The organism is Shimia marina, assembly GCF_001458175.1.
GTDB classification, from domain to species: domain Bacteria; phylum Pseudomonadota; class Alphaproteobacteria; order Rhodobacterales; family Rhodobacteraceae; genus Shimia; species Shimia marina.
Genome location: NZ_CYPW01000027.1, coordinates 128,390 through 183,307, shown reverse-complemented (window position 1 = coordinate 183,307; position 54,918 = coordinate 128,390). Strand labels below are relative to the sequence as shown.

Sequence of the window (54,918 nt, the reverse complement as noted above, 5' to 3'; positions counted from 1 at the left end):
GCCTGCGGATGATTGGCAACTTTCTGAAGTGGGCGCCGTAAGCGGAAAGAAAAGAGAGGGGCCAGCCCCTCTTGCGCGGACGCGCAATTCACCCCGGGATATTTCTAGTCAAATGAAGGCTAGGCTGCGCGCAGGGCTGTGGGGGCAACGCCATGGGCCTTGCGAAAGGCGCGGGTGAAGCTTTCCGGACTGTTGTAAGCATAGCGGCGTGCGACAGCATCCACGCGATCCCCACGCATGATGTCCTGATGGGCCAGAATGAGCCGCCAACGCCGCAGGTAACCCATCGGCGTTTCACCCACGGTTTGGGCAAAAAGTTCCGCAAAGCGCGACAAAGACAGCCCCGCCTCCTGCGCGAGATCCGCGTTGCTCCAGACCCGCCCAGGAAAATCATGCATTGCAACAATCGCGCGGCTGATCCGGGGATCTGCCAGCCCCGCCAGCAGGCCGACATCTGTGGTGCCTTGAGAAATCTGCTCTCGCAGCAAGCGCACCATCAGCGCTTCACCCAGACGATTGATTACAGATTGCGCGCCACAGCGGTTGGCGGTGGTTTCCTCCGCCATCAGCCGCACCAGCGCGCGACTGTCCTCGGCACCGCTCAAATCAGAACCAACCTCATCGGGCAAAGAGGCCATCAATGGGTTGGTCATGCCCATCCAATCCACATGGGCTGCAAAAAGGACTTCCTCCGCGCGCGCGGTCTGAGAGGTGCCCCGTGTCAGGAAAACCACGCGCGCAGGCGTGCCATCCTCCCCCGCCATGGCAATCAGGTTGGCCGTGCTCAGCGGGGCGGGCTGCACGGTCAGGTGAAATTTCTCAACCAGCGTGGTGAGGCGATCCATTAGCACAAATCCGGTGTTTTAGCACGATCAATCGGATTTATTTGACATTAAATCCGGCGATAAGTCCAGAAAGCACAAACAAAAGGATACTTCCATGCTGTTGCCACGTCAGAAGACCCCGAACCTCACCCTGCCGCTTGTGGGCGGTGGCACGTTTGATCTTGCCAGCGAAGGCTCTGAGCGCGGCACGGTGGTGTGTTTTTACCGCGGTCTGCACTGCCCGATCTGCGCCACTTACCTCAAAGAACTTGAGAAACTGGTGGAAGCCTTTGCCGAACGTGGCGTGACCTGCGTTGCGGTCAGCAGCGATGGCGAGGCGCGCGCCAAAGACATGGCCGAGAAGATCGAAGCCACAGGGCTGCGCATTGCGTATGATCTGCCGCTGACCGTGGCCAAGGAATGGGGGCTTTATATCTCCACCTCGCGCGGCAAGACCTCCATTGGCATCGAAGAGCCTGCGCTCTTCTCTGAGCCCGGTCTGTTCATGGTGAGCCCGGATCAGTCGCTCTATTATGGCTCTGTGCAGACCATGCCTTTTGTGCGTCCGCATTTCTCCGAGCTGCTCGGGGCGCTGGATTTTGCCATCAAGAACAACTACCCGGCACGCGGCGAATACACGGGCGCCGTGTAAACACAGCCCATCGTTAAAACACAAAAGGCGCAGGGGATCTCCTGCGCCTTTTGCATGTCTCGGTGCCTGAGAGATTAGTTCACGCGTGTCCAGTTCTGACTGCGGCAGACCACGGAGACGCAGCCTTTCACCTTCAGCGTGTTGCCACTCAGGCTCATTTTAGACTTGTAGGTCTTGTCCGCATCCGGGGCCCAGATCTTGCCGCCGGAGTAGGCACCACCGCCATCAACACCCATGTCCCAGATCATCTTTTTGCCCAGATTTTCATAAGATGGATTGGCAGAACCGCTGGCATCGAAGGCCTTGTGAATGGTGCCGCAGATATCACTGCCGCAGGCGGCGACTTTCACATGAAGATAGCTGCCTTCGTCGTTTGCGGCGGTTTTCCAGATGCCTTCTACCGGATCTGCCAGAGCGGTTGTGGCAGCTGCGAGCGTCATGGCTGCGGCCAAAAGTGTCTTTTTCATAAGGTCCTCCCTTGAACAATTGCCCAAAACTTTGGGCCAGAGCGTGATTCCCATCAACCGTGACTTAGGGTCATCTCGTTTCTCAAGCCTTGCGAGGCCGGTTGCGTTGCAATTTCTGCGACACCATGCAAAACCACTGCGGAGATTTCCTGTCTGTGCCTGCACATAGGGAACAGGCACCAAACTTATGATAAGGCCCCTGCCCCATGATCCTCTATCCCGCAATTGACCTGAAAGACGGCAATGCCGTGCGCCTGCTGCATGGTGAAATGGACAAAGAGACCGTGTTCAACGAAAACCCGGCTGCGCAAGCGATGGAGTTTGTCAACGCGGGCTGTGAGTGGCTGCATCTTGTGGATCTCAATGGCGCCTTTGCCGGGGAGCCGGTGAATGCCGCGCCGGTGGAAGAAATCCTGAAACAGACCAATGTGCCCGCGCAGCTGGGCGGCGGCATCCGCGACATGGCCACCATCGCGCGCTGGATCGACAAAGGTCTGAGTCGGGTGATCCTTGGCACCGTGGCGGTTGAAAACCCCGATCTAGTGCGGGAAGCGGCGAAAGAATTCCCCGGCAAAGTGGCTGTTGGTATTGATGCCCGCAATGGCAAGGTGGCGACCAAAGGCTGGGCGGAAGAGACCGATGTGATGGTCACCGATCTGGCGAAATCCTTTGAGGACGCCGGGGTCGCTGCGATCATCTACACCGACATTACGCGGGATGGGGCGATGAAAGGCCCCAATGTGGAAGCCACTGCGGCGCTTGCGCAGGCGGTGTCTATCCCGGTGATTGCCTCTGGTGGGGTGAGCTCTCTGGACGATCTTCAGGCGCTCAAAGACTGTGGTGCTACGTTAAACGGCGCCATTTCGGGCCGCGCACTTTATGACGGGGCGATTGATCTGGCCGAGGCGCTTGCGCTGCTCAAAGCGTAAGCCAACCGATCTGCAAACATGCAAAAGGCTCTGGAGCATCGCTTCAGAGCCTTTTGTTTATGGGCGTTTTTATTGCGCCGCTGCCGCTGTCAGCTTGGACAAAGCGCCGCGCATGGTGGCGACAAAATCGGCATCTTCGGCAATGTCCAGCTCCGCAAACATCTGTGCCGGGTCTTCATAAGTCAGGAAGACCGCCCCGCTCGCATCCTCGTAGGCCAGCACTTTAAGGGGCAGAAACAGACCCGCCTTGATATCCGCCTGCATGGCGGGGGTGCCAATCTTGGGATTGCCAAAGATCAGCAGCTCCGCATCGGCCAGCTCTGCGCCCACATTGGCTGCGCCACCGGCATGATCGACACGCGCAAAGACCTTGGCACCGGCGGTTTCCACGGCGGCCTGAAGCGCATCCATGGTCTGGGCCACGGGTTTGTTGGACGGCACGGACAGAAGCTCTGCCTGAGCGGGGAGTGTTGTCGACATGGCAATGGCTCCTGCGATGAGATAGTTTTTCATAATCATGACCTTCCAGATAACGTTTACGACATATGTGTCACGCCAGACGGGGGTCACATTCCAATCACGTTTTCTCGATAGGTGGGAAAACCCCGCTCTTGGCGTCCTCATGCCAAGCGGTTAAGAAGACGCAAAGAGGTGACCTATGCTTAAAACCCGCATCATTCCCTGTCTGGATGTTGCCGATGGCCGTGTGGTCAAAGGTGTGAATTTTGTTGGCCTGCGCGATGCCGGTGATCCGGTGGAGGCCGCCCGCGCTTATGACGCGGCGGGGGCGGACGAAATCTGCTTTCTGGACATTCATGCCACCCATGACAACCGGGGTGTGATGATCGACATGGTGCAGCGCTGTGCCGAGCAGTGCTTTGTGCCGCTGACCGTGGGCGGGGGCGTGCGCAGCGTGGCGGATGTACGCCGGCTGTTGCTGGCAGGAGCTGACAAGGTGAGCTTCAACTCCGCAGCGGTGGCCAATCCGGATGTGATTGCCGAAGCGGCAGCGCAATTTGGCAGCCAGTGTATTGTCTGCGCGATTGATGCCAAGACCATCGGCCATGATGAAAACGGCGTGCCCAACCAATGGGGGATTTTCACCCATGGGGGCCGCAAGGCGGCGCTGGATCAGGACGGAAATCCGATTGATGCGGTGGAATTTGCCAAGCTGGTGGTGGCCAAGGGCGCGGGTGAAATCCTGCTGACCTCCATGGACCGCGACGGCACAAAGGCGGGCTTCAACCTGCCTCTGACCAAAGCGATCAGCGATGCGGTGAATGTGCCGGTGATTGCGTCGGGCGGCGTGGGCAATCTGGACCACCTTGTGGAAGGTGTCACCAAAGGCGGCGCAAGCGCGGTTCTGGCGGCATCGATCTTCCACTTTGGCGAATACACCGTGCAGGAAGCCAAACAATATATGCATGACGCCGGTATCCCGATGAGGCTGACATGAGTGTTTTAAACAATCTGGCCGCCACGATTGCGGAGCGCGCCAAAGCAGACCCTGAGAGCAGCTGGACCGCCAAGCTTTTGGCCAAAGGTCCGGAGAAATGCGCCGAGAAATTTGGCGAAGAGGCCATTGAAGCGGTGATTGAAGCCGTAAAAGGGGATCGCGAAAAGCTGACCTATGAAGCGGCGGATGTGCTTTTTCATCTGCTGGTGATGCTGGAAGCGCGAAATGTGGCGCTGGACGATGTGCTGACGGAACTTGCACGGCGGCAGGGCATAAGCGGGATCGCGGAAAAAGCCGCAAGGTCAAAGGCCTGAAACCTGACTTTGCCGTAAGGCATGACACCCCTATAGTGGCACTACGTGCGATTTGATTGGGCTGAAATGATGCGTATTTTGAATAGGTTGCTCTGCGTTCTTGCGGCAGTTTTTCTGGCCGGATGCGTCGCGGTGCCTGATGAAGCGCTTTTGCCAGACCAAGTCGGGCTTGCGCAGGCAATTGTGGCGCTGGATCCTGCGGTTGACCCCGAAGAGGCCGCACGCGTCGCGCAGATTTCTTACAGCTATTCTCTGCAGTTGCGCGAGGAATACAACGTGACCGATGGGCCATTGCTGCACAACGCGAAGGTCAATCAAGGCCTGCGCCCGCGCGGGCTATGCTGGCAATGGGCGGATGATCTGGAGGCCCGGCTGTGGCAGGAAGATTTGAAAACGCTGACACTGCATCGTGCGATCGCCAACCATGACAATATTCGCATCGAACACAGCACCGTCGTGATCAGTGCAAAAGGTGACAGCATGGCAGAGGGCATTGTGCTTGATCCATGGCGCTATGGCGGACGACTCTACTGGAGTGAAGTGGTGGAGGACAGCCGCTACAACTGGGAGGAGCGCGCGCAGGTGTTTGCCCTGAAAAAGGCAAGGCAGTAAGGCGGTTTTAAGCCTAAGGCGGCGACCCTTTCAGGCTTTGTTAACCATATTCCAGCACTGAGAGGTACTGGGATTGAACGCATGTGGACTGATGCAAAACGGGTTTTGGCAGCGGGGCAAATCCGCCTTTTTGGGGTACTTTTGGCCACGTCCTCCTGAGGATGAATATTTTGAGGGCTCTCGCAAACAGCTGCTTTGCGGGTTTTCGGCGCTGATCACGATCTTTGCCGCGACGCACTTTCTCTATCTCGTTCTCATGCACCCCAAACCCGGCGCAGCTTTTGCGCTCAGCGCCGGTATCAGCGCGATGCTTTGCCTGTTTATTCCTGCGCTTTGCAGGGTGGGATTGAAGCCCCGATGGGCTGCGGTTTTGATGAGCCTGCTCCTGCTGTTTTACGCCAATGTGATTGTCATACATGAGGCAGACAACAACTGGCGGCAGGAGGTGTTCCTGCTTGGACCACCGATGGTCGCGGCGCTATTGACCGGATTGCGTATAGCCTGGCTGGTCACGGCTTTGGTGGTGATCAACCTGATTCTTCTGGCCCTGAGCTTACCATCAATCAATATGAGCGCAGCCTTTGTCCTGAGCGCCACGGTGCTGGCGGTCATGAGTGGCCTGACCATGTTCAAGCTTGAGCTGGAGCGCAAAGAGAAGAGGCTGATTGACTTGCGAGACAATGCACAGCGAGCGGATCAAGAAAAATCTGAGTTTCTTGCTAAAATGAGCCATGAGATTCGCACGCCTCTCAATGGGTTGAGCGGCGTTCTTCAGCTTTTGGATGAAACGGATCTTACGCCGGATCAGAAAGAGCTTGTCGCCACCGGCCGCGAGTCCGGGCGCGGCTTGATGCGGTTGATCAATGGCGTGCTCGACTATTCTAAAATTGCGGCGCATGGCGTGACCGTGGAGATCCTTCCTGTGGCCACCGCCTCAATTTTGGAAAGCGCTCTACATTCGCAAAGACCGGCAGCACAAGCCAAAGATGTAGATCTCATCACCCACATCGATCCCACTTTACCCCTCTGGCTGAGGGCCGATCCAGTGCGGCTCAATCAGATCATCACCAACTTTCTGAGCAATGCGATCAAGTTTTCCCGAAACACCCCCGTGCAGTGCCGCATGGAACTCTCCGGGGCGTTTGTGAAAGTCTCTGTGAGCGACAGAGGCATCGGCCTCACCGAAGAGGCGCAGACCCGAATTTTCAAGAAATTCGAACAAGCCAGCAGCAGCACCAGCCGTCACTATGGTGGCACGGGGCTTGGACTGGCGATCAGTAAGGAGTTGGCGGAGTTGATGGGTGGTGAAATCGGAGTGGACAGCCGCCCGCTTGCGGGCAGCACGTTTTGGTTTACCTTTCCGCTGGAGGCCTGTGCGGCTTCTGAATGCAGGCCTGCGCCTCCAACCGAGACACCAGCGGTGCAAAACAAATTTCCGGGAAAAAAGGTTCTGGTGGTCGAAGACAATCGCACAAATCAGATGATTGTGCGCCGCTTTCTCGAAAGTATGGAGGTGCGCGTCGATCTGGTGGAAGATGGACGCCCTGCCCTGCAACGCTGTACCACCCATCAATACGACCTGATCCTGATGGATATCCATCTGCCTGATCTGGACGGTGTCCGGGCGACAGAAATGCTGCGCCAGTCCCCGGGCCGCAATCAGAACACGCCGATTGTGGCCCTGTCGGCCAATATCCTGCCCCAGCAGACACAATCCTATCTTGAGGCTGGAATGAATGCCTGTCTTGGCAAACCATTCCGCAAAGATGAGCTGGCGAAGGTTGTGGCCTCTCTGATCGGGGAACGCGGATCGCACGGGCTGTGATCTGCGCCTCAGCAGAGCGGTGTCAGCTGCGCTTGGAAGAAATGACGCCCGTGGCGAAGCCCCCCATGCGCAACTCCCCAAAGAGTCGTTGATATTCAATCTTCGGACAGCGGTTCTGAATGACATCCACACCCCGTGCCTCTGCCAGCGATGCGGCCTCAGAATGCTCAACGCCGATCTGCATCCAGATGGTTTGCAGATCATCAAAGCGCTCCAGCGCCTCCTCCACGATCGGGGGTACCGCTTCAGAGCGGCGAAAGATGTCCACCATATCAACCGGGTCCGTGATATCTGACAAATGGGCCACAACAGTTTCCCCAAAGAGCGATTTGCCCGCATGGCCCGGATTGACGGGTATGACCCGATAGCCCTTCAGAGCCAGATAGCGCGCCACATAGTAGCTTGGGCGCACAGTGTTCATCGAGACACCCACAACAGCCACGGTTTTGGTCCGCTGCAGGATCTTGCGCAAATGGTCATCAGAGTAGTTCATGCGGTCAGGCTAGCGGCTGTGAGCGCTGTTGCAAGCGCTGTTTACGGCGGCGCTATGGCCATTGGGGATCCGCGTCTACAGGCAAAGTATACTTGCAAAAAAAGCGCCCAAGAAAACTTGGGCGCAGGTTCGGAACGAGGGACAGTGAAGGGAAACACGGAAGTTCCGTTTGCCGTGTCTCTTGCATCACTACTTAGGTTCGCAGAATTGGATATCCAGAGCCTGTAAGATTCCTGTGAACAGAAGGTTAACAAGCTGGGCAGATTTCCGCTCAATCGAAGATATCTTCGATCACATCAAACACATCCTCAACCCAATCGGAGAAGCGCGCCTTGCGTTTTTTCCGATTGTCTTTGGGACGCTTGCGGGAAGCATTCTCCCAATCAGTCTTGGCAGACTGGATCGTTTTACCCTTTGGCTTGCGCCCCTGTTTCTTAGGCAACATCTCCGCCTGATCAGGCGCGCGGGGGAAATGCTTCAAATTGTGCAGGGGCGCGCCGCAATTGGCACAGGACAGCTCATGGCGGGACTCTCCCCGCAGAATCAAAGCCGCCCGGGTGCCACAGTAGCAACAGGTGGCAATCTTGGTTGCCTGCATTTTCGAGCGTTTTGCGATGGCCCTGCCCTCCGCCTTGCGACACTGCCTTTACTTAGGCGCTGCGCCGCAGGTTTGGGAGCCTCCGGCGGGGATATTTTGATCAAGAGAAAGCGCGCAGCCTTGCTCTTATGCCCCGGTTTATGCCTCGGTGCTTTGTGGCAAGGAGGCGTAAAGCGCCACTGCCGCAGCGTTGGAGACATTGAGAGAGCCAAAAGCGCCAGCAAAGTTAATTTTGACCAGAGCGTCCACCGTTTCTTTGGTTTTTTGGCGCAACCCCGGCCCTTCGGCACCCAGAACAAGCGCAATGGGCATGTCCCGCTTGTCACAGAGCGCCTGTTCTATGCTATGCTCGGCTTCGCCATCCATGCCCAGCACGAGATAACCCATGTTTTGCAGTGCGGTGATCGTATCTGCGAGATTGCGTTCGCGCAGGTAAGGCTGACGCTCCAGCGCGCCGCTGGCGGTTTTGGCCAGCGCGCCAGTTTCAGGTGCAGAATGGTGGCGCGTGCCAATCACCGCCAGCGCACCAAACACCTCGGCGGAGCGCAGAATCGCGCCTACATTATGCGGGTCGGTGACCCGATCCAGCAGGATGAGACGCTGGGGACGGTCATCCGAGGCAATGGCTACATCCGCCAGACGCCCCCAGTTGAGCGGTTTGACCTCAAGCGCGGCCCCCTGATGCACCGATTGCGGATCAATCGGCGCTTTGAACTTTCGCGGATCGACAATTTCCGGCGTGATGCCGGAGGCGGCAATGGCCTCTGACAATTTGTCGGAGGCGTTTTTCGTCACGATCAGGCGCAATTTTTCCCGCGCGGGATTCGACAGGGCGTCTCGCACCGCATGCAAACCGAACAACCAAACGGTTTCAGCCGCGTCTTTGCGCTTGGCCTGTTCTTTTTCCACGACCCATTTGGGTTTTTTCATCGCTCTGCACCTTCAAAATAAAGAGGTTTCACCAATGGGCAAAAGAAGCGCCTCGCGCAACCACTTTTCTGGTTGACGCCCCTCACGTGGCACAGTAATCACCCCCTCACACCGAGAGCAGATGCTGCTCTGGAAAGTGGGCGACAGGCCGCAAGGTGTGGCAGGGGACTGTAACTCCCTCGCGGAGACGCACGCTAGGTTCGATTCCTAGGTCGCCCACCACTTTCCAACCCAACTCATTATTTCGCAAACTTATAAGTGACTTGCAAAGCGCCCCTTACATCGCAAAGTTCGGTTGGGGCGTTTGTGCATCCTGCAACTTGCCTACTCATCCCGCCTTCGATCGATGATAACGATGCAGATATTCGAATTTACCTTAAGGGCAAAGAGCGGAAAGCAATTGTCAACAATCCGCACATCCGTCAACGGCGACCCCATTGGAGGTCAAAGGCCCAAAATCATCTCAAGCATCTATGCGCCACCACTTTTGATTTCAAACGAAGACCTCACCCCAATTTCCCCTAAAGGTTGACACATGAAGTGTTCAGCGGATTGAATAATTGCATTTCTTCCAAATGGAATTTGTTATGCTCCGTACCGATTTTCCCGAAAACGTCATTCAAGGCGACCACGCCCGGCTCTTTCCAGTTCTCGCGACAACCTCAAAAGAAGGACGCACCACGGCAATCGTACTCTCCTGTCTGAGTTTAGTGAGGGAGTTTGCTTCGACATTGCTGAGTGGAGTTGGGCAAAGGCTGGGCACGCGAGCAAAGATAAACACCTACACGGAGGTGGTCTTTAAAAGCCAGGCAGGCAAGTCAGCGGACAGGCCGGATGGGCTAATAGTCGTGCGCGTAGGGTCCCGAGAATGGAAAGCTTTGGTGGAAGCCAAGGTGGGCAACTCCGATCTAAATGCGGATCAGATCGAACGCTATCGGACTTTGGCAAAAGAGAATGGCGTCGACTGTGTTATCACCATTTCCAATCAGTTCGCCACGGCACCGGACGCGCACCCTCTGGAAGACGTCCGCAAAAGCCGATCCAAGATACCGGTATATCACTGGTCGTGGATGCACATCCTTACGACAGCTGATCTACTGCTGAACACAGGCGGTATTGGCGATGACGATCAACACTACTTGCTGAACGAGCTTCATAGGTTCCTCAGCCACGAGAGTGCCGGCGTCAAAGGCTTCGACAAGATGCCCAAGGCGTGGACGGAGTTGAACAGGCTTGTTTCCAGCGGCGGCGTCATTCCGGCTAAGTCTCAAGAGGCCAAGGAGGTTATCTACGCCTGGCACCAGGAGACCAGAGACCTCACACTCATCTTAAGTCGGAAGACGGAGACAGTTGTTGTTGAGAAGCTTTCTCGCAAACACGCCGCCGATCCAGCATTGCGTCAAAAGGACGAATTTGCAGAACTCAAGGAACGCAACCGCCTCAGCTTATCTCTAGGTGTCCCAGATGCAGCGGCAAACGTCGACATTGTTGCCGACCTGATGCGCCGCACAATCGAAGTCGGGATGACGTTGCGCGCACCTGACGACAAAAGAACCACCAAGGCACGCCTCAACTGGCTGCTGCGGCAAATCAAAACGGAAGACCTAAACGATCTATACGTGCGGCTCTTGTGGCCGGGCGCAAGTGAACCAACACAGCATCTTCTCTCCGACCTCCTCGAAAACATAGAGATCTGCGAGGAAGGCAAGCAACATCTGGTTTCCCATGGCTTCCATGTCTTCTACAGCAAACGGCTCGGGGGGCGGTTTACGCAACAGAGTAACTTTATCGTGGATTTGGAGGCAATTGTCCCCCACTTCTACGGTGAAGTTGGTGCTGATCTGAAAGCTTGGCAGCGCCCCGCACCGCGCATCAAACACATTGAAGGCCAAGGGGAAGATCAAGTGGACAGCATCACTGACTAGAAACACAATTGCGGAAGAAGCTGTCAAACGCCTGCTTTTTCCGCATGGTTTGGAGCGACGCTCATTGGGAAAAACCAGCCCGCTTTCTCAGGTGACTATCGTAGAATGATCTAAATTTTCAGGAAACTCGGCCGCAATTGCGAGTGGGGAGGCAGCCCCCCCGTTTTATCGCAGGTTGCCGCTACGGCGTGGTTGATTGACCGGGCGCCGGCAGGGAAACTTGCATTTAGACAGGCTTGCGCAGGGATCTGGGAGGATGTGAGCAGCGATGATGCGGTCTTCGCCAAAGGTGCTGTCCAGCGGTATGCGGCTGTGCATGATATCGGCGCTGGCTGGATGTTTTATTCTTTATGGGTTGGTGACTTCGGGACCGGCACAGGCGCTGCAAGGGGTTTGGCAGATCCTCACGGTGCGCGATATGCTGATGACCGACTATATGGCCGTCGGTGGGGTTGGCGGCGCGATGCTCAACGCCGGTTTGCTGCTGTGCATTGCCGCGATGTTTTATTGGCGCACAGGGGCTGCGGTGGGCGGCGCGGCGGTGGCCTGTCTGTTTCTGGTGCTTGGCTTTGGCCTGTTTGGCAAAAACCTCCTCAACATCTGGCCCATTCTGGCGGGGGTGTTTCTCCACGCCCGCTTCAAAGGCCAGCCGTTTGCCGATCATCTGAACACCGCATTTTTTGGCTGCGCGCTGGCACCGGTGGTGTCTGAAATTCTGTTCAGCAGTCGGCTGGAACTGTTCATTCGCCTGCCTTTGGCCCTGACTGTGGGCACGCTTATGGGGTTTGTGATGCCGCCCATTGCGGCGCAGCTTTTTAAGGCGCATGAAGGGCACAATCTTTACAATATGGGGTTTACCGCAGGCATGCTCGGGGTGCTGGTGGTGTCTTTGTTTCTGTCTTTCGGGTTTGTGCCTGAGCCGGTGTTTCTCTGGGAGACAGAACAGACCGCCGTTTTGGCCCCCTTTGTCATCGGGATGTTTGCGAGCTTTCTGCTGATTGGTCTGGTGGTGGAGCCAGAGTGCATTCAAAGGCTCCCGGATCTGCATGCGCGGTCAGGGCTGGCGCCAAGTGATTTTGCCGCAGAACTGGGCGATGGCGTGGTGCTGGTGAATATGGGGCTTCTGGGGCTTTGTGCCACGGGGGTCATTCTGGGCATGGGCAGCGTGTTGAACGGGCCAACCCTGGCGGCGATTTTCTCGGTGGTGGGGTTCGGCGCCTTTGGCAAACATCTGTGGAACTGCGCTCCTATCGTGGCCGGAGTTGTGGCCCTGAGCCTATTGAAAGGCGCGGATCTCACGACACCGGGCCTTATACTGGCGGCGCTCTTTTCCACCTCCTTGGCCCCAATGGCGGGACGATTTGGATGGCACTGGGGAGTGATGACGGGGATGATTCATGCCTCTGTGGCGCAGTCGGTGGGGGTGCTACATGCTGGGCTGAACCTGTACAATAATGGGTTTGCCGCCGGGATCGTGGCCACAGTTCTATCGGCGGTGATCCTCTCGCTAAAGGCCGAGAAGGATGAGAAGGCCGGGTGAAAACCAGGCCGCGTCACTGACGGGGGCGGTCAATTTCGCGCGAACCACTGCTGTCTTGCTTCCAGCGCACAGATCCAATGAGTGCTCCTCGACAAACGGTCTTGTCAAAATAATGGGTCATGCGGATCAAATCCAAGTAATGCATCTCCCTCAAACTAAGAGTCCATGCACATGGTCAAATCCTCACGCCTGCCTTCGCGGACATCACCGCAGCCACCGGCATTTAACCGCCAACCCCTCAAATCAATTCAGAAAAATGCAATTGACTGCTTTTGCCGGGATGGTGGCGGGCGTATAGTTGCAAAAATTGATCGTGCAGAGCAGCAGAACACATGGCCAAACAAGCCCCGATAGCGCAGAATTTCAACGTGGTGGTGGTTGGCCAAAATGGCCGCCTGCAATATGAAGCCGCGCTTTTTGCCGCCTCTTTGAGGGCAAAATCTCCGAACTTCAAAGGCCGCCTTTTTGTGGCGGAACCGCAGCCCGGACCGCGCTGGGAAAGCGATGTGCGGATCGGCAATCCCGATGTACGTGCGTTGCTCACCGCGCTGGACGCGGAAATTTTGCCTTTTGAAAATCATGTGTTTGGCGAAGGCTACCCTTTTGGCAACAAGATCGAGCTGCTACAAGCATTGCCCGAGGGAGAGCCGTTTGTCTTTTTTGACAGCGATACGCTGATCCTGGATGATCTGAGTACGGTGCCGTTTGATTTTGACCGGCCAGCGGCCTCTCTTCGGGTTGAAGGCACATGGCCTGAGCCACCGCTCTATGGGCCTGGTTATGCCGCGATCTGGAAATCCCTCTACGATCGCTTTGATCTGGATTTTGAGAGCTCTCTCGATCTCAGCCAACCGGATGAATACTGGCGGCGGTATCTCTACTTCAATGCCGGGTTCTTCTATTACAAATGCCCCAAGCTCTTTGGGGATCGTTTTCTGGAGTATGCCACGAGCATTCGCAATGACCCACCTGATGAGTTGGCCAGCCAGACCTTGTCGCCCTGGCTGGATCAGGTGGCCTTGCCGTTGGTCATTCACGGACTAGGCGGGGGGCGTGATGCGCTGGCTCCGGGGTATCTGGATGGGGCTACAAGCTGCCATTATCGTTTGATGCCGCTGCTTTATGCACGTGAGAGTGATGCTGTGGTTACAACACTGGAAGAAGTGACTGCCCCCAACCGGATCAAGAAAGTGCTCAAGCAATATGACCCTTTCAAACGCATGATCTATCAGAAACGCGGACACAAAGCGCGGGCGCTGTTTGATCAGAACAACCTGCCGCGTCGCGAACAGGTGATCCGGAACACCCTTAGAAAGAACGGCTATTGGCTGCGATAGATCACTGAATCTAGAGAGTGAATGAGATTGGCATGCGGAAAACCTATGGCTTCAGAGCCGACGCCCTGCGCCAAAAACAATCTCAAATCGCAGGCTGAGTGCGGACACAATTATGGCGTTCCTCTTCGCAAGGGAATTTTCGCCTTAACAGAGCTCACAGCTGCGTGATTGGTTGCGCCGCCGATGGACTGTGCCTAACACTTACAGCCAAGAAATTATTGGAGGAAAAGAGATGTCCGAAGCTGCCAATTTTGGTTTTGACACGTTGCAAATTCACGCAGGTGCCCGCCCGGATCCGGCCACCGGAGCCCGGCAGACCCCGATTTATCAATCCACCGCCTTTGTGTTTCGCGACGCAGAGCATGCTGCCGCACTCTTTAATCTGCAGGAAGTGGGATATATCTACTCCCGCCTCACCAACCCGACCGTGGCAGTGCTGCAAGAACGCATCGCCACGCTTGAAGGGGGAGTTGGCGCCGTCTGCTGTTCCTCTGGCCATGCGGCACAGATCATGGCGCTCTTCCCGCTGATGCAGCCGGGTTGCAATGTGGTGGCCTCCAACCGCCTGTACGGTGGCACCATCACCCAGTTCAGCCAGACCATCAAACGTTTTGGCTGGTCTGCGAAATTTGTCGACACCGATGATCTGGACGCGGTTGCGGCGGCGATTGATGAGAACACCCGCGCGGTCTTCTGTGAGAGCATCGCGAACCCCGGCGGCTACATCAGCGATATCGAAGCGCTGGCCAAAGTGGCCGATGGCGCAGGCGTACCTCTGATCGTGGACAACACCTCTGCGACGCCATATCTGTGCAACCCCATCAAGCTGGGCGCCACATTGGTTGTGCATTCCACAACCAAATATCTGACCGGCAATGGCACCGTCACCGGCGGCTGCATCGTGGACAGCGGCAATTTTGACTGGTCCGCCAGCGATAAATTCCCATCCCTGAGCCAGCCAGAGCCCGCCTATCACGGCCTGAAGTTCCATGAAACTTTCGGCCCGTTGGCCTTCACTTTCCATGGCATTGCGATTGGTCTGCGGGATCTGGGCATGACCATGAACCCACAAGCGGCGCATTATACGCTGATGGGGATTGAAACCCTGTCGCTGCGTATGGAGCGCCATGTGGAAAACGCCAAAACGGTTGCGGGCTGGCTGGAAGGCCATGATCTGGTGGATTACGTGACCTATGCCGGGCTTGAGAGCTCTCCCTATCACGACCGTGTGGAGCGCATTTGCCCCAAAGGTGCAGGAGGTCTGTTCACCGTGGCCCTGAAAGGTGGCTATGACGCCTGCGTTAAGTTTGTGGACAGCCTTGAGATCTTCTCGCATGTGGCCAACCTTGGTGACGCACGCAGCCTTGTGATCCACTCTGCCTCCACCACCCACCGTCAGTTGACCCCCGAGCAGCAGGAAGCAGCTGGAGCCGGTCCAAATGTGGTGCGGATCTCCATCGGCATTGAAAACAGTGAGGATCTGATTGCGGATCTGGATCAGGCGCTGAAAGCGGCACACGCATAAGACGCCTTTGCATCTGAAAAGAAAGCGCCCCAACCTTGCGGTTTGGGGCGCTTTTGTTTGCACTTCTCACCTGTTGGTTTGGCGATTGTATGCCGACGCGGGCCTTGGCTCTGCTTTCGCTTCCCCTTCGGCGATAACTTGCTATAAATTCAGCCATTCTGTGAGGGCTCGCGCTCTCTGTTAAACATCTTGCTGGGGCTGCTCCATGACGCCGGATCTTGCGCTCACCCTGTCTTTTGAAGGCATTCGTCTGCTGACCCGCGTTCAAGGCGGCTGGCATCTGTTGAGCGAGGTTGCGCTTGAAAGTGACGATCTGAACGCAGCGCTTGCTGGCTTGCGCCAGATGGCCGTTGATATGAGCGGTGAAGATTTTCAGACCACTGTCCTTCTGCCCAACGATCAGATCAAATATCTGGACCTGCCCACGGCGCGGATGAACGAGAAAAAACGACGCCTCGCCGCTCAGGATGCATTGGAAGCAAGCACGCCTTACAAAATTGACGAACTGGTGTTTGATCTCAGCATTCAGGGCGGCACGCCACAGGTTGCTGCGGTGGCACGAGACACATTGCAGGAAGCCGAGGCTTTTGCAGTGGAACATGATTTCAACCCGGTGAATTTTTCAGCCATTCCCCGCCCGGTGGATTTTGGCGCGGCGCCGGACTTTGGGCCAACACAGGCCGCTGAGGCTCAGGGGCTTCAGATACGCCATGACCCGGCGGTGATAGAGATCATCGGTGAGGGCCCGCTGCCGATCGTTGCAGCACCTGAACCAGCCAATGAAGCCCCTGCAGAGGCGCCGCAGGCGCAAGATGGCGCATCGGAGCCCCCCCCCGCCAAGGAAGAAACGCCAGCATCAGATCAAGACGCGCTGCTCCTGACGGGGGACGAGGTTTCTGCACCGCCAGAAGAGCCGGAAGAAAAGGGCACGGCTGAAAAGGCAGAAGGTACAACGCCAGATGCGCCAACCGCAGGACCTGATAAACCGGATGCCGATGCCGCAAGCGCCAAACCTGAGGCTCCCGCGGCCTTTGCCTCCATTCGCGCCCAGAAAGAAGCGCCAGCCGCCGCCCGCACCGGGCTCTCCGGTGTCACGCGATCAGGCGCGGCGGATGTCAGTGGCACCAACGCCCCAAGCATCCCCAGCGATACTGCACGCCAAAATGCGACCGCGCTGCGCTTTGACCCAACCAAAGCGGTTGCCGGGCTAACGTCAGAGGAGCCCCCGGCCACAGAGACACTGGGCAAAGAGACGCAAGCCCGCTCAAAAGACGCAGAAGCCCCAAACAAGACTGCCCTGAGCACATTTTCAAGCGCACGGGGCAAACCCGCCAGCGCGGCCCCTGCCCCACGCACAACCGAGACAGCGGGTGACGCTGAGAAAAAAAACCTTGGCAAGAAAGCCGCCCGCAAAGCTGCCAAGGCCAATGAACGCCAAAAGCTGACCACCTTTGGCAACCGCCAGAGCGAAGTGCGCGGCAAACCCCGCTATCTGGGCCTGACACTCATGGCCTTGCTTCTGGTGTTTCTGGGTGGCGTTGCACTTTGGGCCTCGTTGTTTGTGGAAGAGGGTGTTTCGGGACTGTTTTCCAAACCGGAGGACACAGAGGTGGCAGAGGTTGTCCCAGAGACAGCCGCAGAGGATGAGACTGCCACACTTATGGCGACGGTGCCTGAAGGCGTCTCAGAATCAGAGCCAGCGCCTGCTGTCGCCGGGAATGCCGATGAGACTGCACTCTCTTTGGTGGTGACCCGCCCCGACGGAATGACACCCGACGAAAGCGGAGAGCTGGGCGGCGTGATGCTTGAGCCGCTTGCTGTTGAGTCGCGCGCAGTTGAGGCTGACACCGTTGTGTCTGGCACAGACGCGATCACCGACAGCACAGAGGTCGAGTTGCTTCTGGATGCACAAGCCGCGGATGACCGACTGGATCCGGCCGAGGCAGAGGCGCAATATGCGGTGACAGGGATCTGGCAGCGGGCACCAGAACAGCCAGCAGGTCTTGCAGATGAGACCAGCGATGACATCTATATCGCCTCTGTGGACCGTGACACCATCGCCTTTGATGCGGTGGCTCTGCCCACAACAGGATCACTAAACACAGATGCTCTGCCCCGTGCGCAGGTCAATCCCGTGGCTGCGGATACCGTCTTTGATCTGGATGAACGCGGGCTGGTGGTGGCGGTACCCGAAGGGGCCCTGTCGCCGGAAGGTGTGCGGGTCTTTGCCGGACGCCCGCCCGTGGTGCCTGCGTCCTACCCCAAGCGCATTGTTGTCGATGACAGCGTCCTGAGCCCGGCGGCCACATCGCGCCTAGCCTCTGTGCGCCCCAAACTGCGCCCCAGCGATCTGGTGGAAAACAACCAGCGCGCCACGCTTGGCGGGCGCACACTGGAAGAACTGGCGAGTATTCGGCCGCAACTGCGCCCACAAAGCGCACAACAGGACAGCGCCGCCGATCAAGCGCCCACACGACTGGCGGTGAAGACCTCATTGCGGCCCCGTATCAAGCCGTCCAATATCGCCCAGTTGGCGAGCCGGGCGACACCAAGCGAAAATGTGCCGTCCCTGTCCACCTCTCTTACGCCAGCCCCAGCCACGGTAACCCCAAGCATTCCAACCACCGCCTCTGTGGCGCGTCAGGCAACCATCCAAAACGCAATCAACCTGAAGAAAACAAGCTTGATTGGAGTTTACGGCACGGCATCCAACCGCCGCGCATTGGTGCGTCTGGCCAATGGTCGCTACAAGAAAGTGCAGGTGGGCGACCGGATTGATGGCGGCAAGGTCGCTGCCATTGGAGAAAGTGAACTGCGTTATGTCAAAGGTGGGCGCAATGTCACACTCAAGATGCCCAAAGACGGCTGATCCTCTGCTGCTCTTGGCATAGTACCTGTGCGGCGCAGCCTGTTTATTCCAAAAGAAAGCGCCGCCTCCCTTTCGGCAGACGACGCTCCCCTCGCTCCAACCGGGGTTGGAAGGATTCTGTGTCAGTTTTATTCAGCGGCCTGAATTTCGCCGCTGGCAATCTGTTCGCGCTCAATGGATTCAAACAGGGCTTTGAAATTACCCTCCCCAAAACCATCGTCGCCTTTGCGTTGGATGAACTCAAAAAAGATCGGCCCAATCACGGTCTTGGAGAAAATCTGTAGCAGGATTTTGGTTTCACCGCCGTTAAGGACCCCTTCGCCGTCGATCAGAATCCCATGTTTTTTCATCCGGTCGAGCGGTTCTTGGTGATCCGCCACCCGGGTTTTGGAGAGCTCATAATAGGCATCGTTGGGTCCGGGCATAAAGGTGATGCCTTTTTCGGCAATCGCATCAGTGGAGGCGTAGATGTCGTCACTGCCCACAGCGATATGCTGAATGCCCTCGCCATTGTATTTCTTCAGATAGCTCACTATCTGGCCGGTTTCGCCGCGATCTTCATTGATGGGAATGCGAATTTTGCCACAGGGGGAGGTCAGCGCGCGGGAAAACAACCCGGTGAATTTGCCCTCAATGTCAAAGAAGCGGATTTCACGGAAGTTAAAGAGATCGCCATAGAACTTGAACCACTTGTCCATATTGCCCTTGAAGACATTGTGGGTCAGGTGATCGAGGTAGAAAAACCCATCCCCTTCCGGCTTAGACGTTGCCAGCCAGTCGAACTCCTCATTGAAGGGAGAGCTGTCGTAATACTGATCGGTGAAATAGATCAGAGAGCCGCCAATGCCTTTGATCGCGGGCCAGTTCAAAGTTTTATCAGCGTCCTCATAGGGTTCGGCCCCTTTGGCCACCGCATGATCAAAAGCCTGCTGCGCATCTACCACGCGCCAGCCCATGGCGGGGGCACAGGGGCCATGCTCCTGCACAAAGCGCGCGGCAAAACTGTCCGGTTCGTTGTTGAGGATGTAGGTCACATCGCCCTGCTGCCAAAGCTCAATCGCCTTGGACTTGTGATTGGCCACATGGGCATAGCCCATCTTTGCAAAGAGCGCGCGCAGCTCCTCGGGCTCTGGATGCGCGAATTCTACAAATTCGAAACCATCGGTGCCTGCCGGGTTATAATCGGAAATTTCTGCGCGCGGCGCGTCGTGGGGAAATGGGCCCATGATGCGTCTCCTCCTTTGGGTAGCCACTTGGCATATGCCTGTTCAGCATCAGAATACTGCGTGCTACCCGCGTAATAACCGCAAAGTGACGTGCAAAATTTACATTTGACGCGTATCCTGATCACATGAACTTAAATCTACGCAGAAAAACCGCATATGCTTGACGACACCGATCTGCGCCTGCTCACCGCACTCCAGAAAGACGCCCATTTGACCGCACAGGAGTTGGGAGACATTCTCAATCTCTCGCCAAGTCAGGCAGGGCGTCGCCGTCAGCGACTCGAAGCAGAGGGCTATATCGAAGGCTATATTGCCCGGCTGAGCCCCGGCCATCTTGGCCTCTCGGTGCAGGCTTTCATACAGGTGCAGCTTGGCACCCATGGACCAGAGCAATCTCAGAGTTTTGCCAGCCTGATCAGCACCCGTGCGGAGATTGTCAGCGCCTGGACCCTGACGGGGGATGCGGATTATCTGTTGCGCGCTTTCTGTGAAGATTTAAATGCGCTCAACCGATTGATTCACGAAGTATTGCTACCACATGCAGCGGTGAGCCGTGTGCAAAGCCAGATTGTCATGGATCAACTCAAAAAAGACGCGCCTCTGCCAACCTAAGGCGCGCGCAGCAGCAGGCAGGACCGAAAATGCAAGAGGCCCTTTATACCGCAACGATCTTTCTGATGACCGCCGTGATTGCGGTGCCGATCAGTGCCCGTCTGGGGCTCGGGTCGGTGCTTGGCTATCTGGCCGCCGGGATACTGATCGGGCCAGTTCTAGGCCTTGTGGGCACCCATGAAGCGGATGAGCTTCTGCATTATGCAGAGTTTGGCGTGGTGATGATGCTGTTCATCATTGGGCTTGAGCTGGACCCACGCGCGCTTTGGGCGATGCGCCATAAGCTGGTGGGCCTTGGCGGATTGCAGGTTGGGATCACCGGCCTTGCCGTGTTTGCCCTGACACTGACCTTTGCCTTGCCACTCCATGTGGCGGTGGCCTGTGGCATGATTTTTGCGCTCTCCTCCACTGCGATTGTGCTGCAGACGCTGACCGAAAAAGGGCTGATGCAGACCAGCGGGGGACGGGCCACTTTCTCGGTTCTGCTCACACAAGACATCGCCGTCATTCCCATGTTGGTGATCCTGCCACTGTTTGCTGGCGCCGCCCTGCCCCAGATGATGGCAGAGGGCACGATGCCGCTGTCCCATGACAGCCATGCCAGCCATGGCTATTCCCTTGTGGAAGGGCTGCCGGGCTGGGGTGTGGCCTTGGTCACTCTGGGAGCTGTGGCTGCGATTGTCATCGGAGGGCGCTATCTGACACGCCCCGTGTTTCGCTTCATTCACGCCGCACGCCTGCCGGAGATGTATACGGCGCTGGCGCTTTTGATTGTGGTGGGCATTGCACTCCTGATGAGCCTTGTGGGTTTATCACCAGCCTTGGGCACATTTCTGGCCGGTGTGCTTTTGGCCAACTCCGAATTCCGCCATGAACTGGAAAGCGATATCGCGCCTTTCAAAGGGCTACTTCTGGGGTTGTTTTTCATCACCGTGGGCGCACAGATCGATTTGAACGTGCTGTTTTCCGCCCCCACACAGATCCTTGGTCTGACTGTTGCCGTAATCGCGGTCAAAGCGGTGATCCTCTATTTTCTTGGGCGCGCCTTTGGCCTGCGCAAACGGGGCCTCTGGCTGTTCACATTGGGTCTGGCGCAGGCGGGGGAATTTGGCTTCGTGCTGATCACCACGGCCACGGGACAATTCGTGATCCCACCAGCGGTGGGCGAGCGGCTTTTGCTGGTTGTGGCCATGACCATGCTGATCACGCCGCTGCTGTTCATTCTTTATGACCAGATATCCAAACGCTTTGGCGAGACAAAGGACACAGAGAAGCGAGAGCCAGACAAGATCGACAAACAGGGGCCGGTGATCATCGCAGGCATCGGACGATTTGGGCAGATCGTCAATCGTCTGGTGCGCGCTTCTGGCTTTGACACGGTGGTGTTGGATCACAACATCCAGACCATCGAGAATATGCGCCATTTTGGCGTGAAAGGCTTTTTTGGCGACCCTACGCGGCCTGAAATGCTGCATGCCGCCGGATTGGGTGAGGCCAGTGTTTTGGTGGTGGCGCTGGACAGTCCGGAAGCGGCGCTCAAGCTGGTGAGCTATGCACGACGTGAGCGGCCCGATCTGCACATCATTGCCCGCGCCAAAGACCGTAGCGCAGTGTTTCAGCTCTATAAGGCGGGGGCCAATGACATCGTGCGCGAGATGTTTGACAGCTCCCTGCGGGCGGGACGTTATGTTTTGGAGAATATCGGGCTAAGCGAATATGAAGCGGCGCGCGCGGAGCAGGCCTTTTACAAACATGACCGCTATGCTGTTCAGGAACTTGCGGAACTCTGGCGTGAGGATGTGGCCCCAATCCGCAATGCGGCCTATGTGGCCCGCGCCAAAGAGCTGGAAAGTGAGCTTGAGGCGGTGTTGCTGTCCCAGTTTGACGAGGACGGCAACACCGACACATAAACCCATTCAGACAGGCCGATCAGCCGTCAGCCACACCCGCTTCTGCAAAGGTGGCCATGCCGGAATGGCAGGCCACCGCCGCCTTTAGAATGTTGATGGCAACAGCCGCGCCGGAGCCTTCACCAAGGCGCATATTGAGGCTCAGGATCGGCTCTTTGCCGAGCTGCGCCAGAACGGCGCCATGGGCGCTCTCGGCACTTTGGTGGCCTGCAATGATGTGATCCAATGCGCCGTCCACAGCTTCGCCCAAGGTTGCGGCGGCAGCCGTGGCAATGAAGCCATCCAGAATGACCGGCAGGCGCAGAACACGAGCACGTGCCATGGCCCCAACCATACCAGCCAGCTCCCGCCCACCAAGGCAGCGCAGCGCCTCAAGTCCCTTGGGCGCATTGTTGATGGCAACACCTTCGCGCACCACACGGGCTTTGGTGGCCAGACCGGTTTCATCCACGCCAGTGCCACGACCAACCCATTCTTCGGCCTCCCCCGCATAAAGCGCATGGGCGATGGCCGCCGCACTGGTGGTGTTGCCAATCCCCATTTCGCCAACGACCAGCAGATCTGCCGTGGGTTTGACAGCGTCCCAGCCAGCCTGAAGTGCTGTGACAACCTCTTCTTCGGACATGGCGGGACCTTGGGTGAAATCCGCTGTTGGCCTATCCAGATCCAGCGCAATCACATCCAAATCTGCTCCGGCGGCTTTGCTCAATTGGTTGATGGCCGCACCTCCATGCTGGAAGTTCAGCACCATCTGCTCGGTGACTTCAACAGGAAAGGCTGAGACGCCCTGTGCGGTCACGCCGTGGTTGCCCGCAAAAATAATCACTTGTGGCGTTTCAATGGTCGGACGCGCCGTGCCGCGCCAGCCTGCATACCAGATGGCCATTTCCTCAAGCTGTCCCAGCGCACCGGGTGGTTTTGTGAGTTGAGCATTGCGGTCTTCGGCCTCACCCATGGCTTTTTCGTCCACTGCGGGTGCGGCAGTGATGAGGGCTTCAAACTCGGCCAGGGTGGAAAATTCTACGGACATGCGCGGGCTCCTGTTGAATTTTTAACGTTAGCGCTGTTTACCTCATTGCCAGCCCCCGGCAAGAGAGGAAAAAGACGCAGACATGGCCAGCACCGACACGTCCCCGTTTCGTCCGCGTGACATCAACACAGCTTTGGCGCTGTTGACCCGATTGCCGGTGAAGGCCGATTTCAGCCGGGGCGCGCGCGCCTCATGGGCCTATGGCATCGCCGGGGCCGTGCTGGCCTTGCTGGCGGCACTGCCAACAGCGGCAGTCCTGTGGCTGGGCCTGCCGCCGATGCTGTCGGCCCTGATCTGGCTGACGTCTATGGTGGTGATGAGTGGGGCCATGCATGAAGATGGTCTGGCAGATACCGCGGACGGCTTCTGGGGCGGCTGGGAAAAGGCGCGCCGTCTTGAGATCATGCGCGACAGCCGTATTGGGGCCTATGGGGTGATTGCCCTGTGCCTCTCGCTTGCGGCGCGCTGGGGCGCGGTGGCGATTTTGCTTGAGGCAGAAGTTTGGATGTTTGGCCTCATCGCTGTGGCCATGCTATCGCGGGCCAATATGACTTTGGTGATGACTGCCCTGCCCCATGCGCGCGCAGATGGGCTGAGCCATTCACAGGGGCGCGCGCCGCGCACAGGGGCGCTGACCGGCTTTGCATTGGCAAGTGTGGTGGCCTTTGGCTGTGTGGGGGTCTCAGGTGCTATTCTGGCCGGCGTGGCCTTTGTCATGGCCGCGCTCTGCTCTGCCACGGCCAAGGTGAAAATCGGAGGCCAGACCGGCGATGTGCTGGGCGCAACGCAGCAAATCACCGAGATTGCACTGCTTTATAGCCTGGTGATTGCCGCGCAATACGGCCTGTAACCGCATCCGAATATCGCGGTTTCTTAAGAAAATCAGCGCTCAAGTGCCCTCTGTTTCAATGCACAGCAAAGCACCGCAGTGTTTGCAATGTACGGCGTCCGGATCATGGCGCAGCAAGCCGCAGCTCTCACATTTGTGCCGCACTTTTTGCGGCCGGATGATCGCCTGCGCCAATTGCACAAACAGCGCAACGCCCCCCACCATTACGCAGATCGAGAAGATCTTGCCACCGGGTGTGGTCAGTGTGATGTCGCCGTATCCCGTGGTGGTGAGCGTGGCGACCGTGAAGTACATTGCATCGATAAAGGGTGTCGCGCTCGCTGTGGTGTCGATGAAAAACACCAAGGAGGTGGCCGAGGTCACCATCACAAAAACGAAAAGGTTGATTGTGGCAATCACCGCATCCTCATGTGTGCGAAACCAATGGCTGTCACGGCGCAAATCATAGAGCAGATGGTAGGAGTGGATCAGTCGTAGCCCGCGCAGTACCCGCAGAAACGCCAGATCGCCAAACAGCCAGGGATCCACAAACAGCGACCCGATCACGATGACATCCGCAAGCGTGTAGATGCGGGTCAGAAAGAAGCGCCGATCTTGTGCAATCCACCAGCGCGCCAGAAGGTCCAGCGCAATCACCACCCCGGTCAAACGGCTGGCGAGCACAAGGCCCGCATCATAGGGCACATGCGCCGTTGCGATGAAAAAGAGAATGGTGACAAAATCAAAGACGATCAGCGCGTAGCGAAAGCGCACCGCGCCGCGGCTGTGCGCCGTGTAGAGCGCCTCAACTGTTGCTTTGAGATGGGCCATGGGGATCTCCTCTTGCGCCAGTAAACGCCAAGCCTCCACATCCTGCAACAATTTGATCCGGCAAATAAAAGCACAAAAAAGGGACCGCAGTTTCCTGCGATCCCTTTGTTAAAAAGGAATCATGCGTGATCCGCTTGCAGTCCTTAAGCTGCGCGGGAAACCAGCACGTCATCCACCTGCTTGGCGGCGGCGGCTTCGTCCCCACCGGCCACGGCGGCCACTTCGCGGGTCAGACGCTCCAGCGCGGCTTCATACAACTGACGCTCAGAATAGCTCTGCTCCCGCTGATCATCCGTGCGGTGCAGGTCGCGTACGACCTCGGCAATGGCGATGAGATCGCCGGAGTTGATTTTCTGTTCATATTCCTGAGCGCGACGCGACCACATGGCGCGCTTGACCTTGGCCTTACCCTTCAGAGTTTTCATGGCCTGATCAATCACATCCGGCGAGCTCAGACCACGCATGCCAATCTCTGTGGCTTTGTTGGTGGGCACCCGCAGGGTCATCTTGTCTTTCTCAAACGAGATCACGAAAAGCTCCAGCTGCATCCCAGCAACCTCTTGCTCTTCGATAGAGATAATTTGCCCAACGCCATGGGCCGGATAGACCACAAAATCGTTTGGGCTGAACTCGTTTTTCTTGGCTTTGCTCATGCAGTGCTTCCTTTGTGAGCCCCCATCATGCCAGACAAAAAATTTCGCTCGGGAAAGGCTGTTTCCCGAAACGGAATGTCCTCTGGTAGAAAAAGCCACCCTCAGCGTTTGCGCGGGGATGGCTCTCAGGCAGTTATGTCCTCTATGACAAAACTATAACATAAAAAACGCCCCCTTGAAAGCACCGCTGGCTTACAAAGGAAAAATTGGCTTACATTCCAATTCTTTAGACCGCGTTTCTTCAGGATTTTCGCCACATATCCGCGTGGCAAAAATCGAATCGTTTCTACGATGCAGTTTAACCGCCTTCACCGGGCGCTTCCGAGAAATATTTCTCCCGCTTGCCTTCTTCACCGTCGCGCTCTTCGTAACCTGGCATCGGGTCTTTCTTGGTGATGATCACCGGCCAGATTTCGGAGTACTTACGGTTGAATTCCACCCATTCTTCCATATCCGCCTCCGTGTCCGGACGGATCGCATCTGCGGGGCACTCTGGCTCGCAAACGCCGCAGTCAATACATTCATCAGGGTGGATGACCAGTGTGTTTTCACCTTCATAAAAACAGTCTACCGGGCATACCTCTACGCAGTCCGTGTACTTGCAGGCAATGCAATTGTCGGTGACAACATAGGTCATTGTGGGTCAGCTCACTTGTGGTCAGATCATTCGATTGATTAAATAAATCTCTGTCAATCTTCAACCCGGGAAGCTTTCATAAGATCGAGATTGCGACGATCTCGCTTAGTTGGACGCCCTTTTCCGTCCGCGCCGGGCGCTTTTGGAACAGGTTTCTCCTCAGGGGTTAAATCTTCGTATAATTTTTGGGCTTCCGGTGCAGGCCCGCGGCGTTCTCCCAGCGCAAGCACTTTGACGACTCGGATTTTTTTTGCCTGAGGAAAGGTCAGCACGTCGCCTGAGGTTACACCGTAACTGGCTTTTGCCACTTTGGTGCCATTCACACGCAGGTGCCCGCCGGTGATGACTTTGGCCGACAGGCTGCGAGTTTTGAAAAACCGCGCCTGCCAGAGCCATTTGTCAGCCCGCAATTTGAGGGCTGACGCTTGATGTAGCTGCGTCGCCACGCAGTTAGTCCTTGCCTTTCAGCCCCATAAGCGCTGCGGCAAAGGGGTTATCCGGGTCGATCGCTTTTTCCTTTTTGGGAGGACGCGCTTGGAATTGTTTTGGACCATTGTCACGGCGTGGGCCTTTGCCCTTGGGTTTACCGCCCTTGCCGCGCGGCTTGTCACCGCCCTTGGTATCGTTGCGACGCCCCGCCGGAGCACTCTGGTTGCCACCTCGACGCTGTGCATTGCGGTTGCCACCCTGACGACCGGCCCATTTGAAAGTGTAGTAGACCTCGACCTCGGGTTCTGCTGGCGTCTCTTCAGACACCTCTGCGTCACCTGCATCAGCAGCAGGCACTTCCACTGCGATCTCAGCTTCTGCTGCTGGCACCTCTGCCACTTCAGCAGCCTCCGCTTCGGCAGCTGTCTCACCTGCGGCCGCATCAGCCTCTACAGGTGCCTCAGCGGCTTCTGCTTCTGCGGCTGAGGCTTCTTCGGCCACGGCTTTCACTTTGGCACGTTCGCCTTTTTCGGCGGCATAGCCCAAACCCTGCATCAGATCGGCAAACTGCTCCAGCGTCATGCCGGTGATCGAGAGCATATCCGCCTTGGCTTCAAAACCACCCCGGCTGTCTTCGGCGCGCAGCATATCCGCCAGACGCTCCAGCATGTCGATACGGATGGCACGTTCGCCTGCGGCCCGGTAGCCTGCCATCGCATGATAGCCACGCGGCAAGCTGGTACCGGAGGGCACCGTCACCAGCCCCGGGGGTGGCGCCTCGGGGAATTCCTGCAGCCCTTGCGCCAGCGACCAGAGCACCAGACGCAAACGGGTTGGCGCGGGTTTCAGCAACAGCGGCATAAAGATGGTGAACTGACCAAAGCGAATGCCATGCTTGCGCAGAGCGCCGCGGGCGTCTTGATCGAGATCTTTGACTTCGGCGGCCACTTCACCACGTGGGATGATGCCAAGACCTTCCACCATACGGAAGGCAAAGCCACGGGCCAGACCGCTCAGCTCTTCATCACGGCTCAGGTTCAGCAGAGGCTCAAACAGGGCTGCAATTTTGCGATCCACGAAGTGCTGCAAACGGCGCTGCACCTTCTGAGCTACATCGGCCCCGGCTTCGTCATCGACAAAAACGGAAATGCCTGGCTTGAGCGGATCATCCCCCGGCACCATTTTACCGACGGCGTGCTCGCCCCACATGAGGCCACCCTGTTCGGTGAAGTCGATTTCCGTATCCGGCGCGTTGTAGAAACGGTCTGCGCGCAGATGGAACTGCGGCGCGAGCGCTTGCAGGCTTGCCGACTTCAACGTCTTGGCTTCCTGTCCACTGGCTTCTTTGTCCGCGATGAAACGGAACCCTTCAAGACGACCGACGAATTCTCCTTCGACGGTCACCTCACCTTTATCATTCACTTCGGCCAAAAGGGCCTCCTTCTGCTTGAGCCGGCGCAACAACACTGACGTGCGCCGATCCACAAATCTTTGTGTCAGACGCTCGTGTAACGCATCCGACAGGCGATCTTCTACCGCGCGCGTCTCTTCACGCCAATGGTTTTCGTCACTGACCCAGGATTTACGCTGTGCGACATAAGTCCACGTCCGGATAAAGGCCAGACGTTTCGACAATGTGTCAATGTCCCCTTCTGTGCGATCAAGACGTTTGACCTGCCGCGCCAGCCAGTCATCGGGCACTTTGCCACTCTGATGCAGATAGCCAAATATCTGACCAATCATCTGCGCATGTTCCGCGTGGCTGATACCCCGAAAATCGGGAATACGGCAAACATCCCACAGCAGGCGCACAGAGGCCCCATCGCTGGCGCGCGCGCGTGCTTCGGCATCAGCGGCCAGTGTTTTCAGCGCCAGCAGGTCATCCGCTTCACGCGCCTTGATCAGGAGCTCGTCATCAGAGCCCATCTCCAATGAACGGATCAACGCCTCAACCGTGCCAAATTGCAAAGCAGGGTTGCGCCAGTTGAGCTTGCGCACAGGTGTGAACCGATGCTCCATAATGGCTTCCGCCACGCCATCATCAAGCGGCGGTGCCTCTCCTGTGACACCAAAGGTGCCATGGCTCATGCCCCGCCCGGCGCGACCTGCAATCTGCGCGAGTTCATTGGGCGCAAGCGGACGCATGCGGCGGCCGTCAAATTTGGTGGTGGAGGCAAAGGCAACGTGATCAATATCAAGGTTCAGCCCCATGCCAATCGCATCTGTGGCCACCAGATAATCAACATCGCCATTCTGATAGAGCGCCACCTGTGCGTTGCGCGTACGCGGGCTCAGCGCGCCCATCACCACAGCCGCGCCACCTTTCTGGCGGCGGATCAATTCGGCGATGGCATAGACGTTATCAACCGAAAAGCCGACAATGGCGCTGCGCGGCTGCATCCGGCTGATCTTGCGGCTGCCGGAATAGCTGAGCGTGGACATGCGTTCCCGGCGCAGGAACTGCGCCTCCGGCACCAGCTCTGCGATGGTGGAACGCATGGTATCGCTGCCAAGAAAGAGCGTTTCATGCGTACCTCGGGCGCGCAGCAGCCTGTCTGTAAACACGTGACCGCGCTCTGGATCAGCACAGAGCTGTATCTCATCAATCGCAACAAAATCTGCACCCAGCGCCTCGGGCATGGCTTCCACCGTGGCCACCCAGTATTGGGCACGTGGGGGCACAATGCGCTCTTCACCCGTGACCAGCGCCACAACAGAGGGGCCCCGCGCCGCCACGATACGGTCATAGACCTCCCGTGCCAGAAGCCGCAAAGGCAGGCCAATAACACCCGTGCGATAGCCCAGCATGCGCTCGATTGCGTAATGGGTCTTGCCCGTGTTGGTGGGCCCCAACACCGCCGTGATCCGCCGTTCCTGGCTCATGTGATCGCCTGCGTCCGTTCTATCCGTTCTTCAGAGCTCCTGACCACGCGCCTGTGGCTCGAGTCGTTGCAGGGCTTCTGTTAGGCCTGCCTGATGAGGATGTATAGCCTTGACCTGTAGATAGGCTTCATAGGCATCTTTGGCCTTCCCGATTTCTTCCAGTAAAATGGCCAAACCCATAATCGCGTCAAAATGCTGTGGGTTGAGGCTGAGCACCTGCTCCAAATCGCCCAGCGCAGGTCCGTAGAGATCCGACATGTAGTAAATACGCGCCCGTTCCGCCCACCCCTGTGAAAAGTCCGGCGCGTGATCCACCAGCGCAGTTGCATGTTCCAGCGCAGCCTCAAGATCACCCGCTTCAAAAGCCTTGCGCGTGCGACGCAATAGGTAATCCGCTGTTGCAGAGCCGGAGGCGTCCCAGACATGCCGGATCCGTTGGGCGACATGCCCGGCCTGATCAGGCCCAACTGAGGACAGAGATCTCAGCATATCCTGCACCTCTTGCTGTTTGCCCGATCCCTTCGAATCGTGTTCAGGCTCCGTGACAACTGCCTCTTGTGCAAAGGCATTGCCGAAGCCCCCAAAAGGGAGAAAAACACCCGTTGTCACAACAGATGCCGCAACGGTAAGTTTGAGAAGCTGCTTTAAGTTGACCATAACGTAAATCATTGTAGACCTTGCGCGTAACAAACCCAAGATGCGCACAACAAAGTGAAGGATCAAGTATATGAGCGATATCGTAACTGGTGCTGTGGCTGCCCTGACTGAAAAACTGGGTGGTGCAGGTTTTGACGGCTCTGCAAAGTTTGCCATCGAAGGTGAAGGTGCGATTGTCATTGACAGCGACGGCGTGCGTGCAAGCGACGACGAAGCCGATGTGACCATGACCGCCGATGTGGAAACCTTCCAGGCGATTCTCGAAGGGGAACTGAACCCAACTGCGGCTTTCATGTCCGGCAAGCTGACCATTGATGGTGACATGGGCGCAGCCATGAAACTGGGCGGCGTTCTGTCCTGATGCCCCTGCAGAGCGCACCGTATCATCACGACGTTGCCGAGGGCCCTGAGGCCTCTGCATATTGGGTAACCGCAGATGACGGGGTGCGCCTGCGCTTTGCTTTTTGGCCGCAAGAGGCGGCGAAAGGCACCGTCTTGCTCTTTCCGGGCCGAACGGAATACATCGAAAAATATGGCCGTGCGGCGCAAGATTTTGCGGCGCGCGGTTTTGCCATGGTGGCCATTGATTGGCGCGGCCAAGGGCTTGCGGATCGATTGGTCAAGCCTGACTACGCAGGATATGTGGTCGATTTCGCCGATTACCAGCGTGACGTTGCCGCTGTTATGACCGCTCTACGGGATCTGGACCTGCCCCAACCGTTCTATCTTCTGGGACATTCCATGGGAGGCTGCATCGGTCTGCGATCGCTTCTGCAAGATTTGCCTGTGGCCGCTGCGGCCTTCAGCGCACCGATGTGGGGCATCCGCATATCCCCGTTTCTAAGGCCCGCCGCCTGGGCGCTCAGCACGCTTGCTACGCCCTTTGGATTTGGCACACAGCTGGCCCCTGGCACCAGCGCGACCACCTATGTTCTGGATCAGAGCTTTCAGGACAATGACCTCACCAAAGATGCCGACATGTATGCCTATATGCAGCGTCAGATGCGCAGCTATCCAGCGCTCAGCCTCGCTGGCCCCAGCCTGCGTTGGCTCAATGCTGCCCTCCAGGAATGCCTAGACCTGCGCACACAGACTTCTCCAGGCACACCCTGCCTGACCTTCTTGGGCACCGATGAAGCTATTGTCGACACGCAGGACATTCATGACCGAATGGCGCGCTGGCCCAACGGCACGCTCGACGTGATCGCAAAAGGGGAGCACGAAGTAATGATGGAAGTGCCCCAGACAAGACGTCATGTTTTTGATGCTGCCGCAGAGTTCTTTGCCTCTCACACATAAGCGCTGCCCGCTTCATTTGATCCTAAATATCCCGGGGTGAATGGCGCAGCTTGCTGCGACAGAGGGGCTGGCCCCTTCTTGCCGCTCACAACTGCTCTTTGCCACTCAAACCCCGCACCCCTCTTGAACCTCCCCCGCTGCTCTGCCTATCTGAGCATCAAGATTTTTCTCAACACAGGGGGCTTTGATGCTCAACCTTCCTTTCCCAGTCCGCGATGCCAATGCCGCCGCAGGCTCCCAAGAGTTTGGCGATCTGCCAGAATGGGATCTGAGCGATCTCTATGCCGGGGACGACGCGCCAGAACTGATTGCGGATCTGGAGTGGCTGGAAGGGGAATGCGCAGCCTTTGCAGCGGATTATGAGGGCAAGCTGGCGGATCTGTCTGCGGCTGACCTGCTGAACTGTGTGCAGCGCAACGAAAAAATCTCGCAAGTCTCTGGCCGCATCATGTCTTATGCCGGTCTGCGCTACTATCAACTCACCACAGATGCCGAGCGGGCACAGTTCATGGCCAATATGCAGGAGAAACTCACCAATTTCTCCACGCCGCTGGTGTTTTTCACACTCGAACTGAACCGCATCGATGATGCAAAACTGGCCGCAGCCTTTGCAGAAAGCGAAGAACTGGCGCGCTATGAGCCGGTGTTCCGCCGCATTCGCGCAATGAAACCACATCAGCTTTCTGATGAGCTTGAGAAATTCCTGCATGATCTTGGCGTGGTGGGCGACGCCTGGGAGCGTTTGTTTGATGAAACCATCGCAGGCCTGACTTTTGACGTGCTCGGCGAAGAGTACAACATCGAAGGCACGCTGAACTTCCTGACCGATCCGGACCGCAGCAAGCGTGAGGCCGCCGCCCATGAACTGGCGCGCGTGTTTAACGACAACATCAAAATCTTCGCCCGCGTGCACAACACCGCCGCCAAAGAGAAAGAAGTTGTGGATCGCTGGCGCAATATGCCCAGCGCACAGACAGGCCGCCACCTGTCCAACGATGTGGAAGCCGAGGTGGTTGAAGCGCTGCGCGATGCGGTTGTGGCCGCCTACCCCAAACTGTCGCACCGCTATTATGAGCTGAAGCGCAAGTGGCTGGGTCTGGACCGTATGCAGGTCTGGGACCGCAACGCGCCGCTGCCGATGGAAGATCCCTCCACTGTGGATTGGGCCACGGCGCAGAAAACCGTTATGGAGGCCTATAACGCCTTTGATCCGCGCATGGGGGAGCTGGCAGAGCCGTTCTTTACCAAAGGCTGGATTGATGCGGGCGTGAAGCCGGGCAAAGCGCCAGGAGCCTTTGCACACCCCACCGTGACCAGCGTGCACCCCTATGTGATGCTGAACTATCTGGGCAAGCCGCGCGACGTGATGACCTTGGCGCATGAACTGGGCCATGGCGTGCATCAGGTGCTGGCCGCAGAACAGGGCGAAATGCTCTCCTCCACGCCTTTGACGCTGGCAGAAACCGCTTCCGTCTTTGGCGAAATGCTAACCTTCCGCGCCATGCTGGACAAAGCCGAAACCAAGGAGCAGCGCAAAATTCTGCTGGCGGGCAAGGTGGAGGACATGATCAACACCGTGGTACGTCAGATTGCCTTCTATGACTTTGAATGCAAACTGCACGCCGCGCGCCGTGAAAGTGAGCTGACACCAGAAGATATCAATGCGCTCTGGATGTCGGTGCAGGCGGAAAGCCTTGGCGAAGCCTTTGACTTTATGGAAGGCTATGAAACCTTCTGGGCCTATATCCCGCACTTCGTGCATTCGCCCTTCTATGTTTACGCCTATGCCTTTGGCGACGGTCTCGTGAACGCGCTTTATGCAGTCTATGCCGAAGGCGGCGAAGGCTTTGAGGACAAGTATTTTGACATGCTCAAAGCGGGCGGATCCAAGCATCACAAAGAGCTGCTCGCTCCCTTCGGGCTGGATGCCTCAGATCCCAGTTTCTGGGGCAAAGGCCTGTCGATGATCTCAGATATGATCGACGAGCTGGAAGCGATGGAGTAAAGACAAAAGCCGGGGCCTGATCCCCGGCTTTTTCTCAAAGGTGACGTAATGATAAAATTGGCTGTTTGCGCCGCTGCAACCACTTTGACTTTGGCCCTGCCAGCAACGGCTCAGAGCCTGCTGGGCACCTGGCATTGTCTGGACAAGGACACCGAAGGTCAGGCTGTGTCAACGATCGAGTTCAAAAAGAACGGCATCATGCTCGCGGATATGCGGATCACCTATTTTGTGCCGGAATTCGATGTGCGCGCTCGGGCCAAATACAAGAGCCGCTATAATTTCACCGAAGAGGGCATCCTGACCGACACGCCAATGCGTGCGCGCATCCTGAGCTTCACCGCCGACGGAGAGGACATTTCCAAAGGCGAAGAAGCCAAAATGCTCAAGGAATTCCTGATGAAAGATGACAACGTTCAAGCAAAGGTGACCACGCTGACAGCGACCGATCTGATAATCCGTGCAGAGGGGCGCGACATCGTCTGCAGCAGAGATGCGGCCTATCTGGGCTCCTGACGCACACGGATCATAGGCCAGACCACTTGCCCCCCTGCGCCATCCAGATAGGGTGCGCGCAACAACAAACGCCAAACAAGAGATCGCCTGTGGACGAACAGCTTGATATCAAATCCCGCAATGCCTCCCGACTTCTGGCCGGCGCAGAAATGACCGAGACGTTCACCTCCATTCCAGTGATCAGCCTCGCGCCGTTGTTTGGTGGCGATACCGACGCCAAACAGGCCGTCGCCGATGAAATTCGTGATGCCTGCATGCAAGTGGGTTTCTTTCAGATCACAGACCATGGTGTGGACATGGAGGTGCAGGCAGGCGCCTTTGCCGCCGCCAAACGGTTCTTTGCGCTGCCTGAGGCGGAAAAGCGCAAAGTCTCTGTGAAAAACTCGCCACTGCTGCGCGGCTATGGCGGGCTGCTTGAGGAAAATACGGATCCGGACAATGACGGCGATCTGCATGAGCATTTTGATCTCGCCCTTGATCTGGGGCCGGAAGACCCGGATACACTGGCCGGCACCTATGGCTGTGGCCCTAACCAGTGGCCAGATCTGCCAGACTTCCGCCCCCCTGTAATGGCCTATCACCGCGAGATGGTCGCCCTGAGCGCGCGGCTGTTTCGGGGATTTGCCCTGTCGCTGGATCTGCCGGAAGATTTCTTTGATCCCCATATCACGAGACCCATTGCCGAGCTGCGTCTGGCACATTATCCGCCGCAGACACCGGTCTATGATCCCGAGAAAATCATGGGGATTGGCGCACATTCTGACTACGACGTCTTTACCGTTGTGGCGACAGGCCCTGTGCCCGCACTGGAGGTGCAGAACGCCGCGGATGACTGGATTGCCGTGCCGCCGATGCCAGAAGGGTTTGTGGTGAATGTGGGCGATTTGTTGCAGCGCTGGACCAACGATCTTTATCGCTCCACTTTTCACCGTGTGGTCAATCGCACTGGGTTGGAGCGCTACTCCCTGCCCTTTTTTGCCAGCACCAATCCACTGTGGGAGCTTGGCGTTTTAGACAACTGTAAATCTCCCGAGCGCCCAGCACGCTATGCTCCGATCAGTGCAGCGGAATACATCGGCACCCTGATGCGGGAGTCCTACGGGCTGTAAAACTGGCTAAAACACGCCCATCGTCAGACCTGCGGCCAAGGCAGCCCCCAGATCAAAACACTTCTGCACGTCATTCTCAGATAGTGTCTTTGGGGCCATGATCTCTTCGGCAGTTTGCGCATTTGTGCAGATGATCAACGGCGGCTGCACCTCTTTCAGGCGCCAGCCCGTGGCAATACGCGCCACTTGCCGTGCCGCCCCCTGCCCATCAGAGCCTGCACAGATCATCTGCGCATAGGCGCGCCCCTCAAGCTGCCCCAAAACCGGGTAGTAGCACCGATCAAAAAACTCTTTCATCGCGCCAGAGAGGCTGGCGAGATTTTCAGGTGCCACAAAGAGGTAGCACTGCGCTGACAAGAGATCGTCTGCACGCGCTTCTTCAGCGCGCAATAGCCGGGCCTGCCCTTCTTGCTGAGCCCCCGCAAAAGCCGCCTGTGCCATTTGGCGACTGCCCCCGGTGCGCGAATGATAAATGATCAGCACTTCGGCCATAGCGTCCCCTTCCTGCGACAGCGCCACCACAGTCTGCAAACAAACGCAGAGCCACGTTGAAGCGCGCATCACTCTAGACTACCCTTGGATGTGACGAAGCATCGTTTCAAGTGCTTTTGGGTATCATCACAGGAGACGTCACATCCATGAAAGCCGCAATAACCGCCTGCGCTCTGATCTGCGCCACCGCTTCCGCCAGCGCCGCGCAATCGCTGATTGGCACCTGGACCTGCGCGCGTGACACGGTGCAAAGCACCGCGCTTTCCAATGTGACCTTTGATGCCAATGGCCGCCTGAACGCTTTGGTGAACATCACATTTCTTGGGGTGGATCAGAAGGTGTTTGCACAGGCTCGCTATCGCTCTGATTATGTCTTTGAGGCGGGCACACTTAGCGACACACCAGTAGGCGCCAGCATCAATGCCTTCACCATTGATGGGGAAGACGCCCGCAAATCGGACCATGCCGAACGACTGCGCATGAGCCTTCTGGACGGGGCCGCAGGTGCGGCCAAGGTCCAGTTCACATCAGAAAACTACATGTTGATCACCCCCGGTGGGGACCCCATCAACTGCGTTCGAATGAAGTGAGGCAGGTCTCTTCCCGTAACGTCAGCCAAGTCCCCCAACGTCACCCTTTGTGAAACACTGCGCCGCTTCTAGGCTGTCCTCAACATACAGGCATGCGGGGGAGAGATAATGCGCGTTTTGGGGAAATGGCTGGGGCGGCTCTTGCTGCTCTCTTTGGTGGCGGTCGCCCTGTTTTTGATTGTCGCCCCCGGATATGTAGAGAAATCTCGCAACGCTGTGGCCGACCATGCGCCCTACCCGGTCAGCCCGGCCGCGCAAGCGTTGCATGAGGACCTGATCATTGGGGACTGGCATGCAGATACATTGCTGTGGAAACGTGATCCTCTGAAACGCGCCGAGCGTGGTCAGGTGGACCTGCCGCGTCTGCAGGAGGGTAATGTAGCTCTACAGGTCTTCACAGCAGTGACCAAATCGCCTGCTGGACAAAACTATGACGAAAACACCGCCGATGCGCGCGACAACATCACCCTGCTGGCGGTTGGCCAGCTCTGGCCCAGCCGCACATGGGGATCGATTTTTGAACGTGCGATCTATCAGGCGGAACGTCTGCACAAGGCCGAAGCAGGCTCAGAGGGCGCATTGCGCATCGTGCGCTCCGCTGCGGAGCTGGATCAGGTTCTGTCGGACCGCGCCGCAGGGCAGAATGTGACCGCAAGCATGCTCGGTATAGAAGGCGCGCATCCGCTGGAAGGCAAGCTCGAAAACCTGCAACACCTTCAAGATGCCGGTTACCGCGTCATCGGGTTGCAGCATTTCTTTGACAACGAGCTCGGCGGCTCGCTGCATGGGATTGGCAACAAAGGGCTGACGCCTTTTGGCCGTGAGGTGGTGCAGGCAGTAGAGGCACGCAATCTGGTGCTTGATCTGGCCCATTCCAGCCCCCGCGTGGCACGGGAGGTCATCGAGATGACCAATATGCCGCTGATCGTGAGCCACACGGGAATTTATGGCAACTGCCCGGTGAAACGGAACTATGAGGATGCTCTGATGCAAGACATCGTCGCCTCCGGGGGCGTTGTCGGCATCGGATATTGGGCGGATGTAACCTGCGATGACAGCCCCGCGGGTGTTGCGAAAACGGTGAAGGCGGCGGTGGATCTTCTTGGGGAAGACCACGTGTCGCTGGGGTCGGATTTTGATGGTTCCGTGCCCACAGCCTTTGACACCTCAGAGCTTGCAGCCCTGACGCAAGCATTGATGGATGCGGACTTGAGCGAGGCGCAAATTCGCAAAGTCATGGGACAAAACATGTTGCGGGTGCTCCGCGCGCGGCTGGGATAAAGCGAACTACGAAAGTGCGCAAAGCGTCCGGAGCTTCCTTCGGGCGCTTATATTTTCTCAGACACTGCCATATGAGACAGCCGCATATGTTAGCTGACCGTGAACTGCCCCATCATGCCACAATCCTCATGCTCCAGAATATGACAGTGATACATATAGGGCGCGTCTGCAGGGGCAGTATGGTCAAACTGCACCAAGACTTCCGACCAGCCCTCCTCGACATGCACCATGTCTTTCCATCCCTGCGCATAGGCCGGCGCCGGGGCGCCATTCTGTGTGAGGATGCGGAAAGAACAGCCGTGAATATGAAACGGATGCAATTGGTCATCCACAGAGATGCGCCAGATTTCCGTATCACCCTTGCGCACCTCTTCGTCGATGCGCTCCATCTGCATGGGCAGACCATTGATCGCCATGGCACCCGCATTGCCACAGAAGTTGTCCCACGCCAATGCCAGCGCAGCAAGATCGGCGCCGACATCCATCTGCAATTCAAAGGAGCGTGTCACAGTGGCATCATAGGGGCGCGGCGGCGCGAGATTCGCCAACTGCTTTGGCATACTCCCGGTGAAACCTTTCTGCGATGAGCGCTGCAAGATGAGCGCCGTAAGGGTCTGGGACCCGCCAAACAGATTAGCCAGAAAACCCAATCCCCCCTCATCATAGGCAACGTTCAGCGCATTGCGCTCGGCCTGTCCCATATCCACCAGAATCTCATATCTTTCTCCCGGAGACATCAAAATCTCGGCTGTTTCCACAGGAGCCGAAAGAAAACCGCCATCAGATGCGATCACCGTGACGGGCCCCGTGGCCATGGACAGCGTCAGGAACCGGGCATTGCAGGCATTGAGAATGCGCAAACGGATCAACCCTGTTGGCACCTCCTGCGCTACAGGGGCAATGGCCCCATTGATGACAAGTGTGTCCGCCTCAAAACCATCCTCGAACACTTCGCCGGAGAGCTCATAGGACATTTTACCATCTCCGCCGAACATCTTGTCCTGCAACACCAGCGTGAAATCGTCCACGCCATATGTTTTGGGCAGGTCGGCCGAGAGGCTGGCGTCATCTTCCACCAGAAGCACCCCAGCCAACCCCGTATAGGTCTGACGCGCAGTCTTGCCGTGCATATGGGAGTGAAACCAATTCATAGACGCGTGCTGTACAATTGGCACATCCGGCGACCAGAGCCCGTCCTGCTCAATCTCCTGATGCGGGCCGCCGTCCACATCGCCGGGAATATGCAGGCCGTGCCAGTGCAATGTAGATGTGTCCGCGATACTGTTTTGCACATCAAAAGGCAGCGTTTGCCCCTGTTTGACCCGCAGAACCGGGCCGAGATATTCTTGATTGATCCCAAACGTATCGCTCAACACGCCATTGCCAAAATCATGCCGACCAACCTTAAGATGCAGCGGGATCCGCTCGGTGATGCCGCCAGTCAAATCCGTCATCGAAATGAGCGGCAAGGGGCCCGGCGCGGTCTGCGCCAACGCAGCTCTCGCGCCCGCAAGCCTCCCTCCTGCAAACAACACGCTGGCCCCTGCGGACTTAAGAAAGCTTCTGCGGTTCATTGCACCCTCCGGGGATTATCAACTATGATTGATAAATCGGAAATGAGAATAGTTTGTCAACCATGATTGATAAAAAAGACGGCGCCTTTCTGGGACAAAACATCAAAGGCATAATGATGACATTAATCGCGCGCTGGAACGGGCAAATGGATGCAGCCCGCGCCAATACGGAGTTTGCCGATGTACGCCCTGCGGACATGCGCCTCTTTGCACAACTTCGCGGACGCACCGTGCGGTTGTCTGAAATCCATCGGGAAATGGGGTTCTCACGCCAGGCCGCGCAGCAGGCGGTGGAGCGTCTGATCCGCCATGACATGGTTGCCGTCGCCGTAGATCCCAACAGCAAACGCGACAAGATCGTCTCCATCACAGCCAAGGGTCAGCGCTGGCGTTCCATCGCTGCAGAGCAAATTCGCCTGATTGAAACAGAGATTAGCGAAACCCTTGGGGAGGCGGGTAAGGAAGAATTGCGCCGCAGCCTACTTTCACTTGCGGCACTGTAATCCGCCACATGCCCACAACCTCTCCCTGAAATTACAGAGAATTACAAAACAAAAAGGCGGCCACAGGGGCCGCCTTTCCACCGATTGGAAACGGTGTTTTCAGCCGTCGAAATCAACTTCTTCGATCAGCTTGAGTGCCTCGGAGCGATGCCCTGCGAGTGTCATCAGGTTCACATCATCCGGCGTAAATTCACCCCAGCTTTGCACCAGCGGATCGGCTTCCATATTTGGTGCAATCGGGTATTCAAAGTTGGCAGAAGCATAGACTTCCTGCGCCTTGGACCCTGTGAGGAACTCCATCATCTTGAGGGCATTGTCCTTATTGGGTGCCGCCTTGGTGAGTGCGATACCAGAGATGTTCACATGTGTGCCAGCGCCCTCGAAGGTTGGGAACACGATGTTCACGCTATCCGCCCAGGCCTGCTGCTCTTTGTCTTTGAGCATTTTGCCCATGTAATAGGTGTTGCCCACAGCGATGTCACATTCCCCGGCCCAGATCGCTTTGACCTGCGCGCGGTCATTGCCCTGCGGTTTGCGCGCAAGGTTGGACTTCACGCCCTCAAGCCATGTTTTGGCCCCTTCCGCACCATGATGTTCAATAACGGCAGAAGTCAGCGCCACGTTGTAGGCATGGGTGCCCGAACGGGTGCAAATGCGGCCTTCCCATTTGGGGTCTGCGAGATCTTCATAGGTGGTCACTTCGCCGTCAGCCACACGGTCTTTAGAGGCATAGATGATGCGCGCACGGGTGGTCAGACCAAACCAGTGGCCTTCGGGATCGCGATAGGCTTCCGGCACGTTGGCCGCAATCACATCACTCACGACCGGCTGTGTCACGCCAGCATCCACCACCGCATTCAAGCGGGAGATGTCAACAGTCAGCACCAGATCAGCAGGGGAACGATCACCCTCGGCCACCAGACGCTCAACCATGCCTTTTTTGAGGTAGGCCACATTGACCTTGATCCCTGTCTCCTCGGTAAAGGCATCCGTCAATGGTTTGATCAACTCAGGCTGACGATAGGAGTACACATTGACTTCTTCAGCCAGCGCCGGAACCGCAACACCGCCAAGCGCGGCTGCCATGGCAAAGGTCTTCAAGGAACGCATTTCACATCTCCACGTTTCAAAATCCTTATGGCGCTTAAACCTGAGAGGAATTGTCGGGTCAACTGATCTATCTTGTCGCATCTCGAAACGCCTGCGCCCCGCAGAATAAGTGCTATGTTATTATTAACTTTTATTGATCGAAACCGTGCAACCTCGCGGATTTGTGAAGAGAAGAATTCCGACAAAATTGCTTGACTTAACCCGTCAGTTCGTCGAGTGAAACAGTCAGGATAAAACTTGAGTATAACGCTCAAGTTGGGAGACGGGAGACAGTTCATGTCCAAAACACTTTTGAAACTCACAACCAGCCTCGTCGCAGGTGCGTTTATTGCAACCGCCGCCACCGCAGCTGACACCTATGGCCCCTTCCCCGTGACCGTGAAAGGTTACGAAGGCGACAAGACAAACTCTGTCTCCTACACCGGCCAGATCGCGCGCCACGCGCTGCATGACAGCCTGAAGAAGGCCGCGGCCAAAGGTGACGGCGGCGCAAACGCTGCAGAGGTTGAAGCCATGTTGCTGGCCTACTTCAACGGCTCCGACGAAGACCTCGCCATTCTGGCACCTGCCTCCAAGGACGGTTTCCCGGTAAAGCAATCCACCGTGAACGAAATCTCCAAAGGCAAAAACATCTCCGGCAAGTTCTACAATGGCGCAATGCCTGCGTGGCCTGGCAATGTCTCCGGCCAAGAGGCCGTGCTGCACATGATCAAACACGCGGCACAATCCAACGGCGGCTTTGACGCAGAAAACGGTTATGACTGGGGTCAGATCATCTCCAAGTACACCATGGGCGCCATGATGTATAACCAAGCCGTCGACAACTATCTCGACGAAAAGCTGGAAGCGGACAACAAGCCAAACGACAAGCCTTACAAAGACGGCGCGTATTACACTGGCAAAGAGCATTCCTGGGATGAAGCTTTCGGTTACTGGGGTGGCCCGGCACACACCATGAGCCTGACGCCAAAGCAGGCTTACGGCATTGCCAAAGGCAAGGATCTGGCCGCAGCTGACGCGGACGGCGACGGTGTGGTGGACCTGAAATCCGAACATGTGTTCGGCCCGGCTTACTACGCTGCGGGCGCAGACAAAGGTGGCACACAGTCCACCAACTACATGCACACCATCATGCAGGCCTTCATTGACGGTCGTCAGTTGATCGCAGACGCCAAAGGCGAAGCTCTGACCGATGCACAGCGCAGCGAGTTGAAAGCCTACGCTGAAGTGATTGAGAGCAACTGGGAAAAAGTGCTGGCGGAAGCAACCTTCAAATATGCGGGTTCGGTCTACAAAGACATCGCCAAAATGGGGTCCCTGGAAGGCGAAGAGCTGGCCAAAGCGTACCGCAACTACGTGAAGCACTGGGGTGAGCTGAAAGGCTTCGCTATGGCGCTGCAGACCGGCAAAAACAACCTCGGTGGCACCGCAACCGAGCTCAACAAGCTGATCGGCTACGGCCCTGTCACTCTGGACAACACCTATGTGACCGGCATCGACGCAGATGGCAACTTCCTGCGTGAGCGCCGCGCCACCTGGAGCGACTACCAACTGCAGATGCTGCAGGCACAGAAACTGCTTAAAGACACCTTTGGTCTGGCATCCCTGACCAACGATGCAACGGCAGATCTTGAGTCTCTGGCTGGCAAACTGTCCTCTGACAGCAATGCCGAAACAGACTAATCTTCGCCAATAGGGCAAGACGTGAGGGCGCCCTGCATCAGGGCGCCCTTTTTTAATTTCTGATCTTTACTGGCGGGAACATAGACAATGGAAGTTTGGGACAATCTGATCTGGATCGTTCAGGATTTTGTAGATCCTCGCAAACGGGTGTTTGTCGGATACCTCTTCCTGTCTCTGGTCATCGCCTTTGTCTGGATGTGGTGGGTGGGGCGCAGAAATCCAGACAATACCAAGCGCAGCTCCTTGCGGCGCCTCTTTGACAAGCGCATCTTTTTTTCAAACTCCGCCAAAGCCGACTACAAGATCTTTGTGCTCAACCGCCTGTTCAGCGGGTTTATTTCGCCGCTGCTACTGACACAGGTCGGCATTGCAACAGGCATGTTCTATCTGCTCCACGATCAGGACTGGATACGCTCCGGCGCATTTGGCAACACGCCCAAAGCCTTGGTTGTGGCGTTGTTTTCACTGACCATGTTTGTGGTGGATGACTTCACCAAATACCTTCTGCACCGCTGGATGCACCGCTGGCCGGCGCTTTGGTCACTGCACAAGGTACATCACTCTGCAACGACCATGACGCCCATCACCGTCTACCGTGTGCATCCACTTGAAGGTGTGCTCTACGGCGCGCGCGGAGCCGTGGCGCAGGGCAGCACGATTGGTCTGTTTATCTTTCTCTTTGGTAATACCGTGGATCTTTACACAGTGGTTGGCGTCAATGTGCTGGTCTTCGCCTTCCATGTAACCGGATCCAACCTACGCCACAGCCATGTGGATATTCACTACTGGCCATGGCTGGAGCGCATTCTGATCTCACCCGCGCAACATCAATTGCACCATTCCGTTGCCGAAGAACATCATGACAAAAACTTTGGCGCGGCCCTCGCGGTCTGGGACTGGCTGTTTGGCTCGCTGCACCTCTCTGAGCGAGAAAAGGATCTGACATTTGGATTGGACGGACGGGATGCGGATTATGAAGCGGATCTTGGCACGATCTACTTCCGCCCTTTCAAAGAAATTGGGCGGTTTTTCAAACGTCGTGCCACGCGTTTGTGGCACACAGTGCCCAAACGCTCTTCGCCGGCAGCCCCCCGCAAGGATGCCTAGGAGCGGCGCGCTTTCTCCTCTGCTTTCACAACGTCCCAAAGCGCGTCCATCTCGGCAAGATCACTTTCCTGCGGGGTCTTCCCCCTTGCTTTAAGCTTGGCCTCCACCCCTTCAAAACGCCGGACAAACTTGGCGTTTGTCGCCCTAAGCGCCGCCTCAGGCTCCACATTCAAATGCCGCGCAAGGTTGGCCATCACAAAGAGCATGTCACCAAACTCTTCTTCGACCTCTGCCTGCGTCAAGGTCTCACGCGCCTCCACCAGCTCCCCGGCCTCTTCGACAATCTTTTCGAGCACATGAGACACATCGGGCCAGTCAAAGCCGACCCGTGCCGCCCGTTTCTGCAACTTCACCGCCCGCAGCAAGGCTGGCAGGCCCAGCGCCACCCCATCAAGCGTGCCACCCTGTGCCTTCCCTGCCCGTTCCGCAGCCTTCACGGCTTCCCAATCCCGGACCTGCTGCTCAGCGGATTTCTCCCGATCTTCATCGCCAAAGACATGCGGATGGCGTGCCACCATCTTGTCAGACATGGTGTCGGCAATCTCATCAAAGCTGAACAACCCCTTTTCCTGCGCCATCTGCGCATGAAACACCGTCTGAAACAACAAATCCCCCAGTTCCCCTTTCAACTCCCCCCAGGCTTCCTGCTCAATCGCGTCGGCAACTTCATAGGCTTCCTCAATGGTGTAAGGCGCAATGGTGCCAAAATCCTGCTCGATGTCCCAAGGGCAGCCGGTTTCCGGATCGCGCAGACGCCGCATAATCTCAAGCAGACGCGGCATGCCGCCATTCGGGTTCAGGATAAGGGGATCTTCGGCCATTGCGCTGCGCTCCAGTCTTTGGTTTGACGGCATCTGAGCGAAATGAGTGAGGGGAGTCCAGTCATGCCGATTGTAAATCGCATTGCAGACTACGCAGAAGAGATGAAAACATGGCGCCGGCACCTGCACGCGCATCCAGAACTGGCATTTGATTGCTTTGAAACCGCAGCCTTCGTGGTCGAGCGGCTGAAAGAATTTGGCGTGGATGAAATCCATGAAGGCATCGCCAAGACGGGCATCGTTGCCCTCATCAACGGCCAAGGCGACGGCCCCACCATCGGCCTGCGCGCCGATATGGATGCGCTGCCGATGCAGGAAATCACCGGATTGGATCACGCCAGCACTGTTGATGGCAAGATGCACGCCTGCGGCCACGATGGGCACACCACCATGCTCTTGGGGGCCGCAAAATATCTGGCGGAGACCCGCAATTTCTCTGGCCGGGTGGCGTTGATCTTCCAACCTGCCGAAGAAGATGGCGGCGGCGGCAACATCATGGTCCAAGAAGGCGCGCTGGACCGTTTTGATGTGAAAGAGGTATATGCCTTGCACAATGTGCCCGGCGTGCCGGTTGGCAGCTTTCACACCCGCCCCGGCCCGATCATGGCCTCGGTGGACACTTTCACCATTCGCCTTCAGGGCAAAGGCGGGCATGGCGCCTACCCGCAGGAAACCATCGATCCGGTTGTGGCGGCTGTGGCCATGGTCAACGCCATCCAGACCATTGTCAGCCGCAACCATGACACCCGCGACGAAGCCGTGGTGTCTGTCACCCAAATACACGTCGGCAGCGCAAACAATGTGATCGCGGATGACGGCTTCATCAACGGCACCATCCGCACGTTTGACAAAGACGTGCAGGCGATGATCCACCGCCGTCTGCATGAAATCACCCAAGGCACAGCCGCCGCTTATGGGCTGACAGCGGAACTTGATCTGGAAATTGATTATCCAGCAACGGTCAACCACCCTGACCAGACAGCCTTTGCCGCTGATGTGGCGCGCGCCATTGCAGGTGCGGAAAATGTCGATGCCAACCAGCCCATGGAAATGGGTGCGGAAGATTTCTCCTATATGCTGGAGGCCCGTCCGGGCAGCTATCTGTTCCTCGGCGCAGGGGAAGGCGCTGGCCTGCACCACCCCGCCTTTGACTACAACGATGAGATTTCCCCCATCGGCGCGTCGTTTTTTGCCAAACTGGTAGAAACAGCCCAGCCGCGTTGAGCAAACACCTCCCCCCAAACACCACAGGGCGCTTTGCACAGGAAGCGCCCTGTAAAGGACCTTTATCCCCAACAAATAGGTCGCTCAACGAAGCATCGGAACTCTTTGGGCTTGACCTTTTTGTCCCATTTGCGAAATTTGATCAAATTTTGAAAATGAGGACATCCCATGGCGCTCGAAGATGCCAAAACCCAGGTCGACAATGCTTTCACCCGCGACAAGCGGCGCGGGCTGAGCTTTGAAAACACCTTTGGCGGGGCGACTTCCTTCCTGCGACGGCGCTATAGCAAAGATCTCAGTGGCGTGGATATCGCCGTTACTGGCGTGCCTTTTGACATGGCCGTGACCAATCGCCCGGGCACCCGGCTTGGGCCCCGTGCGATCCGCGAAGCCAGCGCCATTCAGGCTTTTGATCCGCCCTATGGCTGGGGCTATGATCCCATGACCGAACTCAGCATTGTGGACTATGGCGATCTGGCCTTTGACTACGCCCGCGTGATGGAATTTCCGGAAACACTGACCAACCACATTCGCACCATTCTCGACAGCGGCACGGCCAGCATTGCTTTGGGGGGCGATCACTACATCACCTACCCCATCCTGAAGGCCTATGCCGAGAAATACGGGCCGATGAGTCTTTTGCAGTTTGACGCCCATACCGACACTTGGGCGGATGATGAACCCAACCGCATCGACCACGGCACCATGCTTTACAAAGCTGTCAAAGACGGTCTGGTCGATCCATCGCGTTCGGTTCAGGTGGGCATCCGCACGGAGAATCCCGACACGCTGGGCTTTAACATTATTGATGCACGAGAAGTGCATGTGAACGGCCCCGTGGCTGTCGCAGAAAAGATCAAAGGCATTCTCGGGGAGCATCCGACCTATCTGACCTTCGACATTGATGGGCTTGATCCAGCCTTTGCGCCCGGCACAGGCACGCCGGTCTGGGGCGGGCTTTCCAGTGGGCAGGCCAGCATCATTTTACGTGACATTGCTGGCATCAATATGGTCGGTGGCGATGTTGTCGAGGTTTCCCCGCCCTTTGACACAACCGGAGCCACCGCCGTTGCAGGTGCGCATGTGGCACTTGAATTGATCTGTCTTTGGGGCTGGAACCGTCGCAACTGCCGCAACGGAACCACCTGAAACAGCAAGAGTTTGTCCACCCTGCGGCCAGATACGGCGTCCGCTCTGTCGCGCCGTGGGGTATACTGTTCATGATTCTTCACCACTGGGTATTGTGAAATGAGGGCAAAAATGGCGATCGTAATTGGACTGATTGTATTCCTAGCAGCTGGCTTGGCCTATGTGAGACTGGCGCCAAGCGATCCGGCCAAATGGCACCGCGATGTCCAGATCAACCATGACAGCAACTCTGAAAACAGCGTCCGCCGGATGGTTGTGACGGGCAGTGATGGGCTGGCCAAATTTGCAGAGATCGCCGCCCAAACACCAAATACCAGCGTGCTGGCCGGATCTGTCGAAGAGGGCATGATCACCTTCATCACCCGCACGAAAGTGATGGGATACCCGGATTACACCACCGCAATTCAAGATGGCGAACTGCTCAAAATATTCGGGCGGTCGCGGTTTGGCCTAAAGGATTTTGGCGTGAATGCCGCGCGGGTGGACGGCTGGATCGAAGCTTTGTAAAGGCGCTGAAGGGGAAGGCTTGAGCAGCCCCGAACTCAAACATCCCGGTGAAATTTCGCGCCACATAGGCACATTGAGCGACATCTGGCATTGCGCCATGAACATGCGCCCATCCACCTGAAGGCAGATCATTTCCCCCACCTCAACACGTTGGCCCTGTTTGTCGGTGCAGTAACAATCCACCGGCACACCATTAATGACGCCATCCGCCCAAGCAGGCGTGGCCAAGAGTGCCAACATCGCCAAAAACCGTGTCATGGGGTGATCCTACACCACAACACGCTCTTGACCAAATCCGCGGATTGTCCCACTTAGCGACATGGTTCCGATAGAGCGACTTCTCCAGATCACCCAGCGTTTTGAGTTTATTGAAGCGCAAATGGCCGAAGGCGGCGGCGATATTGCCGCGCTGGCCAAGGAATATGCTGAGCTTAAACCTGTGGTGGAACAGGTGCAGGCCTACCAGAAATTGGTCAGTGATATCGGCGAGGCCGAAGACATGCTTGGCGATCCTGATATGAAAGATCTCGCAGAAGAAGAGCTGCCCGCATTGCGCGCCGCCCTGCCCGATGCCGAACATGCGCTGCAACTGGCGCTCTTGCCCAAAGATGCCGCAGATGCGCGTCCTGCCATTTTGGAAATCCGGCCCGGCACCGGCGGCGATGAGGCCGCGCTCTTTGCCGGAGATCTGCTGCGCATGTATCAGCGCTACGCAGAGGCGCGCGGCTGGAAGCTTGAGATCCTCGAAGAAAACGCCACCGAACTGGGCGGCATCAAAGAGGTTGTCGCTCATATCAACGGTGACAATGTTTTTGCCCGCATGAAATATGAATCCGGCGTGCACCGGGTACAGCGCGTGCCCACCACGGAAAGCGGCGGGCGTATCCACACCTCTGCCGCCACTGTGGCTGTGCTGCCGGAAGCTGAAGATGTGGACATCCAGATTGATGCCAATGACATCCGCATAGACACCATGCGCGCCTCAGGCTCGGGTGGACAGCACGTGAATACCACCGACTCTGCCGTGCGCATCACCCACCTGCCCACGGGCATCATCGTGACCAGCTCGGAAAAGTCGCAGCACCGCAACCGCGAGATTGCCATGCAGGTGCTCAAAACCCGCCTGTTTGATCTGGAACGTCAACGTCTGGCGGATGAACGCGCCGCTGAGCGCGCCGGTCAGGTTGGTTCGGGCGACCGCTCAGAGCGCATCCGCACCTATAACTTCCCGCAAGGCAGGATGACCGACCACCGCATCAACCTCACACTTTATAAGCTGGATGCGGTGATGACCGGAGATCTGGATGAAACCATTGATGCCTTGACCGCAGATGCGCAGGCAACTGCACTGGCGGAGATGGAAGGGTGAGCCTCACCATCGCGGCGCTGATCGCGCAAGCAGTTGAGCGGTTGAAATCCGTCGGTTTTGAGGATCCTGGAAGAGAGGCGCGGCTTCTGGTGGCAAAAGCCACAGAGATTTCAGCCGCAAGGCTGTCACTGGAAGCGCGGGAAGCAGCCACTGAGCAACAACAATCCACACTGAATTCGCTTCTGGCGCGCCGTGTGGCACGCGAACCAATGTCGCATATCATTGGACAGCGGGCATTCTACAAACATGACTTCAAAGTCACTGCTGACACGCTGGACCCGCGCCCGGAAACCGAAGCGCTGATCTTAGCTGCACTTGAGCGCCCTTTTTCTCGGCTTTTGGATCTTGGCACAGGCACGGGCGCAATCGCGTTTTCACTGCTTGCCGAGCGCCCAACGGCCACTGGCATTGCCACCGACCTCTCTCAGGGCGCGCTGAGCGTGGCGCGTGAAAATGCCGTTGCAGTGGGCGTGGCGGATCGGGTCGAACTAATCCAAAGCGATTGGTATGCACATGTCAGCGGCACCTATGACCTGATTGTCTCCAACCCGCCCTATATTGCACTGGAGGAAATGCCCTCACTGGCCCCGGAGCTGTCTTATGAGCCGCGCATGGCCCTCACCGATGAGGCGGACGGGCTGACGGCCTATCGCAAAATTGCAGCGGGTGCACCGGCTCACCTCACCTCCGGCGGTTGGCTAATGGTGGAAATTGGCTGGCAACAAGGCACCGATGTGGCCGCGCTTTTTGAAGCCGCTGGTCTGAAAAATATCGCCGTTCTGCCGGATCTGGATGGGCGTGACCGTGTCGTGACCGGGCAAAACCTGTAAATTCCGCATCAAAATTGCGAATTTAGAAAGTTTCCGGTGCGAAAAGGCCTTGTGCGAAGTCCCAAGGCGCAATATCAAGTTGCTGTCCTTTTGGTGGATGCCCGGTTTCGGGCGGTCCCGAAAAGACATCAAGCCAAAAATTTGTCGCCCCCGGAAATTTTGAGCGCAAGAGGCGTGAAACGGGACGAGCGACCGCATTTGACCAAGGCTGGATTGCAGAAAACATGAGATCTTCGAAGTCACGTTCGCGGAACAAGTCAAACCGCAACCGTCCCTCCGGGAATATCGTCAACCGTGTGTTTGACAGCTCCGGCCCGGAAGGCAAGGTGCGCGGCACCCCTCAGCAGGTGATCGACAAATACAATCAACTCGCGCGCGATTCGCAGTTGAGCAATGACCGTGTCGCCACTGAAAACTTCCAACAGCACGCGGAGCATTACCAACGCATGCTAAATGAAGCGCAGCGCGAGCAAGAAGTCCGCCGCGAAGAACAGGAGCGCCAAAACCGGGAACGCCAGGCAGAGCGTGATCGCGAGCGCCGGGAGCGCATGGAGCGTCAGGAACGTGAGGCCAATGGCGATCAGCCACAGCCTGCGGCCGAAGCGGACGCCATGGCGCTTGCGGTGGATCCATCGGAAGCCGATCAACCGGATCTGATCGTCGATGTAGCAGAGAGCGGCCTTGTGGAAACGCCGGAGGCAAAATCAGAAGAGCCCAAGCCGGCTCCGAAGAAAGCGCCTCGCAAGCGTGCTCCACGCAAAAAAGCCCCGGCGGCCAGCGCGAAAGCTGAAGAGAAAAGCAATGCCAGCGCCGAGCCGGCGAAGCCCGCAGAAGAGAGCAAAGCAGCTGAATAAGCAGCCCTCTCTTTGACGTTCACAAAAGCTGTGAAACCCCCGATGATACCATCGGGGGTTTTTATTATGGATCAGGCGCGGGCCAGAACCTGATCAATCATCGCCTGCAAGCCACGCGCCTGCTCTAATGGCCACGCATAGCTTTCAGAAGACCGCAACGCCCTGCCAAAGGCCTCAACCTGTCGCACGTATTGGTTCACGCCGGGAAAGCGCATGACCTCCCGCGTAAGATCCGGACGCGACAAGACCACCTCGGCCTGATCAAACACACCTGCATTGAAGGGGCAGCTGAGACTGATCACACCCCTGTCTCCATGAAAATGCACCTCCTGCCGTGGCGCCATGCGAGTGCCGGTGTAGCCCTGAAACGTGAACCCTTCAAAGGCAAACCCCATATCAGCAAAGACATCGACACCATCCTGCATCTGAATGCGCGCGTAGTCCAATGACAGGGGCTCTTGGCCTGTCACGTAGCGCGCCCCGCCCAGCACATAACATCCGATGTCCCGCAGGCCACCGCCGCCTATGTCGGCCTGATTACGGATATTTCCAGCGTCGTCGTTAAAGTAGGAGAAGACCGCGTTCACGTGGCACAAATTGCCAATGGCCCCGCTCTCAAGCAGAGCCTTGGCACGCTGCCATTGTGGGTGATGTATGATCATAAAGGCCTCAGCGGCCAGCAGGCCAGCCGCATCACGTGCCGCAATCAGCCGGTCAATTTCGGCCACATTCATCCCTACCGGCTTTTCAATCAGCACAGGCTTGCCCGCCTCAAGCGCCTTTATGCCCCACTCCACATGCAGATGGTTGGGCAACGGAATGTAAACCGCATCAATCTCAGGATCATCCAAAAGCGCGTCATAGCTGTCATGGTGGCGCAGCCCCGGCGCAAATTGCGCGAATTTGGCCACTTTCTCGGCGCTGGAGCTGGCAACGGCTGCCAGCTCAGCCCCAGAAGCCGCATGAAGAGCAGGCCCCATGTGTTTCAGGGCAAAATTTGCGGCCCCCAATATGCCCCAGCGAATTGGTGAATCTGTCATGTTAGCGCCCTCTCCCTCTGGTGCTCGCAGCCTAATGGGCGCGCAACACCACAGGCAAGAGCCGCACATAAAAAAGCCCCGGAGCCAAAGGCTGCAGGGCGATTTCTTTTTAGCGTGGCGCACAGTCAGCGGCTTAAGCGCCTGCAAGCATCCCACGGGATCCTGCAAGCTCACGCATGCGCTTTTGCAGTTTTTCAAATGCACGCACTTCAATCTGGCGGATACGTTCCCGGCTCACGTCATATTGCCCGCTGAGATCTTCCAACGTTACAGCTTTCTCGGCCAGACGGCGCTGGGTAAGAATATCCTTCTCACGATCATTGAGCACTTCCATCGCTTCAACCAGCAACTCGCGGCGCGCCTCAAGCTCGTCACGCGCTTCATAGTCGCCTGCCTGGTCTGCGGTTTCATCCTCCAGCCAGTCCTGCCACTGCATGGTGCCTTCGCCTTCAGAACCAACCTGAGCGTTCAGAGAGGCGTCGCCACCAGACAGGCGCCGGTTCATAGAGATCACCTCATCCTGGGTCACCCCAAGATCATTGGCAATGCGCTCTACGTTTTCAGGGCGCAGATCCCCCTCTTCGAGCGCCCCAATGCGCGCCTTGGCTTTGCGCAGATTGAAGAACAGCTTTTTCTGAGCGGAGGTTGTGCCAAGTTTCACCATGGACCAGCTGCGCAGCACATATTCCTGAATGCTCGCACGGATCCACCACATGGCATAGGTCGCCAGACGGAAGCCCTTTTCAGGGTCAAACTTCTTCACGGCCTGCATCAGCCCCACATTGGCCTCAGAGATCACCTCCGCCTGCGGCAAACCATAGCCGCGATAGCCCATGGCGATCTTGGCCGCCAGACGCAGGTGGGATGTGACCATCTTGTGGGCCGCATCGGCGTCCTGCTCTTCGACCCAACGTTTGGCCAGCATGTATTCTTCTTCCGGCTCAAGCAGCGGGAATTTACGGATTTCTTGCAGATAGCGGTTCAGCCCGCCCTCTGGAGTCGGTGCCGGCAGATTCTGATAGTTGCTCATCTCAGTTGCCTCCCTAGATGTTTATCTCGTTAACATCCATTTAGGTTGCGCTAACGGCATTTCAACCGTTGCACGTTAATTTCTGACTCCAAGACTAGGTTTTTTTCAGGCCTGTTGGAATGGCTGTCGCGATTTTTCACAGGCATGTGCAGTTTGTTGCAAAGCCAGTTGATACGTCAGGCGCCGCCAAGATCCTCGATCAATTGCGCCATGTCTTGCGGCAAAGGGGCCTCAAATCGCAGGTGCTCTCCTGTGACGGGATGCTCAAAGCCAAGCACCGCCGCATGCAGGGCCTGCCGGGCAAACCCCTTGGCCGCAGCCGCGCCTTTGACGCCAATGGCTTTCTCCGCCAGCTTGCGCCGCCCCCCATAGACGGGATCCCCAACCAGCCCATGCCCAGCGTGGGCCATATGCACGCGAATCTGATGCGTGCGACCGGTTTCCAACCAGCATTCCACGAGGCAGGCCACTGAAGGCGCGCCAAAAGGCTGCACAATGCGCACCCGCGTGACGGCATGACGCCCGCCTTCAAACAGCACCGCCTGCCGCTGGCGGTCGGTTTTATGCCGCGCCAGATGGGTGGTGACCTTCATGATGTTGCCTGTTTCAAAATTCACCCCACGCACACCGCGCAGACGTGGATCATTGGCGTCAGGCACCCCGTAACAGACCGCACGATAATAACGTTCCACCGTGTGTGCCTCAAACTGGGCCGCAAGCCCCTGATGGGCGGCATCGGTTTTGGCCACAACCAAAAGCCCGCTGGTTTCCTTGTCGATACGGTGCACAATCCCCGGCCGCTTCATGCCGCCAACACCGGACAGCGTGTCGCCACAATGGTGCAGCAGCGCATTGACCAATGTGCCATTGGGGGTGCCCGGTGCCGGATGCACGACCATACCGGCAGGTTTATTGATGACGATCAGATCGGCATCTTCCCAAATCACCTCCAGCGGGATGTCTTCGGGGCCAATGTGGCTTTCCTCTGCCAGCGGCACGGTTATGGCGATGGTCTCCCCACCCACCACTTTGTGCTTGGGATCAGCCACAACGACACCATTCACCGTGACGGCCCCCTCCCCGATCAACTTGGACAGTCGGGTGCGGCTGAGACTGGCTTCCACTGGCACATCACGGGAAAGCGCCTTATCAAGGCGCTTGGGCGGATCTTCCGCAATCACAAATTCTACAAGGGCCTGAGCCATGGATGAGTCTCCAGAACCAATTGAGCCAGCCAACCTGCGCTTCCTGCGCCTGTTGGTAACGGGCATGACGGGGATTATGGTTGTCGGGCTTGTAACGCTGGTCGTGCTGCTTGTCATGCGCTTCCGTGACGATGGGCCGATCCTGCCGGAAAATCTTACTCTGGAGGATGGCGCGGTGGCGCAGGCCGTGACTATGGGAGATGGCTGGGTGGCGATTGTCACCACAGACAACCGTATCCTGATCCATGATCGTATCACCGGTGCGCAGCGACAGGAAATCACTCTGTCCCCCGGCGCGTTTGGGTCGACTGTCGAGGAGTAAAGGGACATTGTTAGAGGGGGCTTTGCCCCCAGCGCAGCAGGCTGCGCTTCCCCCAGAGTATTTCAGGTCAAAAGAACGTGGGATGTTGGCTTGGCGTATCGCAGGATGTGCCCACCTTGTCGCGCAACATGCTCAAAACGCGTGCGGGCATGCCTACAAGCTATATTCGTGGGTTTGTTTGGTGGGTGATGGTACCGCCTCCCCGGTTTGAACGGGGGACCTCTGGATCCACAATCCAGCGCTCTAACCAACTGAGCTAAGGCGGCCCTGTGAGGGGCGATTTACCGCCCCCTCACAGGGAATGCAAGCGCCTAAAACAGGAATTTGGCAGATTGTTTGATAAGTTTTTTGGAGAGCGGCCTTTTGCAGACTTTATCCTCAGGACCACACCCGTAAAAAGCCCACCAACCGCGACGCCCGCGCAAGCGAGCAGCCATGCCTCAACAGCAGTTCTTGCTATTGAAGACAGATCAGGCTAGGCGAGCGCGCAGCACAGGAGAAAACACATGGGCATCAACACCGAAAGCGAGATCGAAGCCAACCTGCAGATCGGCCCAACAGATCAGGGCTTTGTGCGCATCTACATTGAGGCAAAGGGCATTGAGATCCCGATGGATTTTGACCCCGAAGAAGCCGAAGAGATCGCCGAGGAAATCCGCGCCGCAGCAGCCACCGCACGTCAGGTCTCTAAGTAAACAAGCCAAAAAGCATCGGAGGGGTCAGCCCCTCCATCGCAGCGCAGCTATGTCTGCTCATCGGGCATTGGAGCAAGCTTGGGATCGCGGTAACGCTGCAGCCGGCGGGCGGCATCTGTGGCAAATTTCTGAATGATCTTTTTGCGCCGTGCGGGTGCCAGCTTATCCTCAGGGGCCATGCGGATGATTTCCGCATCATAAGCGTCCGCAAAGATCAGCCCGCTGCCCACTGGCAGGAGATCTGTGGGAAACTCTGTGTCCACCGCCCAGAAGTAGCGGTCGCACCACTCCAGATAGCCTTCCCACTTTGTGTCAGATTGAAAATCCGCCCGGCTGGATTTGCATTCAATCACCCAGAGTTCTCCTTTGGGGCCCAAGGCCATGACATCCACCCGCAAACCCCGCGTGGGGACAAATTCTTCTACTGAGACAAACCCATGGCCGCGCAGATGCCGCGCAACACCCCGCGCCAGCAGTTGGCCGGGTTGCAAAGAGGGCTGTGGAGTGAGCGGGTTTTCCTCAAACATGGGATAAATGTGAACATTTAGGGAACATTTTGCAAGCCCCGAATATGCTGGCCTTTGAATCCGCCGGCCTTTTCAGCCCCACCTCT

The 54,918-nt window shown here is 57.1% G+C and carries 56 protein-coding genes and 2 tRNA genes (1 of these 58 running past the window's edge); 34 read left to right on the top strand and 24 right to left on the bottom strand.

The window, feature by feature from the left end; genetic code table 11:
- Positions 1-41, top strand: partial view of an imidazole glycerol phosphate synthase subunit HisH gene (gene hisH / locus SHM7688_RS13605; RefSeq protein ID WP_058240486.1) — the final stretch only. The gene continues 598 nt to the left of window position 1, outside the view; only the last 41 of its 639 coding nucleotides appear in the window; the start codon falls outside the window, past its left edge; it ends in the stop codon at positions 39-41.
- Positions 42-119: 78 nt separating this feature from the next.
- Here hisH and SHM7688_RS13600 read toward each other — a convergent pair whose 3' ends face one another.
- Complete coding sequence (locus SHM7688_RS13600) at positions 120-845, bottom strand: AraC family transcriptional regulator (RefSeq protein ID WP_058240485.1); 726 nt, start codon at positions 843-845, stop codon at positions 120-122.
- 94 nt (positions 846-939) lie between these two features.
- Here SHM7688_RS13600 and SHM7688_RS13595 point away from each other — a divergent pair, with 94 nt between their 5' ends.
- Entirely contained in the window at positions 940-1,476 is a 537-nt protein-coding gene (locus SHM7688_RS13595; RefSeq protein ID WP_058240484.1) for a peroxiredoxin-like family protein, read from the top strand.
- A 74-nt stretch (positions 1,477-1,550) separates the two neighbouring features.
- Here the strand turns inward: SHM7688_RS13595 and SHM7688_RS13590 are convergent, their stop codons facing one another.
- The gene (locus SHM7688_RS13590) at positions 1,551-1,943 is read right to left on the bottom strand and encodes a DUF2147 domain-containing protein (RefSeq protein ID WP_058240483.1); all 393 of its coding nucleotides are present in this window, start codon (positions 1,941-1,943) and stop codon (positions 1,551-1,553) included.
- A 206-nt stretch (positions 1,944-2,149) separates the two neighbouring features.
- Between SHM7688_RS13590 and hisA the strand changes: the two genes are divergently transcribed.
- Positions 2,150-2,872 (top strand): 1-(5-phosphoribosyl)-5-[(5-phosphoribosylamino)methylideneamino]imidazole-4-carboxamide isomerase, encoded by a 723-nt coding sequence (hisA, locus tag SHM7688_RS13585; protein WP_058240482.1) that lies wholly within the window; start codon positions 2,150-2,152, stop codon positions 2,870-2,872.
- A 69-nt stretch (positions 2,873-2,941) separates the two neighbouring features.
- On the opposite strand, the gene SHM7688_RS13580 is transcribed toward hisA, so the two are convergent.
- Positions 2,942-3,385, bottom strand: coding sequence for a DUF302 domain-containing protein (locus tag SHM7688_RS13580; protein WP_188128100.1), 444 nt, complete (start codon positions 3,383-3,385; stop codon positions 2,942-2,944).
- A 145-nt stretch (positions 3,386-3,530) separates the two neighbouring features.
- Between SHM7688_RS13580 and hisF the strand changes: the two genes are divergently transcribed.
- The 4 genes from hisF to SHM7688_RS13560 all read left to right on the top strand — a co-directional run bounded on the left by hisF (position 3,531) and on the right by SHM7688_RS13560 (position 7,079).
- On the top strand, positions 3,531-4,328 hold the full coding sequence (gene hisF / locus SHM7688_RS13575; protein ID WP_058240481.1) for an imidazole glycerol phosphate synthase subunit HisF: 798 nt from the start codon (positions 3,531-3,533) through the stop codon (positions 4,326-4,328).
- Positions 4,325-4,642, top strand: coding sequence for a phosphoribosyl-ATP diphosphatase (locus tag SHM7688_RS13570; RefSeq protein WP_058240480.1), 318 nt, complete (start codon positions 4,325-4,327; stop codon positions 4,640-4,642). Before hisF ends, SHM7688_RS13570 begins: the two co-directional genes overlap by 4 nt.
- Positions 4,643-4,711: 69 nt before the next feature.
- On the top strand, positions 4,712-5,254 hold the full coding sequence (locus SHM7688_RS13565; RefSeq protein ID WP_083499079.1) for a hypothetical protein: 543 nt from the start codon (positions 4,712-4,714) through the stop codon (positions 5,252-5,254).
- 91 nt (positions 5,255-5,345) lie between these two features.
- Complete coding sequence (locus SHM7688_RS13560; protein WP_058240479.1) at positions 5,346-7,079, top strand: ATP-binding protein; 1,734 nt, start codon at positions 5,346-5,348, stop codon at positions 7,077-7,079.
- Positions 7,080-7,101: 22 nt separating this feature from the next.
- On the opposite strand, the gene SHM7688_RS13555 is transcribed toward SHM7688_RS13560, so the two are convergent.
- The 3 genes from SHM7688_RS13555 to rlmB form a co-directional block, all read right to left on the bottom strand.
- Positions 7,102-7,572 (bottom strand): CoA-binding protein, encoded by a 471-nt coding sequence (locus SHM7688_RS13555; protein ID WP_058240478.1) that lies wholly within the window; start codon positions 7,570-7,572, stop codon positions 7,102-7,104.
- A 271-nt stretch (positions 7,573-7,843) separates the two neighbouring features.
- A complete protein-coding gene (locus tag SHM7688_RS13545; protein WP_058240476.1) occupies positions 7,844-8,170 on the bottom strand; it encodes a hypothetical protein in 327 nt (108 codons plus the stop codon).
- Between the two features lie 138 nt (positions 8,171-8,308).
- The gene (gene rlmB, locus SHM7688_RS13540) at positions 8,309-9,100 is read right to left on the bottom strand and encodes a 23S rRNA (guanosine(2251)-2'-O)-methyltransferase RlmB (protein ID WP_058240475.1); all 792 of its coding nucleotides are present in this window, start codon (positions 9,098-9,100) and stop codon (positions 8,309-8,311) included.
- Between the two features lie 138 nt (positions 9,101-9,238).
- Between rlmB and SHM7688_RS19755 the strand changes: the two genes are divergently transcribed.
- The 6 genes from SHM7688_RS19755 (at position 9,239) to SHM7688_RS13515 (ending at position 18,296) form a co-directional block, all read left to right on the top strand.
- Positions 9,239-9,322: transfer RNA gene (locus tag SHM7688_RS19755), tRNA-Tyr, on the top strand.
- A gap of 365 nt (positions 9,323-9,687) precedes the next feature.
- Complete coding sequence (locus SHM7688_RS13535) at positions 9,688-11,025, top strand: hypothetical protein (protein ID WP_058240932.1); 1,338 nt, start codon at positions 9,688-9,690, stop codon at positions 11,023-11,025.
- A 271-nt stretch (positions 11,026-11,296) separates the two neighbouring features.
- Positions 11,297-12,565, top strand: coding sequence for a DUF1576 domain-containing protein (locus SHM7688_RS13530; protein ID WP_223229196.1), 1,269 nt, complete (start codon positions 11,297-11,299; stop codon positions 12,563-12,565).
- 332 nt (positions 12,566-12,897) lie between these two features.
- Positions 12,898-13,902 (top strand): GT-B fold glycosyltransferase domain-containing protein, encoded by a 1,005-nt coding sequence (locus SHM7688_RS13525; protein ID WP_058240473.1) that lies wholly within the window; start codon positions 12,898-12,900, stop codon positions 13,900-13,902.
- 232 nt (positions 13,903-14,134) lie between these two features.
- A complete protein-coding gene (locus tag SHM7688_RS13520) occupies positions 14,135-15,427 on the top strand; it encodes an O-acetylhomoserine aminocarboxypropyltransferase/cysteine synthase family protein (protein ID WP_058240472.1) in 1,293 nt (430 codons plus the stop codon).
- A 205-nt stretch (positions 15,428-15,632) separates the two neighbouring features.
- Entirely contained in the window at positions 15,633-18,296 is a 2,664-nt protein-coding gene (locus SHM7688_RS13515; RefSeq protein ID WP_058240471.1) for a hypothetical protein, read from the top strand.
- A gap of 128 nt (positions 18,297-18,424) precedes the next feature.
- On the opposite strand, the gene hppD is transcribed toward SHM7688_RS13515, so the two are convergent.
- The gene (gene hppD, locus SHM7688_RS13510) at positions 18,425-19,522 is read right to left on the bottom strand and encodes a 4-hydroxyphenylpyruvate dioxygenase (protein WP_058240470.1); all 1,098 of its coding nucleotides are present in this window, start codon (positions 19,520-19,522) and stop codon (positions 18,425-18,427) included.
- Between the two features lie 156 nt (positions 19,523-19,678).
- Between hppD and SHM7688_RS13505 the strand changes: the two genes are divergently transcribed.
- Positions 19,679-20,134 carry an Lrp/AsnC family transcriptional regulator gene (locus SHM7688_RS13505; protein WP_058240469.1) on the top strand — a complete coding sequence of 152 codons (456 nt, stop codon included), beginning with the start codon at positions 19,679-19,681 and terminating at the stop codon, positions 20,132-20,134.
- Between the two features lie 29 nt (positions 20,135-20,163).
- Positions 20,164-22,044 carry a monovalent cation:proton antiporter-2 (CPA2) family protein gene (locus SHM7688_RS13500; RefSeq protein ID WP_058240468.1) on the top strand — a complete coding sequence of 627 codons (1,881 nt, stop codon included), beginning with the start codon at positions 20,164-20,166 and terminating at the stop codon, positions 22,042-22,044.
- Positions 22,045-22,063: 19 nt separating this feature from the next.
- On the opposite strand, the gene cobT is transcribed toward SHM7688_RS13500, so the two are convergent.
- A complete protein-coding gene (cobT, locus tag SHM7688_RS13495) occupies positions 22,064-23,074 on the bottom strand; it encodes a nicotinate-nucleotide--dimethylbenzimidazole phosphoribosyltransferase (RefSeq protein WP_058240467.1) in 1,011 nt (336 codons plus the stop codon).
- An 82-nt stretch (positions 23,075-23,156) separates the two neighbouring features.
- On the opposite strand from cobT, the gene cobS reads away from it, so the two are divergent.
- Positions 23,157-23,924 (top strand): adenosylcobinamide-GDP ribazoletransferase, encoded by a 768-nt coding sequence (cobS, locus tag SHM7688_RS13490; RefSeq protein ID WP_058240466.1) that lies wholly within the window; start codon positions 23,157-23,159, stop codon positions 23,922-23,924.
- 39 nt (positions 23,925-23,963) lie between these two features.
- Here the strand turns inward: cobS and SHM7688_RS13485 are convergent, their stop codons facing one another.
- The 6 genes from SHM7688_RS13485 to SHM7688_RS13460 form a co-directional block, all read right to left on the bottom strand.
- A complete protein-coding gene (locus SHM7688_RS13485; protein WP_058240465.1) occupies positions 23,964-24,734 on the bottom strand; it encodes a potassium channel family protein in 771 nt (256 codons plus the stop codon).
- Positions 24,735-24,877: 143 nt separating this feature from the next.
- The gene (locus tag SHM7688_RS13480) at positions 24,878-25,387 is read right to left on the bottom strand and encodes a CarD family transcriptional regulator (protein WP_058240464.1); all 510 of its coding nucleotides are present in this window, start codon (positions 25,385-25,387) and stop codon (positions 24,878-24,880) included.
- 298 nt (positions 25,388-25,685) lie between these two features.
- The gene (fdxA, locus tag SHM7688_RS13475) at positions 25,686-26,024 is read right to left on the bottom strand and encodes a ferredoxin FdxA (RefSeq protein WP_058240463.1); all 339 of its coding nucleotides are present in this window, start codon (positions 26,022-26,024) and stop codon (positions 25,686-25,688) included.
- Positions 26,025-26,077: 53 nt separating this feature from the next.
- Positions 26,078-26,470, bottom strand: coding sequence for an RNA-binding S4 domain-containing protein (locus SHM7688_RS13470; protein WP_058240462.1), 393 nt, complete (start codon positions 26,468-26,470; stop codon positions 26,078-26,080).
- A 4-nt stretch (positions 26,471-26,474) separates the two neighbouring features.
- The gene (locus tag SHM7688_RS13465; RefSeq protein WP_058240461.1) at positions 26,475-29,336 is read right to left on the bottom strand and encodes a helicase-related protein; all 2,862 of its coding nucleotides are present in this window, start codon (positions 29,334-29,336) and stop codon (positions 26,475-26,477) included.
- A gap of 30 nt (positions 29,337-29,366) precedes the next feature.
- Positions 29,367-29,825 (bottom strand): tetratricopeptide repeat protein, encoded by a 459-nt coding sequence (locus SHM7688_RS13460; RefSeq protein WP_058240931.1) that lies wholly within the window; start codon positions 29,823-29,825, stop codon positions 29,367-29,369.
- 238 nt (positions 29,826-30,063) lie between these two features.
- Here SHM7688_RS13460 and SHM7688_RS13455 point away from each other — a divergent pair, with 238 nt between their 5' ends.
- The 5 genes from SHM7688_RS13455 to SHM7688_RS13435 all read left to right on the top strand — a co-directional run bounded on the left by SHM7688_RS13455 (position 30,064) and on the right by SHM7688_RS13435 (position 34,919).
- Positions 30,064-30,354, top strand: coding sequence for an SCP2 sterol-binding domain-containing protein (locus SHM7688_RS13455; RefSeq protein WP_058240460.1), 291 nt, complete (start codon positions 30,064-30,066; stop codon positions 30,352-30,354).
- Positions 30,354-31,292: an alpha/beta hydrolase gene (locus SHM7688_RS13450; protein ID WP_058240459.1), complete on the top strand. Its 939-nt coding sequence runs from the start codon at positions 30,354-30,356 to the stop codon at positions 31,290-31,292. Before SHM7688_RS13455 ends, SHM7688_RS13450 begins: the two co-directional genes overlap by 1 nt.
- Positions 31,293-31,479: 187 nt before the next feature.
- The gene (locus SHM7688_RS13445) at positions 31,480-33,297 is read left to right on the top strand and encodes a M3 family oligoendopeptidase (protein ID WP_058240458.1); all 1,818 of its coding nucleotides are present in this window, start codon (positions 31,480-31,482) and stop codon (positions 33,295-33,297) included.
- Between the two features lie 48 nt (positions 33,298-33,345).
- Positions 33,346-33,810, top strand: a complete 465-nt coding sequence (locus SHM7688_RS13440; protein ID WP_058240457.1) for a hypothetical protein — start codon at positions 33,346-33,348, stop codon at positions 33,808-33,810.
- Between the two features lie 89 nt (positions 33,811-33,899).
- Positions 33,900-34,919 carry an isopenicillin N synthase family dioxygenase gene (locus SHM7688_RS13435; RefSeq protein WP_058240456.1) on the top strand — a complete coding sequence of 340 codons (1,020 nt, stop codon included), beginning with the start codon at positions 33,900-33,902 and terminating at the stop codon, positions 34,917-34,919.
- 6 nt (positions 34,920-34,925) lie between these two features.
- Here SHM7688_RS13435 and SHM7688_RS13430 read toward each other — a convergent pair whose 3' ends face one another.
- On the bottom strand, positions 34,926-35,411 hold the full coding sequence (locus SHM7688_RS13430) for an NAD(P)H-dependent oxidoreductase (protein WP_058240455.1): 486 nt from the start codon (positions 35,409-35,411) through the stop codon (positions 34,926-34,928).
- A 146-nt stretch (positions 35,412-35,557) separates the two neighbouring features.
- Between SHM7688_RS13430 and SHM7688_RS13425 the strand changes: the two genes are divergently transcribed.
- Together SHM7688_RS13425 and SHM7688_RS13420 are read left to right on the top strand one after the other, a co-directional pair.
- Positions 35,558-36,001, top strand: a complete 444-nt coding sequence (locus tag SHM7688_RS13425; RefSeq protein ID WP_058240454.1) for a hypothetical protein — start codon at positions 35,558-35,560, stop codon at positions 35,999-36,001.
- Between the two features lie 108 nt (positions 36,002-36,109).
- The gene (locus tag SHM7688_RS13420; RefSeq protein ID WP_058240453.1) at positions 36,110-37,282 is read left to right on the top strand and encodes a dipeptidase; all 1,173 of its coding nucleotides are present in this window, start codon (positions 36,110-36,112) and stop codon (positions 37,280-37,282) included.
- A gap of 89 nt (positions 37,283-37,371) precedes the next feature.
- On the opposite strand, the gene SHM7688_RS13415 is transcribed toward SHM7688_RS13420, so the two are convergent.
- Entirely contained in the window at positions 37,372-38,856 is a 1,485-nt protein-coding gene (locus SHM7688_RS13415) for a multicopper oxidase domain-containing protein (RefSeq protein WP_083499062.1), read from the bottom strand.
- 53 nt (positions 38,857-38,909) lie between these two features.
- On the opposite strand from SHM7688_RS13415, the gene SHM7688_RS13410 reads away from it, so the two are divergent.
- A complete protein-coding gene (locus SHM7688_RS13410) occupies positions 38,910-39,359 on the top strand; it encodes a winged helix DNA-binding protein (RefSeq protein ID WP_149687242.1) in 450 nt (149 codons plus the stop codon).
- 99 nt (positions 39,360-39,458) lie between these two features.
- Here SHM7688_RS13410 and SHM7688_RS13405 read toward each other — a convergent pair whose 3' ends face one another.
- Positions 39,459-40,469 carry a Fe(3+) ABC transporter substrate-binding protein gene (locus SHM7688_RS13405; protein WP_058240450.1) on the bottom strand — a complete coding sequence of 337 codons (1,011 nt, stop codon included), beginning with the start codon at positions 40,467-40,469 and terminating at the stop codon, positions 39,459-39,461.
- 276 nt (positions 40,470-40,745) lie between these two features.
- On the opposite strand from SHM7688_RS13405, the gene SHM7688_RS13400 reads away from it, so the two are divergent.
- Positions 40,746-42,152: a DUF4856 domain-containing protein gene (locus tag SHM7688_RS13400; protein WP_058240449.1), complete on the top strand. Its 1,407-nt coding sequence runs from the start codon at positions 40,746-40,748 to the stop codon at positions 42,150-42,152.
- Between the two features lie 87 nt (positions 42,153-42,239).
- Positions 42,240-43,259, top strand: a complete 1,020-nt coding sequence (locus SHM7688_RS13395; RefSeq protein ID WP_058240448.1) for a sterol desaturase family protein — start codon at positions 42,240-42,242, stop codon at positions 43,257-43,259.
- Here the strand turns inward: SHM7688_RS13395 and mazG are convergent.
- Positions 43,256-44,080 carry a nucleoside triphosphate pyrophosphohydrolase gene (gene mazG, locus SHM7688_RS13390; protein WP_058240447.1) on the bottom strand — a complete coding sequence of 275 codons (825 nt, stop codon included), beginning with the start codon at positions 44,078-44,080 and terminating at the stop codon, positions 43,256-43,258. The genes SHM7688_RS13395 and mazG overlap by 4 nt on opposite strands.
- A 63-nt stretch (positions 44,081-44,143) precedes the next feature.
- On the opposite strand from mazG, the gene SHM7688_RS13385 reads away from it, so the two are divergent.
- The 3 genes from SHM7688_RS13385 to SHM7688_RS13375 all read left to right on the top strand — a co-directional run bounded on the left by SHM7688_RS13385 (position 44,144) and on the right by SHM7688_RS13375 (position 46,960).
- The gene (locus SHM7688_RS13385; protein ID WP_058240446.1) at positions 44,144-45,304 is read left to right on the top strand and encodes a M20 aminoacylase family protein; all 1,161 of its coding nucleotides are present in this window, start codon (positions 44,144-44,146) and stop codon (positions 45,302-45,304) included.
- Between the two features lie 168 nt (positions 45,305-45,472).
- Complete coding sequence (speB, locus tag SHM7688_RS13380; RefSeq protein ID WP_058240445.1) at positions 45,473-46,453, top strand: agmatinase; 981 nt, start codon at positions 45,473-45,475, stop codon at positions 46,451-46,453.
- A gap of 111 nt (positions 46,454-46,564) precedes the next feature.
- Positions 46,565-46,960 (top strand): DUF1499 domain-containing protein, encoded by a 396-nt coding sequence (locus SHM7688_RS13375; protein ID WP_058240444.1) that lies wholly within the window; start codon positions 46,565-46,567, stop codon positions 46,958-46,960.
- Here SHM7688_RS13375 and SHM7688_RS13370 read toward each other — a convergent pair.
- Positions 46,904-47,218 (bottom strand): hypothetical protein, encoded by a 315-nt coding sequence (locus SHM7688_RS13370; RefSeq protein WP_058240443.1) that lies wholly within the window; start codon positions 47,216-47,218, stop codon positions 46,904-46,906. The genes SHM7688_RS13375 and SHM7688_RS13370 overlap by 57 nt on opposite strands.
- A gap of 61 nt (positions 47,219-47,279) precedes the next feature.
- Here SHM7688_RS13370 and prfA point away from each other — a divergent pair, with 61 nt between their 5' ends.
- The 3 genes from prfA (at position 47,280) to SHM7688_RS13350 (ending at position 50,013) form a co-directional block, all read left to right on the top strand.
- Positions 47,280-48,329 carry a peptide chain release factor 1 gene (gene prfA, locus SHM7688_RS13365; protein WP_058240442.1) on the top strand — a complete coding sequence of 350 codons (1,050 nt, stop codon included), beginning with the start codon at positions 47,280-47,282 and terminating at the stop codon, positions 48,327-48,329.
- Entirely contained in the window at positions 48,326-49,159 is an 834-nt protein-coding gene (gene prmC / locus SHM7688_RS13360) for a peptide chain release factor N(5)-glutamine methyltransferase (RefSeq protein WP_058240441.1), read from the top strand. The genes prfA and prmC overlap by 4 nt, the downstream gene beginning before the upstream one ends.
- Positions 49,160-49,383: 224 nt before the next feature.
- Positions 49,384-50,013 (top strand): DUF4167 domain-containing protein, encoded by a 630-nt coding sequence (locus tag SHM7688_RS13350; RefSeq protein ID WP_058240439.1) that lies wholly within the window; start codon positions 49,384-49,386, stop codon positions 50,011-50,013.
- Positions 50,014-50,084: 71 nt separating this feature from the next.
- Here the strand turns inward: SHM7688_RS13350 and SHM7688_RS13345 are convergent, their stop codons facing one another.
- From SHM7688_RS13345 to SHM7688_RS13335, 3 genes are all read right to left on the bottom strand, one after another.
- Entirely contained in the window at positions 50,085-51,053 is a 969-nt protein-coding gene (locus SHM7688_RS13345; protein WP_058240438.1) for a Gfo/Idh/MocA family protein, read from the bottom strand.
- A 133-nt stretch (positions 51,054-51,186) separates the two neighbouring features.
- A complete protein-coding gene (rpoH, locus tag SHM7688_RS13340; protein WP_058240437.1) occupies positions 51,187-52,083 on the bottom strand; it encodes an RNA polymerase sigma factor RpoH in 897 nt (298 codons plus the stop codon).
- Between the two features lie 176 nt (positions 52,084-52,259).
- Entirely contained in the window at positions 52,260-53,288 is a 1,029-nt protein-coding gene (locus SHM7688_RS13335; protein ID WP_058240436.1) for an RluA family pseudouridine synthase, read from the bottom strand.
- Here SHM7688_RS13335 and SHM7688_RS13330 point away from each other — a divergent pair.
- On the top strand, positions 53,287-53,610 hold the full coding sequence (locus SHM7688_RS13330; RefSeq protein ID WP_058240435.1) for a DUF6476 family protein: 324 nt from the start codon (positions 53,287-53,289) through the stop codon (positions 53,608-53,610). The genes SHM7688_RS13335 and SHM7688_RS13330 overlap by 2 nt on opposite strands.
- Positions 53,611-53,799: 189 nt before the next feature.
- Here SHM7688_RS13330 and SHM7688_RS13325 read toward each other — a convergent pair.
- Positions 53,800-53,876 (bottom strand) — tRNA-His (locus tag SHM7688_RS13325).
- A 240-nt stretch (positions 53,877-54,116) separates the two neighbouring features.
- On the opposite strand from SHM7688_RS13325, the gene SHM7688_RS13320 reads away from it, so the two are divergent.
- Positions 54,117-54,305, top strand: coding sequence for a DUF6324 family protein (locus tag SHM7688_RS13320; RefSeq protein ID WP_058240434.1), 189 nt, complete (start codon positions 54,117-54,119; stop codon positions 54,303-54,305).
- A 47-nt stretch (positions 54,306-54,352) separates the two neighbouring features.
- Here SHM7688_RS13320 and SHM7688_RS13315 read toward each other — a convergent pair whose 3' ends face one another.
- Positions 54,353-54,832, bottom strand: coding sequence for an MmcB family DNA repair protein (locus tag SHM7688_RS13315; RefSeq protein ID WP_058240433.1), 480 nt, complete (start codon positions 54,830-54,832; stop codon positions 54,353-54,355).
- Between the last annotated feature and the right edge of the window lie 86 nt (positions 54,833-54,918).

What these genes read in the sequence shown, in the direction of transcription:
- SHM7688_RS13600 (WP_058240485.1), bottom strand. Translation starts at nt 845, where the DNA reads ATGGATCGCCTCACCACGCTGGTTGAGAAATTTCACCTGACCGTGCAG.
- SHM7688_RS13595 (WP_058240484.1), top strand. Translation starts at nt 940, where the DNA reads ATGCTGTTGCCACGTCAGAAGACCCCGAACCTCACCCTGCCGCTTGTG.
- SHM7688_RS13590 (WP_058240483.1), bottom strand. Translation starts at nt 1,943, where the DNA reads ATGAAAAAGACACTTTTGGCCGCAGCCATGACGCTCGCAGCTGCCACA.
- hisA (WP_058240482.1), top strand. Translation starts at nt 2,150, where the DNA reads ATGATCCTCTATCCCGCAATTGACCTGAAAGACGGCAATGCCGTGCGC.
- SHM7688_RS13580 (WP_188128100.1), bottom strand. Translation starts at nt 3,385, where the DNA reads ATGAAAAACTATCTCATCGCAGGAGCCATTGCCATGTCGACAACACTC.
- hisF (WP_058240481.1), top strand. Translation starts at nt 3,531, where the DNA reads ATGCTTAAAACCCGCATCATTCCCTGTCTGGATGTTGCCGATGGCCGT.
- SHM7688_RS13570 (WP_058240480.1), top strand. Translation starts at nt 4,325, where the DNA reads ATGAGTGTTTTAAACAATCTGGCCGCCACGATTGCGGAGCGCGCCAAA.
- SHM7688_RS13565 (WP_083499079.1), top strand. Translation starts at nt 4,712, where the DNA reads ATGCGTATTTTGAATAGGTTGCTCTGCGTTCTTGCGGCAGTTTTTCTG.
- SHM7688_RS13560 (WP_058240479.1), top strand. Translation starts at nt 5,346, where the DNA reads ATGCAAAACGGGTTTTGGCAGCGGGGCAAATCCGCCTTTTTGGGGTAC.
- SHM7688_RS13555 (WP_058240478.1), bottom strand. Translation starts at nt 7,572, where the DNA reads ATGAACTACTCTGATGACCATTTGCGCAAGATCCTGCAGCGGACCAAA.
- SHM7688_RS13545 (WP_058240476.1), bottom strand. Translation starts at nt 8,170, where the DNA reads ATGCAGGCAACCAAGATTGCCACCTGTTGCTACTGTGGCACCCGGGCG.
- rlmB (WP_058240475.1), bottom strand. Translation starts at nt 9,100, where the DNA reads ATGAAAAAACCCAAATGGGTCGTGGAAAAAGAACAGGCCAAGCGCAAA.
- SHM7688_RS13535 (WP_058240932.1), top strand. Translation starts at nt 9,688, where the DNA reads ATGCTCCGTACCGATTTTCCCGAAAACGTCATTCAAGGCGACCACGCC.
- SHM7688_RS13530 (WP_223229196.1), top strand. Translation starts at nt 11,297, where the DNA reads ATGCGGTCTTCGCCAAAGGTGCTGTCCAGCGGTATGCGGCTGTGCATG.
- SHM7688_RS13525 (WP_058240473.1), top strand. Translation starts at nt 12,898, where the DNA reads ATGGCCAAACAAGCCCCGATAGCGCAGAATTTCAACGTGGTGGTGGTT.
- SHM7688_RS13520 (WP_058240472.1), top strand. Translation starts at nt 14,135, where the DNA reads ATGTCCGAAGCTGCCAATTTTGGTTTTGACACGTTGCAAATTCACGCA.
- SHM7688_RS13515 (WP_058240471.1), top strand. Translation starts at nt 15,633, where the DNA reads ATGACGCCGGATCTTGCGCTCACCCTGTCTTTTGAAGGCATTCGTCTG.
- hppD (WP_058240470.1), bottom strand. Translation starts at nt 19,522, where the DNA reads ATGGGCCCATTTCCCCACGACGCGCCGCGCGCAGAAATTTCCGATTAT.
- SHM7688_RS13505 (WP_058240469.1), top strand. Translation starts at nt 19,679, where the DNA reads ATGCTTGACGACACCGATCTGCGCCTGCTCACCGCACTCCAGAAAGAC.
- SHM7688_RS13500 (WP_058240468.1), top strand. Translation starts at nt 20,164, where the DNA reads ATGCAAGAGGCCCTTTATACCGCAACGATCTTTCTGATGACCGCCGTG.
- cobT (WP_058240467.1), bottom strand. Translation starts at nt 23,074, where the DNA reads ATGTCCGTAGAATTTTCCACCCTGGCCGAGTTTGAAGCCCTCATCACT.
- cobS (WP_058240466.1), top strand. Translation starts at nt 23,157, where the DNA reads ATGGCCAGCACCGACACGTCCCCGTTTCGTCCGCGTGACATCAACACA.
- SHM7688_RS13485 (WP_058240465.1), bottom strand. Translation starts at nt 24,734, where the DNA reads ATGGCCCATCTCAAAGCAACAGTTGAGGCGCTCTACACGGCGCACAGC.
- SHM7688_RS13480 (WP_058240464.1), bottom strand. Translation starts at nt 25,387, where the DNA reads ATGAGCAAAGCCAAGAAAAACGAGTTCAGCCCAAACGATTTTGTGGTC.
- fdxA (WP_058240463.1), bottom strand. Translation starts at nt 26,024, where the DNA reads ATGACCTATGTTGTCACCGACAATTGCATTGCCTGCAAGTACACGGAC.
- SHM7688_RS13465 (WP_058240461.1), bottom strand. Translation starts at nt 29,336, where the DNA reads ATGAGCCAGGAACGGCGGATCACGGCGGTGTTGGGGCCCACCAACACG.
- SHM7688_RS13460 (WP_058240931.1), bottom strand. Translation starts at nt 29,825, where the DNA reads ATGCTGAGATCTCTGTCCTCAGTTGGGCCTGATCAGGCCGGGCATGTC.
- SHM7688_RS13455 (WP_058240460.1), top strand. Translation starts at nt 30,064, where the DNA reads ATGAGCGATATCGTAACTGGTGCTGTGGCTGCCCTGACTGAAAAACTG.
- SHM7688_RS13450 (WP_058240459.1), top strand. Translation starts at nt 30,354, where the DNA reads ATGCCCCTGCAGAGCGCACCGTATCATCACGACGTTGCCGAGGGCCCT.
- SHM7688_RS13445 (WP_058240458.1), top strand. Translation starts at nt 31,480, where the DNA reads ATGCTCAACCTTCCTTTCCCAGTCCGCGATGCCAATGCCGCCGCAGGC.
- SHM7688_RS13440 (WP_058240457.1), top strand. Translation starts at nt 33,346, where the DNA reads ATGATAAAATTGGCTGTTTGCGCCGCTGCAACCACTTTGACTTTGGCC.
- SHM7688_RS13430 (WP_058240455.1), bottom strand. Translation starts at nt 35,411, where the DNA reads ATGGCCGAAGTGCTGATCATTTATCATTCGCGCACCGGGGGCAGTCGC.
- SHM7688_RS13425 (WP_058240454.1), top strand. Translation starts at nt 35,558, where the DNA reads ATGAAAGCCGCAATAACCGCCTGCGCTCTGATCTGCGCCACCGCTTCC.
- SHM7688_RS13420 (WP_058240453.1), top strand. Translation starts at nt 36,110, where the DNA reads ATGCGCGTTTTGGGGAAATGGCTGGGGCGGCTCTTGCTGCTCTCTTTG.
- SHM7688_RS13415 (WP_083499062.1), bottom strand. Translation starts at nt 38,856, where the DNA reads ATGAACCGCAGAAGCTTTCTTAAGTCCGCAGGGGCCAGCGTGTTGTTT.
- SHM7688_RS13405 (WP_058240450.1), bottom strand. Translation starts at nt 40,469, where the DNA reads ATGCGTTCCTTGAAGACCTTTGCCATGGCAGCCGCGCTTGGCGGTGTT.
- SHM7688_RS13400 (WP_058240449.1), top strand. Translation starts at nt 40,746, where the DNA reads ATGTCCAAAACACTTTTGAAACTCACAACCAGCCTCGTCGCAGGTGCG.
- SHM7688_RS13395 (WP_058240448.1), top strand. Translation starts at nt 42,240, where the DNA reads ATGGAAGTTTGGGACAATCTGATCTGGATCGTTCAGGATTTTGTAGAT.
- mazG (WP_058240447.1), bottom strand. Translation starts at nt 44,080, where the DNA reads ATGGCCGAAGATCCCCTTATCCTGAACCCGAATGGCGGCATGCCGCGT.
- SHM7688_RS13385 (WP_058240446.1), top strand. Translation starts at nt 44,144, where the DNA reads ATGCCGATTGTAAATCGCATTGCAGACTACGCAGAAGAGATGAAAACA.
- speB (WP_058240445.1), top strand. Translation starts at nt 45,473, where the DNA reads ATGGCGCTCGAAGATGCCAAAACCCAGGTCGACAATGCTTTCACCCGC.
- SHM7688_RS13375 (WP_058240444.1), top strand. Translation starts at nt 46,565, where the DNA reads ATGGCGATCGTAATTGGACTGATTGTATTCCTAGCAGCTGGCTTGGCC.
- SHM7688_RS13370 (WP_058240443.1), bottom strand. Translation starts at nt 47,218, where the DNA reads ATGACACGGTTTTTGGCGATGTTGGCACTCTTGGCCACGCCTGCTTGG.
- prfA (WP_058240442.1), top strand. Translation starts at nt 47,280, where the DNA reads ATGGTTCCGATAGAGCGACTTCTCCAGATCACCCAGCGTTTTGAGTTT.
- SHM7688_RS13350 (WP_058240439.1), top strand. Translation starts at nt 49,384, where the DNA reads ATGAGATCTTCGAAGTCACGTTCGCGGAACAAGTCAAACCGCAACCGT.
- SHM7688_RS13345 (WP_058240438.1), bottom strand. Translation starts at nt 51,053, where the DNA reads ATGACAGATTCACCAATTCGCTGGGGCATATTGGGGGCCGCAAATTTT.
- rpoH (WP_058240437.1), bottom strand. Translation starts at nt 52,083, where the DNA reads ATGAGCAACTATCAGAATCTGCCGGCACCGACTCCAGAGGGCGGGCTG.
- SHM7688_RS13330 (WP_058240435.1), top strand. Translation starts at nt 53,287, where the DNA reads ATGGATGAGTCTCCAGAACCAATTGAGCCAGCCAACCTGCGCTTCCTG.
- SHM7688_RS13335 (WP_058240436.1), bottom strand. Translation starts at nt 53,288, where the DNA reads ATGGCTCAGGCCCTTGTAGAATTTGTGATTGCGGAAGATCCGCCCAAG.
- SHM7688_RS13320 (WP_058240434.1), top strand. Translation starts at nt 54,117, where the DNA reads ATGGGCATCAACACCGAAAGCGAGATCGAAGCCAACCTGCAGATCGGC.
- SHM7688_RS13315 (WP_058240433.1), bottom strand. Translation starts at nt 54,832, where the DNA reads ATGTTTGAGGAAAACCCGCTCACTCCACAGCCCTCTTTGCAACCCGGC.